Raw genomic sequence first — 40868 nt, 5'->3', positions numbered from 1 at the left:
ATCGACCGGGCCGTGAAGGCCTTGCCACATCGTTACACCGTTCGTGTCCTCAAGAAAAACCTTAACTGAACGGCATTACTCGGGAACGAGGCGTTTTTTTATTGCACGCCTGCAGCGCTAGAGCGTTTTCGCCCTGACCGGCCTAGTCGAGGCCGAGGCAGATTGCCGCTGGAACAAGGCGTGACGACGCGACATGGCCTAGCCATGGCAAGGAGTCACAACGCAGTGCCGGCGGCAATCTGTCCGGGATCGGCAGGCAGGTCAAGGCGAAACCGCTCTAACGCTTTGATTGCCAGCCGCTTGAGCTCGCTCAACGTCTGACGCATTGCACCATAGCCCTTTTTCTCCCATTGCCTATAGTGACCTCCGCAGCGCGATGCTGCACTGCGTCTTTCTTTTCATCAACATTGCGCCTTTGTGCGCTCTGCCAAGGATTTGCCATGAACAGGTTCACTACGATCATTCTGCTTGCCATCGCCGGATTTCTCGCCGGCTGCTCCGACATGCCCATGCGGAGCTCCTTCTCCTCGGGCGGCGCGGGAACGGACGGCATGACTTCGTCCGGCGGCGCCGGCACCCCAGGCGGCGTCAGCGGCGCAGGCAACAGCTGGTACAACGGCCAAAAGGATATATCGCGCCAGATTTATTTCGGCGCATGATTCATCGCCGCTTTCTGTCGTCGATAGTGGAATGCCGAATACCGAATGCCGGGGCCGTTTATCGCCTCAGCGCCCGATGTTTTTTCCCGCCAGCTCGAACGTAAGGCTGCCGCGGAAGCTGTCCCAGTCTATATCCTGCGTGTCCGTCGCAGGCAGCATGTGCACCGCGCTGATCATCCACACGCCGGCATAGGGCAGGTTGAAACCGACCTTGCCGCCGTCGCCGGTCTGGGCACGTATCGTCAAGGTCTGCTCATCCTGCTTGTGCCAGGCCTTCACCAGCGCGCCTGCCAGCGGCTTGCTGTCGAAAAACAGGGTAAAGGTCAGCTTGTCGCCGGCACTGCGCGCCAGCGGATCGGAGGCCGGCACGATTTCCAGCCGCTGTCCGGTCAGTACGGAATAGGTGCCGTCCGACTTGCCGCCGACGCGCAGCAGCGTCTTGAGATGCCGGCGATAACGTTCGCGGCCGGGTTGCTCCGCATTGCCGTCGTCTTCGCGCTGGCTAATGATGGAATCGAGTCCCGCTTCATGCAGATAAGCATGGAACTGGTCAGCCGGCAGGCTGATCTGGTCGGGGTGACTGTCATAGGCCAGCATGTAGGTGCCGGCGGCGGGCGGCGTCAGCCGCATTTCCGGCAGCGCCTGATCGGGGGGAAGCTGCGCGCCGAGATCGGTCGGCGCCGCCCGCGAATACAGGTGGACGGCCGCCGCCCGCGAGGCGGAAATCGGCAGCGGCTCTCCGCTGAAGTATTCCCCGGTGTTGAGGCTGAAGGCTGTCGACGCGCCGACGGCCGGCGAGAACGGTCTGGCCGCCAGCCAGACCTCGTCCGCGGCGGCGGTCCGTGGCAAGCAGGACACCAGGAACGCGGTCAGCGATGCGGCGATGAAACGGAAACGGTGCGGCACTGCAAATTCAGTCAACATAGGCAAAGCGGTTCGATGCGCGATAAGTTCTGTGATTCCACAGTTCGGCATCAAAGCCGGGCAGCGGTTCAATGCCTGGCCGAACCGCCGGCCATTGACCGCTGCGCTCAGTTGCTGAGGTACGGATGTGCTCAGGTGCTCAGGCGCTCCGGGCCGCCTTGTTCACCATCAGGAAGAAATGCGCCTTGGCGCCGAAGACGCGCTTGTGGCCGACATCGTGCTGCGGCGAACCGGGCAGCTTTTCGGCAAAACGGTATAGCGCCGGGGCATCGATCAGGTTCAGCACGCCCGGCGAAGTCCAGTGGCGCTTGCCTCCCATGCGCAGCAGCCGCTGCCAGACGCCCTGCGGCAGGAGATGCAGCAGCGGAAGGCCGGTATTGAATTCGATCGGATGCTTGCGGTTGGAGGTGCTGACGAACACGCCCTTGCGCGCGATCCGGAAGAGTTCCTTCACCAGCGCGAACTGGCGCTCGCTGCCGCCGACGTGTTCGATGACTTCATTGCAGAACACCCAGTCGAACGCCCCATCGGAAAACGGCAGTTGCAGTTCGGCCGGCGTCCCGCCCGACGGCGGTTCGATCTGGTAGGACAGGATGCGCGAACGCTCCTTCTGGTCGCACCATGCATCGAGGAGATCCGGCTTTTCAAACACCGGACCGGGCATCATGCCGACATTGAGCGTGGTGTCGCTGGCATTGCCCTGCTTGAAATGCAGGAAGGCATCGAACAGCTTGCGGCGCTGCGATGCCAGTATCTTGTCGACGAAGGCGCCGCCCGGCGTCGGATGATATTGCGCGTTGATTGCCTGTTTCATACTTTCTCCCGTGCGGGATCCTGTTCCCTTGTCATGCATGGCGGTCAAGCCGTGCCGCCCGATGCGATCTGCTGCCTGTGCATTATTCAATGCCTTGGTCATGCCGCCGTTGTGCAAACACAAGCCTGAGGAGCGCCGAGATGGGCAAACCCTTTTTTGCCGCATTGGCTTTCCCGGAGGGAACATTCATCGCGGCGATGGGTCTACCGTCGGTCAATATTTCTGATAAGCAACTCGAGTCATCGAAAGTCATAGAGCGCGGCGGCAAAATGGAACAGATATTAAGCATGTTGTACGGCATTTCCGGCGTGGCGGCCCTCGGCTGCTATCTGCCGCAGTTGATGCGTTATCACCGTGATCCGCAGGCTCGGGCTTCCATTTCGATCAGTTCATGGGGCGGCTGGATCGCGGTCACCCTGGTGACCTTGCTGTACGCTGTTTTCGTTCAGAAAAGCGGATTGTTCGCGGGCGTGACCGCGATGAACGCCGCCGCCCAAGGTGTCGTGCTGGCGTATGGCATCAGGGGCCGCCTGGGACGAGGCGCCGGCGGCCCGGTGTCCGCGGCACGGGATGGCGCAACATGAGCATCCTGCCGCCAGCGTCTATAATTCCAGTCTTTCGGTTTGCTGCAATGCAACGCAATCCAATGCATTTCAGTCAATCCAGACAATCCAGGGCAAGGCAAGGTACCATGCCTTGCACATGATGAGATCGACCACATGACACGGTGCCGCCGCTATCTTTCCGCCATCGCCGCACGGTTCTCCCCGCTGCGCCGCGGGCTGGCGCTCGTGTCGGCCTGCGCGGCAGGCATGCTTGGCCTGCCGATGCCGTCCTTCGCCGCGGAGCCCTTGCCCGTACTGCAGGTTGGCGTGGGGCTGGTCAAGCCGCCCTATTTCCTTACGCCGGGAGCCGGCGGCATGGAATACGAGATTGCCGAAAAGGCACTTGCAGCCGGGGGATACCGGATGGTGGCGCAGCATCTGCCGCCATCACGGGCGCTGGCGCTGCTGCGCGTCGGCCACCTGGACGGCATGTTGACCGTGACGGAGGGCATCGGCGGCAAGGATCATTTCTCCGAACCCTATCTGCATTACCAGAATGCCGCCATTGCGCTGAGCAGCCGCAACCTGCGCATACGCGACATCAGCGATCTGCGCGGGCTGTCGATTGCGGCATTCCAGAATGCCAGCATGCTGCTTGGCGAAGAATTCCGCACCCTCGCCGATACCCATCCGGATTACAGGGAGTATCCGCAGCAACTCACCCAGAACAAGCTGCTTTACACCGGCCGCGTCGATGTCGTGGTCGGCGACCGCCTGGTATTTCGCCACCTGACGCGCCAACTGGAAACGCCGATCGACGTCAAGCAGGCGATCACGATCTATCCGCTCTTCCCGCCCAGCCCGCGCATGGCGGTTTTCCGCAACGCTGCGGTCCGGGACGCCTTCAATGCGGGCCTGCAGACGATTCGCCGCAATGGCGTCTACGGCGCCATTTTGAAGAAATACCAAGAGCCGGCGTAGTCTAGAACGTCGCTTCTGCACACTTTCTCCTGCTATAGGACAATGACTGTCCATCAGGCTGCTGCGGCATGCCGGGCTGCATTTCGCGCCATTTTTTTCGAGGCTGTTTCATGAAATGGACCATTGTTTCCCTTTACCTGCTGTCCATCCTCCACATTCATTTCCGTGGCCGGGTGCGGCTGCCCTTCTTCCGCCAGATGTTCGACCACTCGTCGTTCATGGCGCCGATCAACCTGTTCATGCATGCGTTTTCCCGGGTACCGTCCACGCCTTACCTGCCGGTCGACACCTTCAAGGAACTCGAGCCGCTGCAGAAGAACTGGGAAGTGATCCGCGCCGAGGCGCTGAACCTGCTGGCGCTGCAAAAGATCAAGGCCGCGGAAAAGAATGACGACGCCGGCTTCAATTCCTTCTTCAAGGCCGGCTGGAAGCGCTTCTACCTGAAATGGTATGACGCCAGCCATCCGTCGGCCGAGCGCTTCTGCCCGCAGACCGTGGCCCTGCTGCGCAGCATTCCTTCGGTGAAGGCGGCAATGTTCGCCGAACTGCCGCCGGGCGGCCAGCTGAACCACCATCGCGATCCGTTCGCCGGTTCAATGCGCTACCACCTCGGACTGGCGACGCCCAACGACGACCGCTGCTTCATCGAGGTCGACGGCCAGCGCTACAGCTGGCGCGACGGACAGGGCGTGGTCTTCGACGAGACTTACATCCACTGGGCCAGGAATGACAGCGAGAGCGACCGCGTGATTCTGTTCTGCGACATCGAGCGCCCGATGCGCTACCGCTGGGCGCAGGCGATCAACCGCTTCCTCGGCCGCACGATGATGACCGCGGCAAGCTCGCCCAACGAAACCGGAGACCAGCTCGGCGGCGTCAACAAGGTGTTCCGCATCTCCTGGCTGATGGGACAGTACCGCCGCCGCTTCAAGGCCTGGAACAAGACCGCCTACCACATCGTCAAGGGCGCGTTGATCGTCGGCGCGGTGGCGCTGATCGTCTATCTCTGACCCTCGGCCTTCAGCAGCGCACGCACGCATGCCCTCTGCGGAGGGCATGCTCGTTTTCGGGCCCGCCTTTACTGCAGCGCGATGATGCCGCAAGCGAGGCGCTTGCCGGAATTGCCGGTAGGCTGGGTCTTGTAGTCGTCGGGATCGGCATGGACGATCAGGGCCTTGCCGACGACGCTGTTGGGCGCTTCCTTGGCCAGGCTGATCTGGCTGGCCGGAATCGTCAGCTTGAGCACGGCATTGCCGTTGGCATCAGCATCGAGATTACCAAAGTCGCCCGCATGGCGGTCGGCGTGGTCGGGGCCGCCGTGCGGCTTGCCGGAGGGGTTGAAGTGGCCGCCGGCGCTCATGCCGTCGGGCGAGCTGCAGTCGCCCTTTTCATGCACATGAAAGCCGTGCGCGCCGGGCGTTAGGCCGTCGATGCGGGCATCGATCAGGATGCGGTCGCCGTTCTGCACAAAGCTGACCGAGCCGCTGGTCTTGTTGCCCTGGGTGGGTTTGAGCTGCGATACCGCGATCGGCTTGGGATTCTTGGGATTGCCGGTGCCCTGGCCGGACAGGCCGGCGCAGCCGGCAAGGGCGATGCTGCCGAGCAGCAGACTGGCGACGAGTCGCATGGTGAACCTCCTTTTATCGCGTTTCTATTGCGTTTCCATTGCATCGTTGTTATGCGGCGGCTTGATTACGGTGCGTCACCGGCGCTGGCAGGCCGGGCATGCCCCGTACGCCCACCGGATAATCGCATGCATTCCGGCATTTTCCCAAGCCGGCCTTCACCGGTTTGATCTGGCTCAGAGATGCGCGCGAGCGTAAAATCTTGCGCTTCATGACCTGACCCGGGGAGGATGCTTGAACAAACGTGATTTTCTGGCGGCCGCCATTGCCGGAGGCCTCGCACTGCCCGCCGCAACGGCCGCGGCGGCAACCAGGCGGCCGGCGCGCAACATCGCGCGCGGACCGGCCCTGCTCACCGTGACCGGCGCCATCCAGAAGGGCAACCGCAGCGGCCTCGATCCGGCGCTCGACCAACTGATGAAAAAGCAGGGCGTCAACTTCGAGCGCGCGTATGCATTCGATTTCCGCGCGCTGACCGCCTTGCCATCGACCCAGATCCGGCCGACGCTGGAATACGATGAGCAGGTCCATGCCCTGCGCGGCCCTTTGTTGCTGGATGTGGTCAAGACCGCGGGCGCCATGCTCGGCGACAGGAGCAAGCTGGTGCTGCGCGCGCTCGATGGCTATGCGGTCGCGGTCCCGGTGGCCGACCTGCGCAAATACCGTTTCATCGTCGCCACGCACTTGGATCGCAGGCCGATGCCGCTCGGCGGGCTGGGGCCGCTGTGGGCGGTCTATGACGCCGACCGCTTCAAGGACATGGCGGCCAAGCCGCTCAATGTACGCTTCGCAACCTGTCCGTGGGGGCTGTACCACATCGAGGTGCAATAACTCCGTTCATGCAGGCGCTCCGAACAACGGCCGGCCCATCCTTAGCTGCTATAGTGGAGCGCTTCTTCAATGCCTCAGCCGACACGCATGAAAGATCCCCGCGGCAATCTCCGGCAACGGCTGCGCTCCCCCGGCGGCATCGTGTTGCTTTACCTGCTGTTTGCCGCGGCATGGATTGCCGGCTCCGACAGCGCAATACGCTTCCTGTTCCGCGATCCCGACCAGCTGGCGCGCATCGGCACCACGAAAGGCATGCTTTTCGTCGGCATCACCAGCGGACTGCTGTTCCTGCTGCTCAGCGCATGGCATGCATCGCTGGTGCGGGCGAAGCAGGCATCCGACCTCTACCGCGAGCGGCTGGAACGCGTGCTCAAGGGCACGAACGACGGCTGGTGGGAATGGAACCTTGCAAGCGGGCAAATCTATTTTTCGCCGCGCTGCTGGGAACTGCTCGGCCGCAGCACTGCGGTCCATATTACTGGGGCTGAAACCGCCGCAGGCGACGCTTCTGTGTGGCGCGAGATCCTGCATCCCGAAGACCTGATGCAAGCCGAACGCCGCATCGAGGCGCTGCTGACCGGACAGGATTCCGGCGCAACCATCGAGATCCGCCTCAGACACCAGGACGGCCACTACATTCCGGTGCTGTCCCGGCTGATGGTGCAGCGCGACGCCGGCGGCCAGGCGGTGCTGGTATCGGGCGCCAACATGGACATGAGCGAACAGAAGCGCAACGAAGAGCGCCTGCGGCAGTCGGCGGCGGTCTTCGAGACCACCCGCGAAGGCATTGTCGTGCTGGACGCTGAGCGGCGCATCCTGATGGTCAACCAGGCATTCACCAACATCACCGGCTACAGCGAACGGGAAGTGATCGGACTGTCGCCGTCGATTATGCGCTCCAGCCGTCACGATGACGACTTCTACAAGGGAATCTGGGCCACCGTGCAGCGCGAAGGCCATTGGCGCGGCGAAGTCTGGCATCGCCGCAAGAGCGGCGAAATCTATCCGGAGCTGCTCGGCATCAGCGCCGTTACCAACAGCGACGGCGCATTGACCAACTACGTCGGCGTGATTGCCGACCTGTCGCAGCTGAAAGCCTCCGAGACGCGGCTGGAGTTCATGTCGCAGCATGACCCGCTGACCAGCCTGCCCAACCGGGCGCTGCTGATGTCGCACATGGAACACGGCATGCGGCTGGCGCAGCGGGAAAGCGGCACCATGGCGCTGCTGATGCTTGACCTGGACCGCTTCAAGGATATCAACGACAGTTTCAGCCACGATGCCGGCGACGAACTGCTGCAGCAGGTGGCCAAATGCCTGTCGGCGCGCATGCGCGACATGGATACGGTGGCGCGCCTGGGCGGCGACGAATTCGGCATCGTGCTGCCGAAGCTGGCGCATGCCGAGGATGCGGCGATCGTGGCCAACGGCATCCTGCGCGCGCTGAAGCAACCATGGACGCTGGCCGACGGCACCGAGGTGCGGGTGGGCATCAGCATCGGCATCAGCATCTTTCCGGACCACGGCACCAGCACCCAGCAATTGCTGCAGCATGCCGATGCGGCGCTGTACCAGGCCAAGCAGGAAGGACGCGGCGGCTTCCGCTATTTTTCGCAGGGAATGACGCAGGCGGCGCGCGAGCGCATCCGGCTCGAAGCCAGGCTGCATCGCGCGATCGAGCAGAACGAGCTGCGGGTGTATTACCAGCCTGTGGTCGATATCGCCGGCGGCGGCATCGTCGGCGCGGAGGCGCTGGTGCGCTGGCAGCATCCCGAGGAAGGCTTGATACCGCCGGCGCGCTTCATCCCGGTGGCCGAAAGCACCGGGCTGATCGATGCCATCGGCGAATGGGTGCTGCGGGAAACCTGCCGCCAGGGCCGCCAGTGGATGGATGCGGGCCTGCCGGCGCTGACGCTGGCGGTCAACATGTCGCCGCGCCAGTTCCGTCACCGCGACATCGGCGCCACCGTGGCGGAGGTCACCGCCCAGACAGGCTTTCCGGCCACGCGGCTGGAACTGGAACTGACCGAAAGCGCGCTGATGGAACCGGATGCGGCCGAACTGCTGCAGCGGCTGCGCGCCACCGGCGTGCGGCTGGCGATCGACGATTTCGGCACCGGCTATTCCTCGCTGGCCTACCTGCAGCGCTTTCCGCTCGACGTGCTGAAGATCGACAAGGGCTTCGTCGATGCGATCCCGCACGGCGCCGACCGCGGCGCGATCGCCACCTCCATCGTCGGCATGGGCCATTCGCTCGGATTCAAGGTGCTGGCCGAAGGCGTGGAAAAGCCGGAACAGCTGGCATTCCTGCATTCACTCGGCTGCGACATGTACCAGGGTTACCTGAAGAGTCCGCCGCTGCCGCCGGCGGAGTTCGAGCGGCTGCTGTCGCCGGACCGGTAAGAAAAAAGCGGCGCCCGCGGCGCCGCTTCCTTCATCAAGCACGAACGCAATCCGGCTTGGCGTTCAGGGCTTCATCACGATCTTGATGCACTCGTCCTGCTTGTTGCAGAAGATGTCGTAGCCGTGCGGCGCATCGTTGAGCGACATGCGATGGGTGATGACCACGCTGGGATCGATCTCGCCCTTCTGGATGCGCTCGAGCAGCGGACGCATGTAGCGGTGCACATGGGTCTGGCCGGTGCGGATGGTGAGCGAGCGGTTCATGATGGAGCCGAACGGGATCTTGTCGAGAAAGCCGCCGTAGACGCCGGGAATCGACACCACGCCGCCGTTGCGGCAGGCCATCAAGGCTTGGCGCAAGGCCACCGGCCGGTCGGTCTCGGCGCCCATCGCCTGCTTGACGCGGTCGTAGGCGCCCATCATGCCCATGCCGTGCGCTTCCATGCCGACCGCGTCGATGCAGGCATCGGGGCCGCGCCCGCCGGTCATTTCCTTGAGCGCGGCGGCGATGTCGACCTCTTCATAATCGAGCGTGACAGCCTTGGAAATCTCGCGCGCCATGCGCAGCCGTTCCGGGAAGCGGTCGATCGCGATCACCCGTTCCGCGCCCAGCAGATAGGCGCTCTGGATTGCGAACTGGCCGACCGGGCCGCAGCCCCAGACCGCCACCACCGACCCCGGCTTGATGTCGCAGGCTTCGGCGGCCATATAGCCGGTCGGCAGGATGTCCGACAAAAACAGCACCTGCTCGTCGGTTAGGCCTTCGGGCACCTTGATCGGGCCGACGTCGGCGAACGGCACGCGCACGTATTCGGCCTGGCCGCCGGCATAGCCGCCGGTCAGGTGCGAATAGCCGAAGATGCCGGACGGCGAATGGCCCCACATCTTCTCTGCCATCGCCGCGTTCGGGTTGGAGTTCTCGCACACTGAATACAGTTGCTCGTTGCAGAAGAAGCAGCTGCCGCAGGCGATCGGGAACGGCACCACCACGCGGTCGCCGATCTTCAGGTTCCTGACTTCGCTGCCGACCTCGACGATCTCGCCCATGAATTCATGGCCGATGATGTCGCCCTTCTCCATGGTCGGGACGAAGCCGTTGTACAAGTGGAGGTCGGAACCGCAGATCGCGGTCGACGATACCTTCACGATGGCGTCGCGCGGATTGATGATCTCCGGATCGGGTACGTTGTCGACCCGCACGTCGCGTTTTCCATGCCAGACAGCTGCTCTCATCCCGGTGCTCCTTTCCTGAACAGTATGCGGTTCCATGCGCCGCGCTCGCCGGACGGCTGGCCGACGGTGGTCGGAATCTCGCCGGTTTCAAGCAGCCACTTGAAGCGGCGCAGGTCTTCGTCGATCTGTACCGACGGCTCCTCGCCGAACATGCCGGCGATCAGCGCGCCGGCGATGCCGCCCGGCGGCTTGTAATGCAAGACGACCCGCACGATGGTGCCGCGTCCGCCCGGCGCGGATTCGAAGAGCACGCGGCCGGCGTTGTCGACGTCGGCGCCTTCCACCGATTGCCAGGCCAGCTCCCGGCCGGGTTCGTCGACGGTGACATCCGCATCCCACTCCACGCTGCTGCCGGCCGGTCCCTTGGCCTTCCAGTGAATGCGCTTGTCGGTGATGGCCTGCACCGACTCCAGGTGCTGCATGAAGCGCGGGAAGGCTTCGAAATTGCGCCAGAAGCGATAGCACTCGTCCGCCGTCTTGTTGACGGTGATGGATTTTTCGACGTTGACGTAGCCGCTCGCATCCGGTCCCTGGCCCAGCCGCTTGCGCTGCTGGTTGTCCATGCCGGCGATCAGGTCGAGCGCGGCAATGCCGGTGACGGCCGCGGCCGCCCAGGCGATGCGGCGCTGGTCATTGCCGCGGTCCCTCGCTGCGGCGGCCAGCAGCATCAGGTCCATCGCATCGCCGGCCAGGCGGCTCCACATCCAGTTGGCGGGCCGGCGCTGGCTGAGGATGCCGACGCCGGCGCTCAGTTCGCGCGCGCCGAGCGCGCGCATGAGCTTGGGACTGTCGGCCACGCCGATGGCGCGCGATACCTTTTCCGGCGCCAGCAGCTGGGCCAGCCCCAGGCCGATGCTGAACCAGCCGAGCGCCTTGGCCAGCTGCTCGGCGCGCGCCGCGTTCGGCGCGGGGTACTGCCGGTCATGGGACGATCCCGTTTGAAAGGAATCCGGGTGGCTGCCAAGAAAGTTGTTCGCGTCCGGCAGGCGATGTCCTGCGTGAGACGGTGCCGCACCCGGGATGGCCGGGCCTGCTGCCTGATGTTGCATGGTTGTTCCCTCCGTTGCATTCCTTGCACCCGCCCCGCCTGGCCTGCAGATTGTTGCAGCCAGGACAAGGACGCGAGGAGTTGAATGGAAATAGCGAACCCGGCGCTGCGCCGGACCCGGTATCTGCTGACTCGCTGTATCGATGGAAAACCCGCCTCATGACCGGCTGTTATCGATGAAACAAGTTCTTGATGCCCGGTTAGTCAAATAATCAACATGGGGAGTTCCCGCTGCATCCGGCATGGCCGGATCGACGGCGAACGATAGGGAGGGACAACGCTCTGCCGTTGCGTGACGGCATGCAAGAAAGGTGAGACCTGGTTGAACTCAGGAATGCGGAATCAGGAATTGCCGGGCTGTTCGTTCTTGCCGCGTTCCTGGGTTGACATCTGTTCGAAGGTTTCCCAGTCGAGTTCGGTCACCTCGGGCTTGGGAATGTGGCGGTAGTTCTCGAGGCCTTCATTGATGTATTCATCGGAAGTCTCGTCGACCTTGCCGGTCTCGGCCACGGCTTCGCTGGCGGGCTTGACGCCGGACTGCACCGATACCGCCTGCCCGGCCTGGCCGGCTTCCTTGATCGGGAAGCGCCAGTAGATCTTTTCCAGCTGCAGGCCGCAGCTCTTGCGGACATGGTCGCGCAGGGTCATTTCAATGATGTGCGACAGCCGGAAGCGCTTCATCGGTTCGGACTCGACCACCGCGGTGAAGGCTTTCGCTCCGGCCAGTCGGGTGGAATCGCAGGACACCTGCACGCCGCTGCGGCGGAAGTAATCGATGATGGTGGCGTTGATGGCGCTGATGTCGCGCGCGGCGCGTTTTGCCTTCGCCTTTGCCGATGCCGCAAACGCAAGGATGCCGATGACGAGTGCGGCCAGCAGCACGATGAGCGTCAGGGTAACGGCGTCAGCTTGGAATGGCATTCTTGTTTGACCTTAGTGGAAATGGCAATGGCGATATACAGCATTGGACGGCTTGGGCACGATCATATCACCGGAAAACGCGGATGGAATTGAATCGGTGCAAATCATGCCCGGCAGCGTTGCCGCAGCCGTCACGCCGGACCGCGCGTAGGACAAACACGGACGGCGGCACAATCCGGAGGCGACGGGATCAGGCGGATTTTGTCAGCAGGCTGAAGTGTTCCACCACCGGCATCGAGGCGAAATAGGGGCCGACGATGGCACGCCACTCCTGGAAGGCCGGCGACTGGCGGAAGTCGACGGTATGGTTTTCCAGCGTTTCCCAGAAAATCATCAGCACGTAGCGCTCCGGCGATTCGATGCCTTTATTGACCTTGTAACCCTGGAAGCCCTTGGCTTTGGAAATCACCTGTTCGAGTCCGCGCTGGATGGCGGCGTCGAATTCGGCTTGCTTGCCGGGCTGGATGCGGATGTCGGCGAGTTCGAGAATCATGGCTGGTTCCTGTACGTTCTGTTGTGAGAAAAATGCAATGCGGAATTATTGCATCTTCCCCACGGTTCGCACAGGACGCGCCTCGCCGGCTCTGGTCCTGGCCCTGTTACTTGTCGCTGCCTTGGCCTTGGGCACGGCCTTCGGCTTCGGCGGCGGCTTCGATTTCCTCGTCCTAGCCCCGTCGGCGGAAGCCTGCAGGCGCTGCTGAAGCAGCGCCACCACGGCCGCTTCCTCGGGGCCGAGGGCATGCAGGTCTTCCTGCAATTCCTGCTGCGCCCGCTGCTGCAGCGCCTGCAGCATGGTGCCGTCGAGATAGGACTCGATCACCGCCGGATGCACATAGCACTTGCGGCAGATGCTCGGCGTGTTGCCCAGCTTTTCGGCGACCGATTCGATCGCGCGCACCACGTTCTTCTTGGCCTGGGCATCGGAATCGAACCTTTCGTATTCCTGCAGCGCCAGCGCGGCCAGCACGGTGCCGGACCAGGTGCGGAAATCCTTGGCGGTGTAATCCTCGCCGGTGATGGCGCGCAGGTAATCGTTGACATCGGCGGAACCGATGCTGCGCTGCTGGCCGTCGTCGTCGATGTACTGGAACAGTTCCTGTCCCGGCAGGTCGCGGGTGCGGCGGATGATGCGCGCCAGGCGCGCGTCGCCGACCTTGATCGCATGCTGCACGCCGCTCTTGCCGCGAAAGCGGAATTCGACTTCGCCGCCGTCGATGCGCACATGGCGGTCGCGCAGCGTGGTCAGGCCGAAAGACTTGTTCTGCTTCGCATATTGTTCATTACCTATGCGCATCATGGTCGCTTCCAGCAGGTAGACAATGGTGGCGAGCATCTTCTCGCGAGGCAGGCCGGGCAGCTTCAGGTCCTTGTCGACCTGGGCGCGTATCGCGGGCAGCGCCTGGCCGAAGCTGATCATGCGCCCATACTTGGCTTCATCCCGCACATTGCGCCAGCGCGGGTGATAACGATACTGCTTGCGCTTCCGTGCATCGCGCCCGGTGGCCTGCAAGTGCCCGTTTTCCCAGGGGCAGATCCATACCTCGGTCCAGGCGGGAGGGATCACGAGCGAGCGGATGCGTGCGAGCACGGAATCATCCCGGATCGGCCGCCCTTCCGTATCGAGGTAGCGGAAGCCGTCGCGCCAAGCTTGGCGGGTGAAGCCGGGGATACTGTCGGTAACGTAGCGCAGGCCGATCTGGCGAGCGAGCTGTGGCGATTCCGGTGATGAATCCTGGGATGAAGTCCGTAGGGTCGGGGTGGCGGTCGTCATATTGCACCATTTGACAATGAAGCCGGCATGCGGGTTGCCGCATGCCGTTCGCCGCCGTGAGCAGCGTCAATTGGTGCAACGCGGAAGAACGGCTAGAACGACGATCCCTTCTGCTGCAGGAAGGCTGCTTCCTCGGGAGTCGAGGCGCGGCCGAGGATGGCATTGCGATGGGGGAAACGGCCGAAGCGGCGGATCACTTCCTGGTGGCGCACCGCGAAATCGTAGAAGCCCTGGAAGGTGTCGCGATGCGCGGGCGGCACGCCGTCCAGCAGTTCGGCGAACAAGGCTACCGCCTGGTCCTGGTCGGCGAGCGATTCGGAGTGCTCCAGCGGCAGATAGAAAAACACCCGCTCGATCGGCCGCAGGGTGGCCTGCACGCCTTCGCGCAAGCCTTCCCTGCACCATGACCGCGCCAATGCATCGTAGGCAAACGATTGCGGCGTGCCGCGATGGATATTGCGCGGGAACTGGTCGGTGAGCAGGATCAGCGCGAGGCGGCCGGCCGCGGTGTCGGCCCAGCCGTCGAGCCGGCGAGCGGCGGCCTGGTCCAGCCATGGACCGAAGCGCTCCCGCATGCCGGCGTCGATCGCTTCATTCTTCGACCACCAGAGCCCGGCCTGGCGGTCCGCCGCCAGCTTGTCGTCGGCATCGAGGCCGAACCAGAATTCGATGATGGATGCCGGGTTTTCCATTCCACTCCCTTTCCTTGGTTGATTGCCTGCCTGCTTGCTGAGGTGCTATGCCCGCATGTTCAGGCATCCAGCGATGCCGGTGCCGCCTTTGCCTGCGGCTGCGGTTGCGGGCCCTGCTCCGCCTCCCGCTGGGAGGGCGCCATCTTGACCGGCAGCGACATGATCAGTACGGTGCCCTGCCCGGGCATGCTCTGGATCTCGAGCTCGCCGCCGAGAATGGCGACGCGCTCCTGCATGCCGATCAGGCCGAAATGGTGGGCCTTGCGGCGGTCGCCGGGATACATGCCGACGCCGTTGTCGCGGATCGTCATGTCCAGCCTGCCGTCCTTGATGAACAGTTCGACATTCACCAGCGACGCCCGCGCATGGCGGCCGATATTGCTGAGCGATTCCTGCAGGATGCGGAAGACCGCCGTGGCGTGCGCATCCGACATTCCCTCGCCGCAGCCTTCGGTCACCAGCTCGCAGCGGATCGCATTGCGGGATTCGAATTGCCGCACCTGCCACTCGATCGCTTCCTGCAGCCCGAGATCCAGCACCGAGGGCCGCAGGTTGTTCATGATGCTGCGGATCGATTTCATCGTGGTATCGAGCTGGTCCAGCGCCAGGGTGACCCGCTCCTTGAACTTATGGTGGCGCGCGCCGATGCGCTGGTGCAGGCTGACGACATCCAGGCGCAGCGCCAGCAGGTTCTGGCCGAGGTCGTCATGGATTTCGCGGGCGATGCGCTTGCGTTCATCTTCGCGGATGCGTTCCTGGTAAGCCGCCAGTTCGCGCAGCACCGCCTGCGAATGGTGCAGCGCCTCCTCCGCCTTCCTGCGTTCCGCGATCTCGAGTTCGAGCTGCCTGACCGCCGTCTGCAGTTCCGGATGTGTCGGCTGCTTGGCCGCCTTGACGATCACGACCGCAAGCATGGCGGCGGTCAGCAGCGCCGATCCCGCGACCAGCAGTTCAAGGAAGGCGTCGAGCCGCGCGTCGGGATGCGACAGGGTCCAGAGCGAGATGAAATGCGCGCTGCCGGAAATGAAGAAAAACAGGGTGAGCATCACGTAGATGCCCTTGAAGCGCATCGGCTTGCGGCTGAGCAGGTAAATGAACGCGCAGCACATCGTGTAGAAGGCCAGCCCGGTCACGATGATTGACAGCAGATGCGCATTGATCCAGCCATCCTGCGCCCCGGCCCGCAGCAATGCGTCGTTCAAAGAAAGCAATTCGGCAAATGCAGTGTTCACTTTCCCTCCCTCGTTCTTGCCATGCAGATGGTCAATGACGTTTCAGATTAGTGTTTTATTGACTGCATAATGCCTTAGAAATACGTAAAAATGACACGCATCCACCTTGCCGGCGAAAAATTTTCATGCTTTATTTCCGCAAGTAAATACTTTCCCCTTGATAGAGCCGATATCGGTCTTACGACCGCTTCTCTTTTCCGACAAACAACGGTTGAGGTTCAACGATTCAGCCGAGGCGCGTGCGCAATACATCCTTGAGCATCGCATCGGCCTCGCGGATCATTTTTTCGGTGGTTTCCCAGCCGACGCAGCCGTCGGTCACCGAGCAGCCGTACTGCAGCTTCGACAGGTCGGCGGGAATCGATTGCTTGCCGCCGACGATGTTCGATTCGATCATCACGCCCACCAGCGACTTGCTGCCCAGCCTCACCTGGTGGACCACGTCCGCCATGACCAGCGGCTGCAGGTCGGGATTCTTGAAGCTGTTCGCATGCGAGCAGTCGACCACGATGTTGGCCGGCAGCTTGGCCTTGGCCAGCGCCTGTTCGGCCATCGCCACCGACACCGTGTCGTAGTTCGGACGGCCGTCGCCGCCGCGCAGCACCACGTGGCCGTAGCGGTTGCCGCTGGTGCGCACGATGGAGACCTTGCCCTGGCCGTTGATGCCGAGGAAGGAATGCGGATGGGAAGCCGACAGGATGGCGTTGATGGCGATGCCGATGTCGCCGTCGGTGCCGTTCTTGAAGCCGACCGGGGTCGACAGGCCGGACGACATTTCGCGGTGCGTCTGCGATTCGGTGGTGCGCGCGCCGATCGCGGTCCAGGTGATCAGGTCGCCGAGGAATTGCGGCGAGATCGGGTCGAGCGCCTCGGTCGCGGTGGGCAGGCCCAGTTCGCAGACGTCGAGCAGGAACTGGCGGGCGCTGGCCATGCCGCGCTCGATGTGGAAGGAATCGTCCATGTCGGGGTCGTTGATGAACCCCTTCCAGCCGGTGGTGGTGCGCGGCTTTTCGAAATACACCCGCATCACCAGCAGCAGCGTATCCTGCACCTCTTCCTGCAGCTGCTTGAGGCGGCGCGCGTAGTCCAGTCCGGCGACCGGATCGTGGATGGAACAGGGGCCGACCACGACGAACATGCGCGGATCCTTGCGGTCGAGAATGTTGCGCAGCGCCTCCCTGCCGCGCAGCACGGCGGCGCCGGCGCGCTCGGTCAGCGGCAGGCTGGCATGCAAATCCTCCGGCGTGGGCATGGAGTCGAACCGGGCAATATTGACGTTTTCTACATGGAAGCTGGTCATGGCGGCAATCGCGAGTCTGGCGCTCGCATCGGGTGAGGAAAGCCGATAGTGTAACGCGAGGCGCTGCCCGCTCCGCCCCCAACATGCCGAACGGCCGGCGATGCGCCCGCCGGCCGCGCCCGCCGCGACTCTGGCGGAGTTCTAATCCAGCGTCACCGCCCGCAGATTGTTGACCTGTCCGCCCGACACCAGCGCCCCCTGGTTGCCCCAGCTGTTGCGGACATAGGAAACCACCGCGGCAATTTCCTCGTCGTTCAGGAGCGCGCTGAACGGCGGCATGCCGTAGGGCTGCGGGTTGCCCTGGGTGCTGGGCGGATAGCCGCCGTGCAGCACGGCGCGGATCGCATTGACCGGCGAGGCCAGTATCAGCGACCGGTTGCCGGCCAGCGCCGGATAGCCGGGCGGCTCGCCTTCGCCCGAGGCCTTGTGGCATTCGACGCAATGCTTTTCATAAAGCTGGGCGCCGATCCCAAGGATCTTTTGAACCTCCGGCGTGGAACGGGGCGGCGCGCCGGCTTCGCCCTGCCCGCCCCGGCCGCCTTGTTCACTGCCCGGCAGCGATTTCAGGTAAACCGCCATCGCCCGCACATCCTTTTCATCCAGGTATTGCAGGCTGCCGCGCACGACTTCGGCCATCGGGCCGGAAGCCGCGCCGCGCGCCGAGATGCCGGTCTTGAGCAGGTCGACGATATGCTGCACTTCCCAGTCGCCGAGGCCGGCGCCGCTTTCGCCGCTGCTGCCTGACAGCGATGCCGCATACCAGTTCAGCATCGGGATCATCGCGCCGCTCAGGTTCTCGCCGCCGGTGGTGGCGCCGAGGAAGTTGCGCGGCGCATGGCAGGCGCTGCAGTGGCCGAGCCCCTGCACCAGGTAGGCGCCGCGATTCCACTCGGCGTTCTGCTGCGGTTCGTCGACGTGCACGCCCGGGCGGAAATACAGCGCCCGCCAGCCGACGAGCAATATGCGGTGATTGAAAGGGAAGCGCAGTTCCGGCTCGCGGTTTTCCTGGCGCACCGGGGCGACCGTGCGGAAATAGGCATACATCGCATCCGAATCGGCCCGGGTGACGCGGCTGTAGTTCGGATACGGGAAGGCGGGATACAGCAGCTTGCCGTCCTTGGACTTGCCGTTATGCAGGGCGCGCCAGAAATCGTCGGCGGTCCAGCTGCCGATGCCGGTGTCGCGGTCGGACGTGATATTGGGCGAGGGAATGGCGCCGAACGGCGTCTGGATCGCGCGTCCGCCCGCATACTCCGCACCGCCGCGGGTCGTGTGGCAGCCCATGCAGTTGCCGGCGCGCGCCAGGTAGGCGCCGCGCGCGACCAGGTCCGCCGAGCTGGAAGGCGAGTTGGCGGTGGCATCGGTAGTGTCTTCGCGCAGGCCCAGCCATGCGGTGACGCCGAGCGCAACGACCAGGAGCAGCAGCGCGCCAATGAAGAATCGTTTCATGGGCTTCCTTTATTTCGTTTCCGGGACGCTGCCGCAGGCAATCGGCAGTTTCGCAGGCAGGGATGCCACCGGCCTGGCGTCGGCCGGCACGCTGCGGCTGGACAGCCAGGAGGACACCGCCGCCACGTCCTCAGGGGTCAGCTGGCGGGTGATCTGCGCCATGCAGTCCGGCTCGGCGGCGCGGCGCGTGCCTTCGCGCCAGGCGCCGAACTGGGAATTGATGTAATCGCGCGGCAGGCCCAGCAAGCCAGGGATTGCCGGCGCCACGCCGGTCAGCGCCTCGCCGTGGCAGGCGGCGCAGGCGGGAATCTTGCGCGAGGGATCGCCGTCCTGCACCAGCCGGCGGCCGCGCTCCAGTGTCGCCGGCGAGGCGTCGGTCGCCTGCGGCGGCGGGTACGGCAGGTGCTGGGATGCGAAGAAGCCGGCCATCTCCTTCAGGTAATCGTCCGACAGGTGCTGCACCATGTAGACCATCAGCGGATACTGCTGGCGGCGGCCGTCGCGGAAATTGCGCAGCTGGTTGTACAGATAGCCTTCCGGCTTGCCGGCGATGCGCGGATAGTAGCCGTCGGCCGCGGCCCGACCTTCCTTGCCATGGCAAGCCATGCAAGGGGCGACCCGCTTGGCCATGGCATCGGTGCCTTGCTGGGCCCGGGAAGCCGGCGCCAGCAGGGCCAGGGCAACGAGTGCGGCGGGCAGCCGCGCGCGGCGCAGGAAATGAAGCGGGGAATGAGGAAACATCGCGATGCGCGGAATGCGTGAAGTAGGAATGCCGGAATTTTAAGGGATTGGCAGGAATGCACGCGCTGCCCGCGCAAGCCGGCTCCATTTACCTGCAAATTGCTTGCAATTGCCTGCAATCACGGCCGGTCTGGTCATTACGTCATCGCTTATGGATTCGGCCTCGCGTAAAATCCCCGGCTGCCGTTCCCGCCCTGCGTCCTTCATCTGCCTATCTGCCCATCTGCTTATCGCCACCGACCATGTCCATGTACCAGCAACCCATCGTGATGCTCGACTTCGAAACCACCGGCCTGTCGCCGGCCATGGGCGCGCGCATCACCGAAGTGGCCGCGCTCATGATCGAAGGCGACCGCATCGTCGACCGTTTCGTGTCGCTGGTGAATTGCCACGTGCACATTCCGCCCTTCATCACCAGCCTGACCGGCATCACGCAGCAGATGGTGGACAGCGCGCCCTGCGTATCGAAGGTGGTGCCGGAACTGCTGCGCTTCATCGGCGAACGTCCGCTGTCGGCGCACAATGCCAGCTTCGACGAGAAGTTCCTGGTCGCCGAAAGCCGCGACCTCGGCCTGATGCCGCGCCATCGCCACCTGCTCTGTTCGCTGAAATTGTCGCGCCGCGTGTTTCCCGGCCTGCCGAGCTACAAGCTGGGCATGCTGTCGTCGTCGCTGGGCATCCGTTTCAGCGGCAACGCCCACCGCGCCGAAGCCGATGCCGAAGTCAGCGCGCAGCTGCTGCTGCAGATCGGCTCGCACCTGAAAACCCGCTACGGCGTGCCGCAGGTCGATGCGGCGCTGCTGGCACGCGTATGCGCACTGAGCGCGGCGAAGGTGCCGGCTTTCCTGAAGACGCAAGCCGTGCACTGATGTTGGGCTGATGCCTGGCTGAACGCTTGCCCCGGGCCGGTGTCGATTTCATATCGGTCCGAAGACGGGGTGATGCGATGAACACCATGAAACCATGCCTGCTGGCATTGCTGATGACAGTCCTGGCCGCTGCGGCGAGGGCCGATGACGCTGCCGCGCCATCCAACACCTGGGCGGCCCGGCTGGAACCGCAGCAACACGGACAGCCACCCAGGCAACAGCAACAGCAACAGCAACAGCAACAACAACAGCACCAACAGCAGGAGCAACGGCAGGAAAGTGCTGACCGGGAAACGCCGAAGAATGTGATGCCCCGCCGCGCGGTGCCGGCCACGATTGCGAGAATGCCGGCGCCGCCGGCACCCGCCGCCAACCCGGCCGCGCCGGTGATTCCGGCGACGCCGCGCCCGGTCGGCCCTCCCGCTCCCGCGCCAGTGACCGGCTGCGACGCCGGCGGCTGCTGGAGCGGCGGGGTGCGCTACCAGGGCGGCGGCGGCACCTACACCGACCGCGCCGGCAAGGTCTGCCAAAACAATGGCGGCTTCATGCAATGCTTCTGACGTTTTGCGGAGTAATAGCGGGCTAGGCCTGCGGATACAGTCCGCGGGTGCGCCCGAACAGGCGCACCAGCCCCAGCAGGCTGCCGATGGCCGGCGTCGGCACCCCGACCAGCCTGCCGATCTCGTGCACGGACGCGACCAGCGCATCGATTTCCATGGCCTTGCCGGCTTCGGCATCCTGCAGCATCGAGGTCTTGAACGCGCCCAGCTTGCGCGTGACCTCGATGCGGTCGGCGCCGCTCTGGGTGATCGGGCAGCCGATGCGCTCGCCGATAGCGGCGGCTTCCTGCATCGCCGCCAGGCAGAATTCCCGGACCAGCGGGTCGTCCAGCACGCGGTCGGCGGTGGCGCCGGTGATGGCCGACACCGGGTTCATCGTCATGTTGCCCCACAGCTTGTACCAGATGTCGGTGCGGATATCTGCACTGGCCTCGGTGTCGAAGCCGGCCTGCGCCAGCAGCGCCGCCAGACGCTCAACCCGCGGCGACACGCCGCCGGCCGGTTCGCCCATGATCAGCCGGTTGCCGAAGCCGAGCCGGACCAGTCCCGGCTCCGGGCAGGAACTCGACAGGTGCACCACGCAGCCGATCACCTGCCGCGCCGGCATGGCCCGCAGCAGCGCGCCGTCCGGATCGAGCGAGGCGAGCCGCGTGCCGGCATAAGGCACATCGCCGGCGGCGAAGAACCACCAGGGCACGCCGTTCATTGCGGTCAGGATCAGCGTATCGGGCCCGATCAGCGGGCCGATGCGCGCGGCCGCGTCGGCCAGGCCGGTCGCCTTGACGGCAATGATCACCAGATCCTGCACGCCAGCCGCCGCCGGATCCTGTTCCGCCCGCAGCGCCACCTGCGCCAGGCCCTGTTCCGTCTGCACCCGGGCGCCATGCCGGCGCAGCGCTTCCAGCGTTTCCCCGCGCGCGACGGCAGTCACCTCGCAGCCCGCCTGCGCCAGGCGGGCGCCGATCAATCCGCCGATGGCGCCGAAACCGACAACCGCTACTTTCATATGTCCTCCGCATTATTGATTCGGCCCGAAAAATGGTTCATCTTTCGGGCCGCTGATCTCACCCCCTACTTCTGGGAAAGGGCCGTGGTGAGGGAATCCGGAGAGTGTAGCGCGGCCTGCGCGCCGAAGCGCGCCAGCATGAAATCGATGAAGCTGGTGAGCTTGGGCGTGGGTTGGCGGTCGCGCGGATACAGCAGGTGCATCGGGCGGGGCTCAGGCAGGTAATCCTGCAGCAGCGGCTGCAGGCGGCCGGCGGCGATGTCTTCCTCGAGCAGCATTTCGGCCTGCATCACGATGCCGTAGCCGCGCAGCGCCGCCATGCGCAACGCCTGGCCGTTGTTGGAACGGAAGCGGCTGGCCGGCGCTCCAGCCTGCGCGCCTTCATCCCCTGGACTGCCGCCCCCCGCCAGCTTCCAGCGCAGGTGCCGGCTCCAGTGCAGGTAATCCAGGCACTGGTGCCGCGCCAGGTCGGGCGGCGTTTTCGGCACGCCGGCGCGTGCGAGGTAGTCCGGCGAGGCGCAGATCTGCATCCGGTACGGCAGCAGCGCCCGCGCCACCAGGCCGGAATCGTCGAGGTTGCCGATGCGAATGGAAGCATCGATGCCCTCCTCCACCATGTCCACCACGCGGTCGTTGAGCACCAGTTCCACGCTCACCTCCGGATGCTGCGCCAGGTAATCGGCGACCGCCGCCGCCAGCCGCTGCGAGCCGAAGGTCACCGGCGCGCTGACCCTGAGCAGGCCGCGCGGCGTGGCGCGCATCGCTTCCGCGCCGGTCTCGGCGGCGGCGATGTCGGCCAGGATCTGGCGGCAGCGCTCGCCGTACTGGCGGCCAATCTCGGTTAGGCTCTGGCGGCGGGTGGTGCGCGCCAGCAGCCGGGCACCGAGCCGCTCCTCCAGCTGGCGCATGTGCTTGCCGACCATGACTGGCGAAATGCCGAAACGCTCCGCCGCCGCAGTGAAACTGCCGGAATCGATGACGGCGACGAAAATCTCCATGCTGCGCAGCTTGTCCATTAATTATCGATTGCAAACCAATGGTTAGTAATGTTGTTCATGCTAACCCATTTATTCCCATGATGATGAAATCGATAATGGCTGCACTGACTACCGCCGCACCCCGGACCGTGGGGAAAGCAGCTGGTGGCAGCCCCAAAATCGCAGGACTCATCAGGAGAATCGCCATGAAAGTGATCGTTATCGGTGCCACCGGCACCATCGGCCGCGCCGTATCGGAACAACTCGCCGCCCGCCATGAAGTGATCCGGGTCGGCCGCAGCGGCGGCCAGCACCAGGTCGATATCGCGGACCCGGCCAGCGTGGAGGCGCTGTTCCGAAGGATCGGGCCGGCCGATGCGGTGGTGGTCACCGCCGGCAACCTGCATTTCGGCCCGCTGGCCGAGCTCGACGCCGACAAGATGAATGTCGGCCTGCAGCACAAGCTGATGGGCCAGGTCAACGTCGCACTGGCCGCGCAGCGCCATCTCAACGACGGCGGCTCGATCACCCTGACCAGCGGCATCGTCGGCGCCGAGCCCATCCGCTACGGCATCAATGCCACGACGGTCAATACGGCGGTGGACGGGTTCGTACGGGCAGCGGCGATCGAACTGCCGCGCGGCCTGCGCATCAATGTCGTCGATCCCTCGGTGCTGCAGGAATCGATGAAAGCCTACGGCCCATATTTCCACGGATTCGAACCGGTTCCGGCCAGCCGTGTCGCGCAAGCCTACAGCCGCAGCGTGGACGGATTGCAGACCGGCAAGGTGTACCGGGTCTGGTAGGAAGACGGCATTCTTCTTCTGCGGTCTCCTCTGCAAAATCGTAACGACTTGTCAACGCTATTTCCTTACGGAAAAGGTAGGATAGCGGGTTGGACGATTTCCAGAACAAAAAGCGTCTTGCCGCCGCCGATGGAAGCCTGATGGCGCGGCAAGGAAGCATTGGAGACTTCAGGAGGCGTTATTCTTTCCGCACCTACCGGCCGCGCGCTGCCGCCATGCGATGCATCCGAGCCATCGGAGCTTCAGCACCGGCTCCTGGAATACCAGGCGATCCTCGACAACGCCTCGCTCGGCATTACCTTCACCCGGCGCCGCACCTTCCTGCATTGCAACCAGCGTTTCTCGGAAATGTTCGGCTGGGACAGCAATGAACTGGTCGGCCAGCCGGCGAACCTTACCTATCCCTCGCCGGCGGCCTACGACCGCTGGCTGCGCATGGCCGCCCCGGTGCTGAGTTCCGGCCGCCGCCTCGATACCGAGGTGCAGATGGCCAGGCGCGACGGCTCCCTCTTCTGGTGCCGCATGCTGGGCCGGCTGATCGACCCCGACGATGCCAGCAAGGGCGCGATTTTCATTACCGAAGACATTACCGAGCGCAAGGAAGCCGCCGAAGCGCAGCGGCAGCTGCTGCTCGAGTACCAGGCCATGCTCGACAATGCCTCGCTCGGCGTCACCTTCACCCGCAAGCGCCGCTTCCTGCACTGCAACCGGCGCTTCTCGGAGATGTTCGGCTGGACCTGCGAAGAACTGATCGACCAGCCTACCCATATGCTGTATCCGTCGCCCGCAGCCTATGAAGAGCTGACGCGGCTGGCGCGCCCCATCCTGACCAGCGGCCAGCGCCTGGACCTGGAAGTGCGGATGAAACGGCGCGACGGCACGCTGTTCTGGTGCCGCGTGCTGGCCAAGTCGATCGACTCGTCCGATCCGGGCAAGGGCGCCATCTACCTGACCGAAGACATCACCGAACGCCGCAGCGCGCAGGAAGCGCTCAAGCGCGCGCATGACGAGCTGGAACTGCGGGTGCAGGAACGCACCGCCGAACTGGCGCGCGCCAATGCGCTGCTGCAGGCCGAAATCCAGGAACGCCAGCTGGCCGAGGAACGCATCCGCTACCTGGCCCATCATGATGCGCTGACCGGCCTGCCCAACCGCCGGCTGCTGCAGGACCGGCTGGGACAGGCGCTGGAGATGGCGCGCCGCCATCGTCACCTGGTGGCGGTTCAATTCATCGACCTCGACTGCTTCAAGCCCGTCAACGACCGCCTCGGCCATCATGTCGGCGACCTGCTGCTGCAGGCGGTGGCGACCCGGCTGCGCGGCCTGCTGCGGGCGGTCGATACCGTGGCGCGGGTCGGCGGGGACGAGTTCGTGATCATCCTGCCCGAGATGCATGAGGAAGGCGCGGCCGAAGAGACCGCGCAGAAGGTGCTGGCCGCGCTGTCGCAGCCATACGAGATCGACGGCCATCAAATGCAAGTCACGCCTAGCATCGGCGTCAGCCTGTATCCGCGCGACGCGCAGTCCGCGGAGCGGCTGCTTTCCGCGGCCGACTGCGCGATGTATTACGCGAAGGGCCGGGGCAAGGGAAACTGGCAGGTATTCAGGGAAGACATGGGAGTGCCGGGCTGAGGCGGACATTGCCGCGCCAGCCCGCGCATGCGGCAGGAATCAAGGGCGGATGGGCGACGGCGTTCAGGCGCCACGGCCCGGGCTGCGCTTGGCGACATCCTCCGGCGTCGGAATCGCAATCGGATCGCTGGCGGGGAAAGTCAGCTCCACCGCATCATCGAGCTGCTCTTCCTCTTTTTCATCCTTGTCGGCGGAGTGGACCTTGCGCTCCGTCACGTCGCGCGCTGCCGCATCCTCGGCAGAGACATCCTTCGGCGTCACCGAGTTGGAATTGTCGCCCCTCGATGAATTCGACTGCTTCTTGTCCTCGTCCTCGGCGGAAGTTCTCTTCTGATTCGACATTGCATTTCTCCAGTTAAATTCGCATCGCGGACTTGAGTGTCGCCGTCCGTATCCATGCGATGCCGGGGAATGTCGAAAGTTTCCTTTTTGTGTCTGGCTCAAACCAGGTCATGGTCCGCCAGTTCCTTCTTCACATAGGCATAGAACACCGGCGCGGCAATGACGCCCGGCAAGCCGAAGACCGCTTCCATCGTCAGCATGGCGACCAGCAGTTCCCAGGCGCGGGCATTGATGTGGGCGCCGATGATTCTTGCGTTGAGGAAGTATTCGAGCTTGTGCACGATGACAAGGAAGGCGAGCGATGCGACTGCCACGCCGAGCGAATGCGAGAGGCTGACGACGACGATGACGGTATTGGAAATCAGGTTGCCGACCACCGGCAGCAGGCCAGCGACGAAGGTGATGGCAATCATGCTCTTGGTCAGCGGCAGGTGGATGCCCGCCAGCGGCAGCACGACCGCCAGGTAGATGCCGGTGAAGATGGCATTGAGGCCGGCGATGCGCACCTGCGCGAACACGATCTGGCGAAACGCATCCTGCAGATTGACGACACGCATTTCCAGGGCGGCGGCAAGCGGCTTGTCGCTATCGGGCACGGTGGCGTCGTACAGGGCGGCCAGCGCGCCGATCACCATGCCGATCAGCAGATGCGCGACGGTGCGTCCGGCTTCCTGGCCAATGGTCTGCGCCTGCGAAGCATGATCGCGCAGCCAGGCGGTGAATGCGGCGCGGATCGCTTCGGCGCCGGCCGGCACATACTCCTTGAGCCAGGGCGGCATCTGCGCGCGCGATTCCTCGATGATGTCGGCCATCTTTTTCATCAGCACGCTGATGCTGCCGGCATCGCTCTGGAAGAACGTTACCGCGCCCCAGATGCCGAGCGAGAGCAGCAGCACGATCAGCGCACCGAGAATGATGACGGCGATCATGCGCGCGCGATGATCGCTGATGTTGCGCGCCAGCGGCGGCGCCAGCACATGCACCAGCGAATACACCAGGAGCCCTGAGAACAGCGCCGCCAGCAAGCCCTTGTGCAGCACGATGAAGAGCGCGGCGGCGGCCAGCAGGTAGGAGGCAATGATGGTTAAATGGGTCTTGTTTTGAGAAGCCATAAGCTTGTCCGGGCTGCATGGGTGATAAGGAGAGAGCGCTGAAAACCTTGCAAGCGCCTCGGCGATCCATGCCCTCTGGAATCAAGCCAAACCGAACCCTGATTTTTCCGCACACGGAACGCCGTCGATGAGCACACTCATTTCCCCATCGCGCTGGAATCATCGACGCTGAAGAACCGCATTGTAATCGCACCGATGTGCCAGTACCCCTCCGACGAGGGCGAAGCCACCGCGGTGGAGCCGGAAGGCCGCCGCGAAGCTGGGTGCGCAGGTCGCCCCGCCACCGTGGTACGGGCGCTCGCAGCCAAGGGAGCTCAAGGAGCTGTTTGCCGGCGTCAGGCTGGGTTGATCCAGCCGCTGCCAGCCAGGACGGGGCGGAGCGAACTGACCGCGGCTCCCCGTGTTATCCGTCCAGCTCGACCGCAACGCAGGCCAGCCTGCCCGCCTGCGCCGCCGCATCCGCATGCTCGCGGCTTTCATGCTGGGTCAGCAGGTAGCGGTCGCGGCTCAGCGGATCTGTATTGGCGTAGACATTGACATACAGCTGGTGCTGCTGCGGCACGTTCTCGAGGTAGCGCAAGCCGTTTTCGGAAAGGCGTCCGTCGTGTGTGAACACCGTCACCACGTCATCATCGCCGATATAACCGTGCACCTTGTAGACAGGATGGCGGGCGCGGGTGGTGATGATTTCCACCGGCTGCTTGGTCGTGATCAGCCGCACCGGCCTGCTGAAATCCAGCGGCGGCGGCATCCGCGTCGGCGGAATTTGCGTGGGCTGCAGGTCGGGGTGTGCCTGCACGGCTGCGCTGCCGGACGCAGCCGATGATGGTGCGGATGGTGCGGATGGTGTGAACGCCTGGGTCGGCTGCTCTAACTGCTCCACCTGCTCCGCCCGGGTCTCCCGCGCCGGGCGCGCGGTGTAGCGCGGCGCATCGAAGCTCCTGCCGGAGGCAGGCGCAGAAGCCGGCGAAGGTGAAGGCGAAGGCGAGAATGAGGGAGTCATTGGTGGCGCCGCTTCCTGCGGTGCGGGCCTTTCCACCAACCTGGGCTCGCGGCGGATGGTGACTTCCTCGCCCCTTGGAGTGACGGGCACCGGCGGCCTGTCGAAGGTGCGCCGCGGCACGTTGAACGTCACTTCATAGTTGTACAGCTGCTCGTCGGTCATGTCGGGATAAGGTGCCGGATGGCCGCCATCGATGGTGCGATATCTGACTTCCGGTTCGCGTTTTCCCATGAGAGTGCCAAGTATGCCCACGTCAATTTCCTCCAGGTTCCCAGTTTCCGCAAGCACTTGCACCGTCACGCCGTGGCGGCAGTGCTTGGCTTGCCGGATTTCGACCGGATGAGACAGCGCGGGTTCGTTTCTCGAAAGCTTTTTCCTTAACGATATGTATCGATTTGTTGCAGCACAAGGAGGGTTGCGGCATGGCATGCCGGAAACGGGGAAACAAGCCGCAGCGCGGCGTCAGCCTGCGGTCATGCTGCGGCCATCGTTTCCAAATTTTTCCACCAGGTAATCGATAAAGGCCCTGACCTCGATCGACAGGAAAGGATTCGGCAGATAGGCTGCATACAGGGTATTGCCGAACTGCCCCTGGGCATCCATCTCGGGCAGAACCTGCAGCAGGCGCTGACCCTGTCGCCGCCGGCATCGATGAAATGCCAGGTGTCATGCGTACGCGCACGGCCGTAAATCAGGCAGCGATGCTGCTGCAGTTCGGCAGGGCATTGTGGAATCCCGTTCCTGCCGAGATAGGCCGGTGAAGCGCACAGAAGATAGCGCACCGCCGCCAGCGGCCTTGCCATGAGATTGGGTTTGAGATCGTTTGCGATGCGGATCACCAGATCGATGCCGTTTCCCGCCACGTCGGCATATTGATCACTTAAATCTAGCGAAAGCCTTGCATCGGGATAGCGCTGCTGAAATTCTGGAATCAGCGGAATGATGTGGTCGTTGGCGAAGGCTACCGGCGCGGCCACATGCAGCAATCCAAACGGCTCACTCTGGAAACCGCTCACCACGCCATCGATTGCCTTCGCCTCCGTCAGGATGTTGTAGGCATGATCAAAGATGACACGTCCGACTTCGGTCGGGCTCACGCCATGCGTGGTCCTGTTGAGCAGCCTCGCACCGATCTTCTTTTCCAGGCGCTTGATCTGCTTGCTGACCGCCGAGCCTGGCATGCCGAGGATTTCGGCCACTGCGGCAAAAGACCGCAGCTCGACGACGCGCACAAACACCCTCAGATCGTCGAGAGAGTTTGTCACCATGTTCAAAGAAGAAAAACTGTAGTTCCGCAATGGTGGTTACCACCGAGGCCGGACGATATTCGCATGGGCTCCGTCGAATGCCGAAACGGCAAGCGACACCGGCCACGTCAGTGGTTTTTCAAGGTCTTCATGGAGAACATCATGAAACAGCGCAAGAAAAACGCCCAGTACCTCGGGATCCGGCGCGGCAATCATGCAATGAACGAAGTCTACGGCGGGCGCAACGGCGCCATGCATTGGGGATTGGGGTTAACGCCCTATACCCAGCACCACCTCGACATCATTACCCCTGGAACAGTCATCCATAACCATCGCAATGAAGTCATTTTCGGTGGGGCGCAATCCAGAATGCGCCGCGAACGCGAACGCGAACGCGAACTCGGATGCGGCTGCCATGCCGCTTGAGACATTCAACCGCAAGCTGCTGACGCAGGCAGGAGCGGTTGCACTGGGCCTTTTCCCGATCGGCATGCTGTTCGGAGTCGTCGCTCAGCAGAATCACTGGAGCTGGAGCGATGTACTGCTGTTCAGCATGTTCGGATTTTCGGCCAGCGGGCAGTTCTTCTACCTGAAGCTGGCCAATGAGCAGGCAAGCCTGCTGTCGATGTTCTTCGTCATCCTGATGCTCAACATCCGGTATGTGCCGATGTCCCTCGCTGCCTGGAATGCCGCCGACAATGGCAGGCTGCGGCTGGTGCTGTCGCACTTCATCAGCGATGAATCGTTTGCTATCGAACCTCGTTACGGCCGCCTTGCGCTCAGGGCCACGCTAAGAGCCATCATTTACGCCAGCTGGGTGCTGTCGACGGTATGGGGCGTGATTGCGGGCCGGGTCATTCCCGCGTCCTGGATAGGTTCGTTCTCGCAGTATCTGCTGTTTCCGGCCACGGCCATCCTTGCCATTCTTGCCGTCAAGCGCATCGACAGCGCCATTGCCGGCAACCTGCAGTTCGGGCTGGCTGCCAAGCTGCTGCTGGTCTCGGCCTGCGCCGCATTTTCCGTCGTCACCATCTATTTTTTCGGCAAGGATGCATTCTGGATCCCCGGCATTGCAGGCGTCTGCCTGATACTGTACCTGTGCCATTGGGGTGAAGAACCGACCCGTGGAGAACCGCAATGATTGAAGGCGTTGCCCTGCTGCTCGCGATCAGCCTGATCGTCCGCGTATTCCCCTCGCTGGTGGGAACGCGCATCGACATTCCGCCGCGTGCCATCGAGATCATCTCGATCGCGGTATTCATCAACATGTTCGTGTACTGCTTCTTTTCCGAAGCATTGAAGGAAACCGTTCCCGCGGCGCTGGCCTTTCTCGTGATCCTGGCTTTGCTGCGCCGGAACCTGCTGCTCAATATCCTGCTGTCATCGGCGGCGTTCATCCTCTCCGCGCATTTCCTTCGCGGCTGACCGGGCAGACATGGGATCGTTCATTCATCGCGGCGGATGCGACTGCGGCACAATCTCCGCCAAGCGGACCTGCGCAACAATGCCGGCCATTACACTCCACGGGCCTGCGACTGTTCCTTTTGCGTCAAGCATGGCGCCGCCTACCTCTCCGATGCACAGGGCCGCCTGACGATCCGGGCGGAAAACCTGGACAGCCTCAGGCATTACCGGCAGGGCAGCAGAAATGCGGATTGCCTTTTCTGCGGAACATGCGGCGTGCTGGTTGCCCTTGTCTGCCACATTGACGGTCGCCTGCACGGCACGATCAACAGCAGAATCCTCAATGACGTGCAATCCTTCGCCGAACCGGCAAAGGTTTCGCCAAAAAGCCTGACCGTGCAGGACAAATTGATGCGCTGGAAGCAGATGTGGTTCAGCGATGTGGTCGTCGAGCTGGGATGATCCGTCCTCGGTTCAGGTGCTCAGGCGCGTGTCAGGCGTACCCGGGTAATCTCCGAAGGCGCGCCGAAACGCTTCGGCGGGCCCCAGTAGCCGGTGCCCCGGCTGACATACACCCACATGTTGCGCAGCCGTTTCAGGCCTGCGACATACGGCTGCTGCATTGGCACGAAGAAGTTCCAGGGAAAGAACTGCCCGCCATGGGTGTGGCCCGATAGTTGCAGGTCGAAACCGGCATCGGCCGCCGCGGCAGAGGTGCGCGGCTGATGCGCAAGCAGCACCTTGACGCCGACATCGCCGGGAGCGCCCGCGATCGCGGCATGCGGATCGCTGCGGTGCGAGGGGTCGAAGTAGTGCGCGGTGTAATCGGTGACGCCCGCCAGCAGCAGCGATGCGTCACCGTGCGGCAGCACCACATGCTCGTTCATCAACACCCGCAGGCCAAGGCGGCGCACTTCCGCGATCCAGGCGTGCGCATTGGAGTAGTACTCGTGGTTGCCGGTGACGAAGTAAGTGCCATGCCGGCCCTGCAGGCGTGCCAGCGGCGCGGTATGCGGCGCCAGATGATGCACGCTGCCGTCCACCAGGTCGCCGGTGACGGCCACCACATCCGGCTTGAGCGCATTGACGCGGTCGACGATGGCATCGAGGTAGCCGCGCTTGATGGTCGGTCCCACGTGGATATCGCTGATCTGCGCGATCGTGAAACCGTCCAGCGCCGCGGGCAGTCCGGCGATCGGCACATCTACCTGCACCACGCGTGCAACGCGGCGGGCGTTGAAGAAGCCGATCAATGTTGCCAGCCCGGCAAGCGCGGGCGACGCGACCGCCGACCATAGCACTGCGTCGGCGCTGTACCAGCCTAGCACGCCAAGCGCGGCAAGGAAGATGTCGCGCAGCAAGGTCGACACGAACAGCGATGAAAACAGGCCGAGGGCCAGCATGCCGGCCCATGACAGTCGGTCGGCATTGACCCGGTTGCTGACCGAATGCGCGAGCATGCCGGCAGGAATGAGCAACCAGGATGCCGCCAGCCATGCCGAGGCAAGCGCCTTCCAGACAACGGCGATGGGCAATGCCGGCAGGATGCGCCAGCCGATATAGAAATGCAGCAGGCCGAGCAAGGCCAGCACGAAGAGTGTGGAACCGCGTATGCGCATGGTGCCTGAAAGGAATCGGTCAAAGTAAAGGCGGAGGCTGCGCCGGGAGCCATGGCTCCCGCGCATCCCGCTCATCGGTCTTTACCATGTTGGGCTTGAATGCGAAGCTTCAATGACGCAACGGTTCGAATTGCCGGCATAGCGTCCTGATCGGCGCCCTGACTCGTCACGCTGGCTTGTCAAAAGCCAAGTTCCCGCCACAGCAGGGCCGCGAACGATTGCATGAATTGCATGCCGGGAGCTTCCCAGTCGCCTGCAATGACGACCTTGCCGCGCCAGCTTTGGCCGCTCAGCACGCCGGGGTCTTCCTTGACTGCCAGCGTCACGTGATAGACCGCATGCTCGGGCATCCATTGCCCCTGCTTTTCCCGCGCGGCGATCATGCCGCCCTGCTGCGCCGCCCAGACGCCGCTTGGCAGGACCTGGGCCGCATCCCTGTCGATTGCCGTCACCTGCAACCGCAGGAATGGCCCCTCCAACCCGTCGGGATAGAAGCGGGCGGCATCACCGACCGCAACGCGACGCACCTGGTGTTCCTCCAGATAGGCATCGACCTCATTGCCCTGCTTCCCTACCAGCACGGCCAGCTTTTCATTTTTTCCAACCCAGACGCCGGGCGCCAGGTCCGGCACGATGTCTCGCAGCGTTCCATCGAACGGGGCGACCGGTTGATAGCGGAGCGCATCTTCCTTCAGCGACGCCAGCTCAGCCTCCGCAGTGGCCAGTTCCTCGCGCAGCACCATGATGCGCGCTCGCTGCTCGCTATCGAAACCCGCTGCCTGCGACTGCCAGCGCAGGCGTTCGATGCGAGCGGCAAGCTCTTCATGCTTGCTGCTGTTTTCCGCGGCCGATAGCCGCATGAGCACCTGTCCGGCCTTCACTTCGCTGCCGTCGGCCAGCGGCAAGGCCGCGACCTGCGCATGTACGGGCGCATGCACGGGAAACACCTGGCTGGCGCGCAGCACGCCGGTCGCCTGCAGCCGTGTCGGCCACGGTACGGCAAGCAGCAGCATCAGCACCAGTAGCAGCCAGACGCCGCGTCGGGCGCGCCGCCTGCCCTTAGGCTGCACTTGCGGCCACAAGGCGCGCCACGCGGCGAGTTCATTGGCGATCGGACGAAACACGAACCAGACGATTTCCACGGCAAACAAGAAAAGCCCTACCAATTTGATGAAGAAGTGATACACGAGCACCGCGATGCCGAGGAACAGCACCAGGCGGTAGATCCAGGTCGCCCAGGCGAACAGGATCAGACCGACATGGCGGCGGCGCGAGAAATACTCCGGCGGCGCATCTTCCTGGCCGAACAGGCGCCGCCGCAGATCCCAGCGCGCCAGTGCGAAGGCGCGAGCATGCAGGTTCGGCAGATCGAGCCAGTCCGACAGCAGGAAGTAGCCGTCGAAACGCATGAATGGGCTGGTGTTGATGGCCAGCGTGGCCAGCCAGGTGGTGGTGGCCAGCGGAAAGGCAATGGAGCGCAGCAAGCCGTCGGGAAGCACTACCCAGGCCAAGGTGGACCAGATGGCGATGACCAGCTCGGTCATGACGCCGGCCGCGGCCACGCGCTGGCGCGCGCGCTTGTCATTGAGCCGCCATACGTCGTTGGTATCGGTATAGGGTACCGGCCACAGCACCAGGAATGCCAGGCCCATGGCCGGTACGCGGCAGCCATAGCGCTTGGCGGTCAGCGCATGCCCGAGTTCGTGCGCGCATTTCACGCCGACGAGCGCCAGCGCATACGCCAGGATTCCAGTTGGCGTGAAGGTATCGAGCAGCGTGACGCTGAACCTGTCCCACTCGCGATAGACCTGCACGCCGCCCAGCAGCAGTGCCAGCAGCGTCAGGCGCGCGAACATCGATGAGAACACCCAGTTCATCGATGGCGCGATGCGGTCGAGCCAGCGGTCGGGCCGGATCAGCGGAATGCGGAAGAACAGATAGTGGTGCAGCAGTTGCTGGTGCCAGCTGCCGCGCAGCTTCGCATGGCGGGAGGCGAACTGGTTCGCGCAGGTGCGCGCATCCGGCCGCAGCAGCTGGTTGTCGCTCAGGAAACGCAGCACTTCGGCAAGATCGCCCTCCTCGGGATTGAGCGTCGTGTCGGCATGAATGTCTTGCAGGATGTCGCCGGCATTGGCAAACGACCAGCGCTTGAGCACTTCGAAGGTCAGCCAGTCGATGCGGAAGAACTGGTTGCGCACCGGGTCTTCCAGCGTCCAGCTCGGCTGGCCGTTGGCGAGATTCGGGCCGGCATGCAGGCTCAGTTCCTCGCGCAGCGGAGGAAATACCAGCGCATCCATCGCGTTCATCACCTACCAGCCCAATGTCTGGCGGATCAACGCCAGCGGCCGGCGCAGCATCCAGTACGCCAGCGGCACCCAGTTGCCGCTCAGCCGCGCGGTGCCCTTGAGGCCGACGCGGTGCTCGGTGACGCCGTCGAGTCTGGCCCGCACACGGTAGGCATAGCTGCCGTCGGGGCGCTGCAGCGCATCGTATGACACATAGCGCAATGTCGCCGCCACCGGGGTCAGGGGCGTTGCGCTCAGATATAGCGTGGTGGTTGCGCCGGGCGCTAGAGGAATCGCGTCGGCGACCGGCAGCCACGCTTCCACCTCCACATCCCGTGGCGAGGCGACGCGCAGGATGCGCTCTCCGGTCGCCACCGGCCGGCCTATCCATTCGCCCGGATCGTCAAGCAGCACAATGCCATCCTGCGGCGCCAGCACGCTGGCGCGCTCGACCTGTCCGCGCACGAAATCGGCTTCGGCGCGACGCTCTTCGATCTTGCCCTGCAGTGTCGCCAGCTGGCTTTTCGATTTGCCATCGGTCAGCGCCTGCTGCACCGACTGGCGGTATTCCGCTTCAGCCGTGGCCAGGGTCTGGCTGGCCACCGCATGACGTGCCGCGAGCTGCGCCTGGTCGAAATCGAACAAAGGCTGTCCCTTGCTGACCGCCTGGTTCGGCTTGACATGAAAGCGTTCGATCACGCCTTCCAGCGGCGAGCGGATGACCGCCGGATTGGCGGCGACCAGTTCGCCGGGCGCCAGCACGGTGAGCCGCACCGGGCACAGCAGCACCAATCCCAGCGCCGCCGAGACGTGCACCATGCGCCTGCGCCACCATGGCAGGCTTGCCGCACGTTCCTGTTGCAGGCGAGCCTTGGCGCGCAACTTCAAGCTGCCAAAGCTCCATCGCACGCGCGGTGTCCGGGCGCGATAGGCATGCTGCCAGGCGTCGATCCACTCCGCGAGCAGGCCGATCTCTTCGTCGAGCCACGGAATATCGCGCGCCAGCAGCAGGCCGCCATGCGCTGCTGTCTCGCCTGAAGGAACCGGCAGCCACAAGCCGAATTCCGGCAGCCACTCCGCCCATTCTTCGGCCACGCCTGCCGGCGCATCGAGCGCACCGATGCGCAGCGGCTGCCCACTGTCCGTCAGGCCGCTGCACAGGCGCTGCAGCCAGTGCACATAGGGCGCATTGGCTTCCATCTGCACCACGCCCGACAGTGTGCATACGCCGCGGTCGGCGAACCACAGCGCTGCCTGCCGGTATGGCGCCAGCGCATGCGTGCCGTTGACTGCCATGAATTCCAGTTCGACACCGTTCTGCGCATGGCGCGCGCGATGCGCCATATCGATCAGGCTTGTTACTGCCGCCGCCAGGGCGCCGTCCCTCATTTCCATCTTCTATTCCTGCCAATGCCTATCCGGTACTACGGACCTTGCCAACCATGCCACGGCCTGTTTCGCTCATGCGCTCTGCCTGTCGTGAAGACATTGCCGGCTGCCGAAGCTGATCTGACAGGCTGGTCTTGCCGAGGTTCTTGCCGCCTTCGATGGTTTTCTGATTGACGTTGCCGATGTTGATACGGAATAGCGCGTTTGCCTCGCGGCCCTGCATGTCGCGTGCGATCACCTTGATGCGCAATTCACCCTTCACGCCGTCGGGCACTTCGCCGTTGAACTGGCCGGTCTGGGCATTGAACTGCACCCAGGTCGGCAGCGGACGGCCGTCCTGCAGTGTCGCGGCGAGACGCACGACTTCCTTCGGCTGGGTATGCGCGAAGGCATCGGCCGGCACGGTGAGCGAAATGCGCGTGCCGCTCTCCGTGTACTGGTCAGGCACGCCGCGGAAGATGACCAATGCAGGTTCATCGGCCTTGGCCACCACGGTGCGGAAGCCTTCGGAACGGGTGTAGACATCGCTCAGTTCGGCATTGCGCTGGATTTGCTGTTCCGGCGGAATATCGATGGCCGACGGCGCGCGGCCGAAGCCGGTGCGCGAGGCGTCGTTGCCGACCAGGCTGCCAGGTGCGGCGGCGATTGCCGATGCGCTGCTGGTGTCGGTAAAGCTTGGCATTGAGACGGTTGCACCGCGCGGGTCGACGACGATTGCGGGGGCGGTGGGGGACACGACCGCAGGGGCAGGCACGGGTACGAGTGTGCCGGCCGGCGGCAGTTCGGCGGGCGGGACCGGTGCAGGAACAGGGATTGGTACCGGCGTGGGAACAGGTACTGGTACTGGCACTGGAGTAGGTGCTGGAACTGGCATCGGAGTAGGTGCTGGAACTGGCACCGGTGTTGGCTCAGGTGCAGGAGCTGGCACTGGCGTAGGTGCTGGTACAGGCACCGGAGTGGGCGCTGGCACTGGTACCGGTGTTGGTCCAGGTACAGGCACCGGGGTAGGTATAGGCGTTGGTGCCGGTGCCGGTGCCGGTGCCGGTGCTGGTGCTGGTGCTGGTGCTGGTGCTGGTGCTGGTGCTGGTGCTGGTGCTGGTGCTGGTGCTGGTGCTGGTGCTGGTGCTGGTGCTGGTGCTGGTGCTGGTGCTGGTGCTGGTGCTGGTGCTGGTGCTGGTGCTGGTGCTGGTGCTGGTGCTGGTGCAGGCACGGTCTCGTTGACATCCGTCACCGACACAGTGACGGCCCGTTCGCTGCTGTTCCCGGTTGCATCGCGAGCTACAACGGTAAAACCGTAACTTGCCTTGGTCTCGAAATCGAGATTGCCATTTGCCAGGGTGACAGCACCGGTCGTGGTATTGATGGCGAGCGCTGCCTGGTCTCCGATGCCGGCTTTCAAGCTGTAATTTACCGCCTTGTCCGTGAAATCAATGACATCGGTTGCCGCTGCGGTATAGAGCAGATTCTGGTTTTCGACGGCATTGGCTGTGGTACCGGAACTGAAAGCGGGCGCAACTTCATCGACATTCGCAATGGTCACGGTGATTGTTTTATCGGTCGTGTTGCCCGCCGCATCGATGGCTCGCACCGTGATGTCATGTGTGCCCGCCGTTTCATGATCGAGCAGCGTCCCATTGGCAACGGTGACCGCACCGGAGGCCGAGATTGCAAAGCGTCCGCCCGCATTGTCAGTCAGGCTATATGTGACAGGGCCGTTTGCCTCGGTGGCCGTGATGGAGCCCACGCTCTCGCCATTGGCTGAATTCTCAGCGATGGTCAGCGTGCCATTGACGTCGCCCGGCCCGGCCGTATCGAGTTTGACGGCCTGGATCGCGGCTGTTCCTGTCAACCCGCTGGACGTATCTTTGACACGTGCGTGGAGGATCCAGTCACCGCCATGTGCGCCGGGATCATTCACGCTCCAGCTTGTTCCGTTTGTCGTCGCCGTGGTCCATGTGCCGCCGCCGTCGAACGAAACCTCAACGATCTCGTTCGCTCCCAATGCGGCGCTGAGCGAGCCGCTGACAGACCGATTGGCCGTCCCGTCATTCGTCACGAAATCTTTTGCAGTGCCGCTGTCCTTGGTCATCTCCGTGATGCCGACGGTTTGGGCGGGGGCCGTCGGAAGCTGCACGGCCAGTTTGAACGTCGTACTGTCGGACAGGCTGCCGTCGGTGGCAGTCACCTTCAACGTATAGTCTCCGGTGGAGCCGGCGGTTGGCGTGCCGCTGAAGGTGCGCGTACCAGGGTTGAACTGCAGCCAGGCCGGCAAGGCAGTGCCATCGGCTAGCGTCGCACTGTAAGTCAGCGTCGCATTGTCGGCATCGGTGAACGCATTGACCTGTACCGACATCGGTTGTCCGACCGTCGCTGACTTGTCCGTTGTCGTCACTGCGACCGGTGCGTCATTGGCGCCGTGAATCGTTATTTCAAGCGTTGCATCGGAGGTATGGCCGGCCAGATCCTGAATGCGGTAGCCGAAGGACTCCGTCAGCGTAGCTCCGTTCAGGTTAAGCGCCTGGACTGCCGCATTGTCGTTGTTGACGGTGTAGACATAACTGCCATCGGCGCCGATCACCAGCGTGCCGTAATTGCCGGCGAGCGTCGTTCCGTTGCCATTGGCAGCCGCGTTGCTTTGCGCGGCGACGGTTGATGCGTTGCCACCGACGCCGGCGCCGGCCTGTGCCTTCACCACGGTGATCGGACTGCCCTTGTCATTGCCCAGGACATTCCCGCTCGGGTCGATACCGGGAAGCGTATTGGCAATGCCGCCCTTCTCCGTTGCGGTGGCGATATCGGCAACGGCAAGGCTTTCCACGATCGTGGCGGTAGCCGCTACGCCTGCCGGGTTGGTCGCCGCACCGATAATGGCGCCGGTGCTCAGGCTGAAAGTTTCATTGGTCTCGTCAACGCCATCACTGACGGTCGCGATTCGCAACTGTATGGAATTCTGGCCGCCCGGAATACTGACCGTGTCTCCCACCGTCGACCATGTCTGCCCGCCATCGGTGGACACGGAGAGCGTGCCGGAGGCAGCGGTATCGGCGCCGATCGTCGCCGTGCCGTTACTTAGTACGGGAGTGAATGTGATCGCGGTATTGCTGATCTTGTCGGCGGTGACCGTGAAGACCGCATGGCTGCCTTCCGAGACCGAGACGTTCGACATGGAGAGCGTGGGCGTGTCATTGTCGTTGCCGCCCGCACCGGTTCCGTCATCAAAGATGGTAGCAATGCCGATGGCGGACTTGCCGCCGGCATTGGCCGCAGTCAGTGCGAACGATTCCTGGCCTTCGTAAAAGGCGTCGTTCGTAATGCTCACCCGCACCTGGACCGTTGTCCCGGCCATGGTGATGGCTCCGGTATAGGGCACCCATGTGGCGCCGTCGTCGGAGATTTCCAGGGTGGTGCCATGGTCGGCGTCGGTTGCGCTTGCATTGGTCAGGCCGAGCGTAATGACTTGGCCGGCCGCGCCGGTCACAGTAAAGGCGGCATAGCCTGCCGCTTCATTGACATCGACGCTGCTCACGCTGAGCCCGCGATCGTCATCCTTGGCGGCCGTGGCGTTTTCAGCGCCACTGGCGTCGACAATCGTACCGGTGCCGTTGTCAATGATGGTGCCGATGCCTTGGGCTGCCACGCCTGCGGAATTGACTGCGACGAGCTTGAGCGTTTCGCCTCCCTCAAACTCCTTGTCATTCAGAATACCCACCCGCACAAGGAGATCGGCGGCGCCCGCCGTGCCGGGAATCGTCACCGTACCGCTGGTGTAGGCTACCCAGGCGGTGCCATTGAAGTACTCGAGATTTGGCTGATAATCCATGCCGCCCGCGGCATGACCTGCTCCATTGCCGGTATCGGCCAGCGACAAGCTGACCTTCTGGCCAGCCTCTCCCGTGACCGTGAAGACCGCATAGGGCGACGCTTCATTGACCGTCGGGCTGCTCACGGCCAGGGTGCGGCTGTCAGCAGTGACGGTAATCGATAGCGTATCGGTGTCGGTGTTGCCGTTGCTGTCGGTGGTCACGAGCATCAAGGTGTCGCTCGCGGAATACACGTCGCCGGCGCGATACGTCAGCGTCGCCAAGGCGGCATTGATCTGCGCTTGCGTGCCGGATAGCGTCAACTGGCTGGAGTCATTGCTGCCCGCGCTGATGCTTGCGCCATTCAATGCGCCGATGCTGAGCTTGCCGGAGATGACGGTAATACGTGCGCCGCTGACGTCGCCATCCACATCGGAGACGGACAGCGGGATCGATACGCTTCCAACCTCCGTCACCGTCGGTGCCACTGGCAGGGTATTGACCGGCACATGCTCATCGGTAGTGCCATTGATCGTCACGGTCAGCGTCGCGGTAGCCGTTTTCCCCCTGCTGTCCTTCAATTCATAGGTGAACGTCTCGGTGAGCGTGGCGCCGTTGGCCAGCGCCTCGACATCTGCGTTGGCATTGTCCACGGTATAACTGTAACTGCCGTCGGCACCGATCTTGAGCGTGCCATAGCTGCCGCTGACCGAGGCCGGATTCGCAGTTGAAGTGCTGGATGCAGCGACGGCGACATTCGGCGTGCCTGCTCCCGCGATCACATTGCTGACAAACCGCGTGTCGCCTGCATCGACATCGGTATCGTTGTCGAGGACATTCCCGGATGGATCGACTCCGCCGGTTGCATTGTTGATACCGCCCTTTTCCTTGGCATTGGCCGTATCCGCTACGCCGACAGGCGCGTCATTGGCGCCCTGGATCGTCACGGTCAGCTTGGCCACATCGGAACCGGCCGAATTGGTGACTTTATAGAAGAAAACGTCGGTCAGGGTACTGCCGGTGTTGAGTGCATTGACGGTCGCATCACTGTTGGCGACGGTATAAGTGTAATTGCCGACGGCGTCTATGGTGAGAGAACCATAGGCTCCAGTGAGTCCGGTGACGCCGGGAGTCTTGTCGGACCAGGCGGAAGTAACGCTGCCGCCACCTATCCAGATAACCTTACCCGTCGGGTTTGTACCGATGGCCGTACCAGTACCGTCAAATCCGGCCTCCACCGCAGCGGCATTTGCACCTGCCGCAACCGGTTCGGTGTTACTGGTGGTGCCTTCAATGCGAATGCTCAGTACTGCCGAACTGGTCAAGCCGGCTGCGTCGCGCATTGTGTAGGTGAAGTTTTCGGTTCTTGTCTGGCCGGTGGAAAGAGTGGTGTCGGTGATGGTATAGGTGTACGTTCCGTCGGCTGCGAGGTTCAAAGTACCGTATTGACCATGAATAGAATTTCCAGGCACTTGCGAGAAAAACAGTGCAGTTCCATCACTTAACGTAACGGCATTGCTAAGTGTTAAATTTCCGCCATTAACGTTTGTTATGGTCGTATTTGCTGGTAGAGCTAGTGTCAAGACTGGTGTATGGCGGCTTGAAGGATAGCGGCGTCAGGCGGCGAGTTTTTGCTGTTCCGGTGGAT

General features: G+C 63.5%; 39 protein-coding genes. 14 read left to right on the top strand and 25 right to left on the bottom strand.

What is annotated here, in order from left to right; all coding sequences use genetic code 11:
• Window positions 1-440 precede the first annotated feature (440 nt).
• Window positions 441-659 carry a hypothetical protein gene (locus tag RY831_RS29185; RefSeq protein WP_326509852.1) on the top strand — a complete coding sequence of 73 codons (219 nt, stop codon included), beginning with the start codon at window positions 441-443 and terminating at the stop codon, window positions 657-659.
• Window positions 660-725: 66 nt separating this feature from the next.
• On the opposite strand, the gene RY831_RS29180 is transcribed toward RY831_RS29185, so the two are convergent.
• Window positions 726-1583, bottom strand: coding sequence for a DUF4198 domain-containing protein (locus RY831_RS29180; protein WP_326509851.1), 858 nt, complete (start codon window positions 1581-1583; stop codon window positions 726-728).
• A 139-nt stretch (window positions 1584-1722) separates the two neighbouring features.
• The gene (locus RY831_RS29175; RefSeq protein WP_326509850.1) at window positions 1723-2397 is read right to left on the bottom strand and encodes a methyltransferase domain-containing protein; all 675 of its coding nucleotides are present in this window, start codon (window positions 2395-2397) and stop codon (window positions 1723-1725) included.
• Between the two features lie 140 nt (window positions 2398-2537).
• Here RY831_RS29175 and RY831_RS29170 point away from each other — a divergent pair, with 140 nt between their 5' ends.
• From RY831_RS29170 to lpxO, 3 genes are all read left to right on the top strand, one after another.
• Window positions 2538-2981 carry a hypothetical protein gene (locus tag RY831_RS29170; RefSeq protein ID WP_326509849.1) on the top strand — a complete coding sequence of 148 codons (444 nt, stop codon included), beginning with the start codon at window positions 2538-2540 and terminating at the stop codon, window positions 2979-2981.
• Window positions 2982-3116: 135 nt separating this feature from the next.
• Window positions 3117-3923, top strand: coding sequence for a substrate-binding periplasmic protein (locus RY831_RS29165; RefSeq protein ID WP_326509848.1), 807 nt, complete (start codon window positions 3117-3119; stop codon window positions 3921-3923).
• Between the two features lie 110 nt (window positions 3924-4033).
• Window positions 4034-4933, top strand: coding sequence for a lipid A hydroxylase LpxO (lpxO, locus tag RY831_RS29160; RefSeq protein ID WP_326509847.1), 900 nt, complete (start codon window positions 4034-4036; stop codon window positions 4931-4933).
• Between the two features lie 68 nt (window positions 4934-5001).
• Here the strand turns inward: lpxO and RY831_RS29155 are convergent, their stop codons facing one another.
• Together RY831_RS29155 and RY831_RS29150 are read right to left on the bottom strand one after the other, a co-directional pair.
• Window positions 5002-5550 carry a superoxide dismutase family protein gene (locus tag RY831_RS29155; protein ID WP_326509846.1) on the bottom strand — a complete coding sequence of 183 codons (549 nt, stop codon included), beginning with the start codon at window positions 5548-5550 and terminating at the stop codon, window positions 5002-5004.
• A gap of 49 nt (window positions 5551-5599) precedes the next feature.
• On the bottom strand, window positions 5600-5761 hold the full coding sequence (locus RY831_RS29150) for a hypothetical protein (RefSeq protein WP_326509845.1): 162 nt from the start codon (window positions 5759-5761) through the stop codon (window positions 5600-5602).
• Between the two features lie 21 nt (window positions 5762-5782).
• On the opposite strand from RY831_RS29150, the gene RY831_RS29145 reads away from it, so the two are divergent.
• Together RY831_RS29145 and RY831_RS29140 are read left to right on the top strand one after the other, a co-directional pair.
• Complete coding sequence (locus RY831_RS29145; protein WP_326509844.1) at window positions 5783-6379, top strand: putative pterin-binding protein; 597 nt, start codon at window positions 5783-5785, stop codon at window positions 6377-6379.
• A gap of 87 nt (window positions 6380-6466) precedes the next feature.
• Entirely contained in the window at window positions 6467-8782 is a 2316-nt protein-coding gene (locus tag RY831_RS29140) for a putative bifunctional diguanylate cyclase/phosphodiesterase (protein ID WP_326509843.1), read from the top strand.
• A 63-nt stretch (window positions 8783-8845) separates the two neighbouring features.
• Here the strand turns inward: RY831_RS29140 and RY831_RS29135 are convergent, their stop codons facing one another.
• The 10 genes from RY831_RS29135 to RY831_RS29090 all read right to left on the bottom strand — a co-directional run bounded on the left by RY831_RS29135 (window position 8846) and on the right by RY831_RS29090 (window position 19169).
• Entirely contained in the window at window positions 8846-10015 is a 1170-nt protein-coding gene (locus RY831_RS29135; RefSeq protein WP_326509842.1) for a zinc-dependent alcohol dehydrogenase, read from the bottom strand.
• On the bottom strand, window positions 10012-11064 hold the full coding sequence (locus tag RY831_RS29130) for an SRPBCC family protein (RefSeq protein WP_326509841.1): 1053 nt from the start codon (window positions 11062-11064) through the stop codon (window positions 10012-10014). The genes RY831_RS29135 and RY831_RS29130 overlap by 4 nt, the downstream gene beginning before the upstream one ends.
• Before the next feature lie 341 nt (window positions 11065-11405).
• Window positions 11406-11984: a hypothetical protein gene (locus tag RY831_RS29125; protein ID WP_326509840.1), complete on the bottom strand. Its 579-nt coding sequence runs from the start codon at window positions 11982-11984 to the stop codon at window positions 11406-11408.
• A gap of 190 nt (window positions 11985-12174) precedes the next feature.
• The gene (locus RY831_RS29120; RefSeq protein WP_326509839.1) at window positions 12175-12477 is read right to left on the bottom strand and encodes an antibiotic biosynthesis monooxygenase family protein; all 303 of its coding nucleotides are present in this window, start codon (window positions 12475-12477) and stop codon (window positions 12175-12177) included.
• Window positions 12478-12522: 45 nt separating this feature from the next.
• Window positions 12523-13755 (bottom strand): DNA topoisomerase IB, encoded by a 1233-nt coding sequence (locus RY831_RS29115; protein ID WP_326509838.1) that lies wholly within the window; start codon window positions 13753-13755, stop codon window positions 12523-12525.
• Window positions 13756-13847: 92 nt separating this feature from the next.
• Window positions 13848-14447, bottom strand: coding sequence for a DUF924 family protein (locus RY831_RS29110; protein ID WP_326509837.1), 600 nt, complete (start codon window positions 14445-14447; stop codon window positions 13848-13850).
• A gap of 59 nt (window positions 14448-14506) precedes the next feature.
• The gene (locus RY831_RS29105) at window positions 14507-15679 is read right to left on the bottom strand and encodes a sensor histidine kinase (RefSeq protein ID WP_326509836.1); all 1173 of its coding nucleotides are present in this window, start codon (window positions 15677-15679) and stop codon (window positions 14507-14509) included.
• Between the two features lie 226 nt (window positions 15680-15905).
• A complete protein-coding gene (locus RY831_RS29100) occupies window positions 15906-16979 on the bottom strand; it encodes a 3-deoxy-7-phosphoheptulonate synthase (protein WP_326509835.1) in 1074 nt (357 codons plus the stop codon).
• Window positions 16980-17120: 141 nt separating this feature from the next.
• Window positions 17121-18428 (bottom strand): c-type cytochrome, encoded by a 1308-nt coding sequence (locus tag RY831_RS29095; RefSeq protein ID WP_326509834.1) that lies wholly within the window; start codon window positions 18426-18428, stop codon window positions 17121-17123.
• 9 nt (window positions 18429-18437) lie between these two features.
• A complete protein-coding gene (locus RY831_RS29090; RefSeq protein WP_437126338.1) occupies window positions 18438-19169 on the bottom strand; it encodes a c-type cytochrome in 732 nt (243 codons plus the stop codon).
• Between the two features lie 248 nt (window positions 19170-19417).
• Between RY831_RS29090 and RY831_RS29085 the strand changes: the two genes are divergently transcribed.
• Together RY831_RS29085 and RY831_RS29080 are read left to right on the top strand one after the other, a co-directional pair.
• Window positions 19418-20038: a 3'-5' exonuclease gene (locus RY831_RS29085; protein WP_326509833.1), complete on the top strand. Its 621-nt coding sequence runs from the start codon at window positions 19418-19420 to the stop codon at window positions 20036-20038.
• Window positions 20039-20115: 77 nt separating this feature from the next.
• Window positions 20116-20598: a hypothetical protein gene (locus RY831_RS29080; protein ID WP_326509832.1), complete on the top strand. Its 483-nt coding sequence runs from the start codon at window positions 20116-20118 to the stop codon at window positions 20596-20598.
• A gap of 22 nt (window positions 20599-20620) precedes the next feature.
• Here RY831_RS29080 and RY831_RS29075 read toward each other — a convergent pair whose 3' ends face one another.
• The 3 genes from RY831_RS29075 to RY831_RS29065 form a co-directional block, all read right to left on the bottom strand.
• A complete protein-coding gene (locus RY831_RS29075) occupies window positions 20621-21604 on the bottom strand; it encodes a 2-dehydropantoate 2-reductase (protein ID WP_326509831.1) in 984 nt (327 codons plus the stop codon).
• Window positions 21605-21669: 65 nt separating this feature from the next.
• The gene (locus tag RY831_RS29070; RefSeq protein ID WP_326509830.1) at window positions 21670-22620 is read right to left on the bottom strand and encodes a LysR family transcriptional regulator; all 951 of its coding nucleotides are present in this window, start codon (window positions 22618-22620) and stop codon (window positions 21670-21672) included.
• Window positions 22621-22657: 37 nt separating this feature from the next.
• Entirely contained in the window at window positions 22658-22789 is a 132-nt protein-coding gene (locus RY831_RS29065; protein WP_326509829.1) for a hypothetical protein, read from the bottom strand.
• On the opposite strand from RY831_RS29065, the gene RY831_RS29060 reads away from it, so the two are divergent.
• The gene (locus tag RY831_RS29060; protein WP_326509828.1) at window positions 22788-23387 is read left to right on the top strand and encodes a short chain dehydrogenase; all 600 of its coding nucleotides are present in this window, start codon (window positions 22788-22790) and stop codon (window positions 23385-23387) included. The two genes, RY831_RS29065 and RY831_RS29060, sit on opposite strands and share 2 nt — an antisense overlap.
• A 159-nt stretch (window positions 23388-23546) precedes the next feature.
• Complete coding sequence (locus tag RY831_RS29055; RefSeq protein WP_326509827.1) at window positions 23547-25019, top strand: sensor domain-containing protein; 1473 nt, start codon at window positions 23547-23549, stop codon at window positions 25017-25019.
• Between the two features lie 63 nt (window positions 25020-25082).
• On the opposite strand, the gene RY831_RS29050 is transcribed toward RY831_RS29055, so the two are convergent.
• From RY831_RS29050 to RY831_RS29030, 4 genes are all read right to left on the bottom strand, one after another.
• The gene (locus tag RY831_RS29050; RefSeq protein ID WP_326509826.1) at window positions 25083-25361 is read right to left on the bottom strand and encodes a hypothetical protein; all 279 of its coding nucleotides are present in this window, start codon (window positions 25359-25361) and stop codon (window positions 25083-25085) included.
• Between the two features lie 98 nt (window positions 25362-25459).
• A complete protein-coding gene (locus RY831_RS29045) occupies window positions 25460-26473 on the bottom strand; it encodes an AI-2E family transporter (protein WP_326509825.1) in 1014 nt (337 codons plus the stop codon).
• Window positions 26474-26876: 403 nt separating this feature from the next.
• Window positions 26877-27707 carry a hypothetical protein gene (locus RY831_RS29035; protein WP_326509824.1) on the bottom strand — a complete coding sequence of 277 codons (831 nt, stop codon included), beginning with the start codon at window positions 27705-27707 and terminating at the stop codon, window positions 26877-26879.
• Between the two features lie 242 nt (window positions 27708-27949).
• On the bottom strand, window positions 27950-28744 hold the full coding sequence (locus RY831_RS29030) for a LysR family transcriptional regulator (protein ID WP_326509823.1): 795 nt from the start codon (window positions 28742-28744) through the stop codon (window positions 27950-27952).
• Between the two features lie 63 nt (window positions 28745-28807).
• Between RY831_RS29030 and RY831_RS29025 the strand changes: the two genes are divergently transcribed.
• Genes RY831_RS29025 through RY831_RS29010 form a run of 4 tightly spaced genes read left to right on the top strand, consistent with a single transcriptional unit; the run spans window position 28808 to window position 30589 of the window.
• Window positions 28808-29149 carry a hypothetical protein gene (locus tag RY831_RS29025; protein ID WP_326509822.1) on the top strand — a complete coding sequence of 114 codons (342 nt, stop codon included), beginning with the start codon at window positions 28808-28810 and terminating at the stop codon, window positions 29147-29149.
• Entirely contained in the window at window positions 29139-29864 is a 726-nt protein-coding gene (locus RY831_RS29020; protein ID WP_326509821.1) for an AzlC family ABC transporter permease, read from the top strand. Before RY831_RS29025 ends, RY831_RS29020 begins: the two co-directional genes overlap by 11 nt.
• Entirely contained in the window at window positions 29861-30148 is a 288-nt protein-coding gene (locus tag RY831_RS29015) for an AzlD domain-containing protein (RefSeq protein ID WP_326509820.1), read from the top strand. The genes RY831_RS29020 and RY831_RS29015 overlap by 4 nt, the downstream gene beginning before the upstream one ends.
• Before the next feature lie 36 nt (window positions 30149-30184).
• A complete protein-coding gene (locus tag RY831_RS29010; protein WP_326509819.1) occupies window positions 30185-30589 on the top strand; it encodes a GFA family protein in 405 nt (134 codons plus the stop codon).
• A gap of 20 nt (window positions 30590-30609) precedes the next feature.
• Here the strand turns inward: RY831_RS29010 and RY831_RS29005 are convergent, their stop codons facing one another.
• The 4 genes from RY831_RS29005 to RY831_RS28990 form a co-directional block, all read right to left on the bottom strand.
• Window positions 30610-31746 (bottom strand): metallophosphoesterase, encoded by a 1137-nt coding sequence (locus RY831_RS29005; RefSeq protein WP_326509818.1) that lies wholly within the window; start codon window positions 31744-31746, stop codon window positions 30610-30612.
• A 179-nt stretch (window positions 31747-31925) separates the two neighbouring features.
• A complete protein-coding gene (locus RY831_RS29000) occupies window positions 31926-34052 on the bottom strand; it encodes a site-2 protease family protein (RefSeq protein ID WP_326509817.1) in 2127 nt (708 codons plus the stop codon).
• Window positions 34053-34055: 3 nt separating this feature from the next.
• Complete coding sequence (locus RY831_RS28995; protein WP_326509816.1) at window positions 34056-35426, bottom strand: efflux RND transporter periplasmic adaptor subunit; 1371 nt, start codon at window positions 35424-35426, stop codon at window positions 34056-34058.
• Between the two features lie 19 nt (window positions 35427-35445).
• Window positions 35446-40803 carry a cadherin-like domain-containing protein gene (locus RY831_RS28990; RefSeq protein WP_326509815.1) on the bottom strand — a complete coding sequence of 1786 codons (5358 nt, stop codon included), beginning with the start codon at window positions 40801-40803 and terminating at the stop codon, window positions 35446-35448.
• Window positions 40804-40868 lie beyond the last annotated feature (65 nt).

It is taken from the genome of Noviherbaspirillum album, from assembly GCF_035916955.1.
GTDB classification, from domain to species: Bacteria; Pseudomonadota; Gammaproteobacteria; order Burkholderiales; family Burkholderiaceae_D; genus Noviherbaspirillum; species Noviherbaspirillum album.
This window is presented reverse-complemented; position numbering and strand designations above follow the sequence as displayed.

What these genes read in the sequence shown, in the direction of transcription:
- lpxO (WP_326509847.1), top strand. Translation starts at nt 4,034, where the DNA reads ATGAAATGGACCATTGTTTCCCTTTACCTGCTGTCCATCCTCCACATT.
- RY831_RS29155 (WP_326509846.1), bottom strand. Translation starts at nt 5,550, where the DNA reads ATGCGACTCGTCGCCAGTCTGCTGCTCGGCAGCATCGCCCTTGCCGGC.
- RY831_RS29175 (WP_326509850.1), bottom strand. Translation starts at nt 2,397, where the DNA reads ATGAAACAGGCAATCAACGCGCAATATCATCCGACGCCGGGCGGCGCC.
- RY831_RS29165 (WP_326509848.1), top strand. Translation starts at nt 3,117, where the DNA reads ATGACACGGTGCCGCCGCTATCTTTCCGCCATCGCCGCACGGTTCTCC.
- RY831_RS29045 (WP_326509825.1), bottom strand. Translation starts at nt 26,473, where the DNA reads ATGGCTTCTCAAAACAAGACCCATTTAACCATCATTGCCTCCTACCTG.
- RY831_RS29115 (WP_326509838.1), bottom strand. Translation starts at nt 13,755, where the DNA reads ATGACGACCGCCACCCCGACCCTACGGACTTCATCCCAGGATTCATCA.
- RY831_RS29110 (WP_326509837.1), bottom strand. Translation starts at nt 14,447, where the DNA reads ATGGAAAACCCGGCATCCATCATCGAATTCTGGTTCGGCCTCGATGCC.
- RY831_RS29025 (WP_326509822.1), top strand. Translation starts at nt 28,808, where the DNA reads ATGGGCTCCGTCGAATGCCGAAACGGCAAGCGACACCGGCCACGTCAG.
- RY831_RS29070 (WP_326509830.1), bottom strand. Translation starts at nt 22,620, where the DNA reads ATGGACAAGCTGCGCAGCATGGAGATTTTCGTCGCCGTCATCGATTCC.
- RY831_RS29150 (WP_326509845.1), bottom strand. Translation starts at nt 5,761, where the DNA reads ATGAAGCGCAAGATTTTACGCTCGCGCGCATCTCTGAGCCAGATCAAA.
- RY831_RS29140 (WP_326509843.1), top strand. Translation starts at nt 6,467, where the DNA reads ATGAAAGATCCCCGCGGCAATCTCCGGCAACGGCTGCGCTCCCCCGGC.
- RY831_RS29075 (WP_326509831.1), bottom strand. Translation starts at nt 21,604, where the DNA reads ATGAAAGTAGCGGTTGTCGGTTTCGGCGCCATCGGCGGATTGATCGGC.
- RY831_RS29180 (WP_326509851.1), bottom strand. Translation starts at nt 1,583, where the DNA reads ATGTTGACTGAATTTGCAGTGCCGCACCGTTTCCGTTTCATCGCCGCA.
- RY831_RS29170 (WP_326509849.1), top strand. Translation starts at nt 2,538, where the DNA reads ATGGGCAAACCCTTTTTTGCCGCATTGGCTTTCCCGGAGGGAACATTC.
- RY831_RS29095 (WP_326509834.1), bottom strand. Translation starts at nt 18,428, where the DNA reads ATGAAACGATTCTTCATTGGCGCGCTGCTGCTCCTGGTCGTTGCGCTC.
- RY831_RS29125 (WP_326509840.1), bottom strand. Translation starts at nt 11,984, where the DNA reads ATGCCATTCCAAGCTGACGCCGTTACCCTGACGCTCATCGTGCTGCTG.
- RY831_RS29030 (WP_326509823.1), bottom strand. Translation starts at nt 28,744, where the DNA reads ATGGTGACAAACTCTCTCGACGATCTGAGGGTGTTTGTGCGCGTCGTC.
- RY831_RS29015 (WP_326509820.1), top strand. Translation starts at nt 29,861, where the DNA reads ATGATTGAAGGCGTTGCCCTGCTGCTCGCGATCAGCCTGATCGTCCGC.
- RY831_RS29135 (WP_326509842.1), bottom strand. Translation starts at nt 10,015, where the DNA reads ATGAGAGCAGCTGTCTGGCATGGAAAACGCGACGTGCGGGTCGACAAC.
- RY831_RS29000 (WP_326509817.1), bottom strand. Translation starts at nt 34,052, where the DNA reads ATGAACGCGATGGATGCGCTGGTATTTCCTCCGCTGCGCGAGGAACTG.
- RY831_RS29060 (WP_326509828.1), top strand. Translation starts at nt 22,788, where the DNA reads ATGAAAGTGATCGTTATCGGTGCCACCGGCACCATCGGCCGCGCCGTA.
- RY831_RS29005 (WP_326509818.1), bottom strand. Translation starts at nt 31,746, where the DNA reads ATGCGCATACGCGGTTCCACACTCTTCGTGCTGGCCTTGCTCGGCCTG.
- RY831_RS29065 (WP_326509829.1), bottom strand. Translation starts at nt 22,789, where the DNA reads ATGGCGATTCTCCTGATGAGTCCTGCGATTTTGGGGCTGCCACCAGCT.
- RY831_RS29080 (WP_326509832.1), top strand. Translation starts at nt 20,116, where the DNA reads ATGAACACCATGAAACCATGCCTGCTGGCATTGCTGATGACAGTCCTG.
- RY831_RS29020 (WP_326509821.1), top strand. Translation starts at nt 29,139, where the DNA reads ATGCCGCTTGAGACATTCAACCGCAAGCTGCTGACGCAGGCAGGAGCG.
- RY831_RS29130 (WP_326509841.1), bottom strand. Translation starts at nt 11,064, where the DNA reads ATGCAACATCAGGCAGCAGGCCCGGCCATCCCGGGTGCGGCACCGTCT.
- RY831_RS29185 (WP_326509852.1), top strand. Translation starts at nt 441, where the DNA reads ATGAACAGGTTCACTACGATCATTCTGCTTGCCATCGCCGGATTTCTC.
- RY831_RS29010 (WP_326509819.1), top strand. Translation starts at nt 30,185, where the DNA reads ATGCGACTGCGGCACAATCTCCGCCAAGCGGACCTGCGCAACAATGCC.
- RY831_RS29050 (WP_326509826.1), bottom strand. Translation starts at nt 25,361, where the DNA reads ATGTCGAATCAGAAGAGAACTTCCGCCGAGGACGAGGACAAGAAGCAG.
- RY831_RS28995 (WP_326509816.1), bottom strand. Translation starts at nt 35,426, where the DNA reads ATGGAAATGAGGGACGGCGCCCTGGCGGCGGCAGTAACAAGCCTGATC.
- RY831_RS29090 (WP_437126338.1), bottom strand. Translation starts at nt 19,169, where the DNA reads ATGTTTCCTCATTCCCCGCTTCATTTCCTGCGCCGCGCGCGGCTGCCC.
- RY831_RS29035 (WP_326509824.1), bottom strand. Translation starts at nt 27,707, where the DNA reads ATGGGAAAACGCGAACCGGAAGTCAGATATCGCACCATCGATGGCGGC.
- RY831_RS29100 (WP_326509835.1), bottom strand. Translation starts at nt 16,979, where the DNA reads ATGACCAGCTTCCATGTAGAAAACGTCAATATTGCCCGGTTCGACTCC.
- RY831_RS29085 (WP_326509833.1), top strand. Translation starts at nt 19,418, where the DNA reads ATGTACCAGCAACCCATCGTGATGCTCGACTTCGAAACCACCGGCCTG.
- RY831_RS29120 (WP_326509839.1), bottom strand. Translation starts at nt 12,477, where the DNA reads ATGATTCTCGAACTCGCCGACATCCGCATCCAGCCCGGCAAGCAAGCC.